Origin of the sequence: Photobacterium sp. BZF1 (genome assembly GCF_014349205.1) — a bacterium.
In the GTDB taxonomy this organism is placed as follows: Bacteria; Pseudomonadota; Gammaproteobacteria; order Enterobacterales; family Vibrionaceae; genus Photobacterium.
Genome location: NZ_JACSOF010000006.1, coordinates 1 through 57671, shown reverse-complemented (window position 1 = coordinate 57671; position 57671 = coordinate 1). Strand labels below are relative to the sequence as shown.

Below are 57671 nucleotides of genomic sequence, written 5' to 3'. Positions count from 1 at the left end.
GAGGGAAGCACAGGCTTAGTCACGTATGCAGCGGATGGCTATATTGTCAGCCCTTTAACCAAAGACAGTTCGACGTTAGCGAACCTTATCCCCCACCTCTCCCCTGAAATCATGCCGATACAGGGAAGCAATGCAGCGGCAGGTATCCAAGAAGCCATCAACTTACTCAAGCAAGCTGGCCACCAGCAAGGCGATATCATCTTGATCACAGATGGCCTCAGCCAAAAAGAAAGCCGTGATAGCAAAAAGCTTCTGGGTGAGAATCAATACCGCCTTTCTGTCTTAGGTGTTGGGACTACAGATGGAGCCCCCATCAGGCTGCCGGACGGGACACTGTTGACCAATAGCAATGGCAAAACAGTGATCGATAAACTTGAAGTCGCACCTTTGCGTGAACTTGCACGCGCAACAGGGGGGATTTTCCAACTGTCACAGCCGACCGATTTTGATATCGAAGCACTGATCAAAGCAACAGAGAAACCTGTCAGCAATAACAATAACGATGCGAGCAAAGAGCTTGAAGAGCGTATCAATGGTGGTTTCTGGCTATTGATCCCTATCGCTTTGCTTGCACTACTCGGTTTCCGCCGTGGCGTTGTTATCGCCGCTGTCTTGGTCCTAACCCCGGTTGATCACGCATTTGCTGCGTCATGGTCTTCACCGTTTACCAATAACGACGGTTTGGGCTATGAGTTATTCGAGCAGGAAAATTTCACTGAAGCTGCAGGGCAATTTTCTTCGCCACAGTGGCGTGGTGCCGCGCAATATAAGGCTGGTGATTATCAAGGGGCGATAGAAACACTCACTCCCCTCTCTGATGAACAATCACAATACAACCTTGCCAATGCCTATGCACAAAGTGGCGATTTAGACCAAGCTGAATCTCTGTATCAATCGATTCTGGAAAATAACCCAGAGCATCAAGATGCCAAGAAAAACTTGTCTTTAGTCCAAGCCCTAAAGCAACAGCAAGAGAAGCAACAACAAGAAAACCAACAGCAGGAACAAAGCCAGCAGCAAGATGGCCAGCAACAAAACGATCAGCAATCAGGACAAGGGCAGGATCAATCTCAGGGGCAACAGCAATCCCAAGATAACTCATCTCAGGGTGGACAAAACCAGCCGCAAAACAGTCATCAAGATCAGCAAAAGGAACAATCAGGCGATAATTCTGATTCTGACCAAAGCCGAGATCAAAACCAATCTAACCCATCTCAGCCGCAGGGTCAGCAATCTCAAGGTGACCCGCAAAATGGACAACAGCAAAGCGATCAGCAGTCAGAGCCAGCTCAAAGCCAGCCCAATGGCGAACAGAACCAACAACAGGCTCAAACTTCTGGAGAGCAGCAACAATCAGAGGAACAATCGCCGGCACAATCAGCTCAAGCTGAAAATAACAATGGTGATCAAGACGATGACAACAATGCCAATGCTGTAACCAACCCTCAGGGTCAGGAAACGCAAGAGAGCGTGACAGCCAGTGATCCAGTTCTGAAGAAATTAGAGCAGGTGCCGAATGATACCAGCGCCTTGATACGTGCTCAGCTTATTTTACAAGCTCGAGAGAAGCAGGCACCTGAAGCAACAGATAATTCTTGGTAAATATATGATTAGTAATAATATGTTTAGCTTTCAACGTACACCTAATGTGGGCAGTCACTGGCTGAAAATACTATTTTTAGGATGGCTACTCACGTTTTCAGTGTCTTCATACGCTGCCCAAGCCGTCGCAACGGTTTCCAAAAATATCGTTGGCGTTAATGAGGTATTCCAACTAACGATTAGCGTCGATGATAACGTCAACACCAATGCACTTGACCTCAGTGTACTCGACGATGATTTCAATTACGGCTCCCCATCAGTCAGTAGTGGCACTAGCTTTGTCAATGGCGTGGTCACTCGGCAAACCGAATGGAAAATTGCCGTTGCCGCCAAAGAAGTCGGGGAGTTTACCATCCCGAGCTTTCGTATCGGTGCCAGTATGACTGATCCGATTACCATGACGGTGATGAAATCAGCAAACAAGTCGACAACGAGTGCATCCAAGCCAGAAATTCGAATTGATGCGGAAAGTAATAAAGATCAGCTTTATGTCGGCGAAAGTATTCGCTACACAGTAAGGATCCGCATTGGTGAGCAAATGAGCCAAGCTGCGCTGCAGGCACCTTCTGGTGACGGTCTAAATGTGAAACAACTTGGTGAAGACCGACAGGTCGAAACTGTCCTGAATGGTCGTCGCTACCTGATCATTACCCGTGACTACCAAATCACTGCCAATAAGTCAGGCGATATCCTACTTCGTGGTGCCAAATTTACCGGTAACTTGATTAAAGGTAACCGTGGTTTTGGCTCTACTTTGCAGATCCCATTTGAACAACAAGCCGATGATATGACGCTCTCGGTACTGGCCAAACCTTCTGATTACAAAGGACTATGGCTGCCAACGGAAGCACTAGAGCTTGAACAGCAATGGCAACCTGACGTAAATGAAATTAAAGTCGGCGAACCCATTAGCCGTACTATCACCTTACGCATCAAAAATGCAGAACAAAGTACCCTGCCCAACCTGAATTTGCAGTATCCGAACTCTGTGCGAGTTTATGACGAAAACCCTGTCTATGGCAGTGATGACGATTTCACTTTCATGACTATCAAGCAAGTCATCATCCCACGCCAATCGGGGGAAATCACCCTACCCGAGCTATCCATTAATTGGTGGAATACTGAAACATCCCAGCAAGAAACCAGCAAGATCGATGGCTTAACATTATCGGTACTGCCGGGGGATCCAACTTCACAGGCATTCTTGCCGCCTCAAGCCTTGCAATCAGACAACGTTGAGCCTGAGGTAACGAATGTTCAGACAGAAATTGTCAAAGACAGTGGATGGTGGCCTTGGCTTTCCTTATGCCTTGCCATACTTTGGTTGGTGACATTAGTGCTGTGGCTCCTTGAAAAGAAAAAGCCCAGACAACAATTTCAACCATCTAACAAAGTCGCAAAGCAACAACAGCTTACACCTATTGAAGGGATGAGAGATGCTCTGGGGAAAAACCAACCGGTTCAGCTGCAAAGCTATTATCAACAATGGCTAAAACAGCACCCTAATCACCCGCTAACCCAAGAGTTGGACGAAGCCATACAGCACGTTATGCAGTGCCACTACAGCAAAAACAAACACCAAGTTAGTGACAAAGATAAGCAGAATGCACTGGCTGTTATGCAAAGGTTGAATAAAACAACCGTTACAGGTGCAAATGTGAAGTCAAGTGCACTTGAGCCAATAACTCCTAGATAACAGCACTTTATCGCTAACAAAGCCCACCTTCTGGTGGGCTTTTTAACATTCCAGCCTGTCTTACGGCTTCCTTGTTTAACAACCCGCTTCAGCTAAACGAATAGAATTAAAGGCTTCAATTTTAGCAGAAATATACTGTTAATTTTGTGTGAACCAAAAGTTTCTTTAATAGACTATGGAAATGTGCCAAAATTCCTGTTACAAAATGTGTCGCAGGCAAGATTTAATGCTTAGCGTCAAAACTATAAATATGCAGGATGTAATATGAATCAAACACAACCCTTTTTAGCCCGAGTCGCGAATGGAAGCCTGGTGGTACAAATACTAGTTGGTATTATCGCCGGTGTTGTCCTCGCACTATTTTCACCCGCTTCAGCTGTCAAAGTTGGTTTCTTAGGCGGCTTGTTCGTCAGCGCCCTTAAGGCTGTTGCTCCGATTTTGGTCTTCATTCTTGTCGCTTCTTCTATTGCCAACCAGAAGAAAGGCGCGCATACCAACATGAAACCAATCATCGTGTTGTACCTATTCGGTACCCTGATGGCATCACTAACCGCTGTAACCATGAGTTTCCTTTTCCCTACCACTCTAACTCTAGTTACCGGTGCAACTGGCGCAACACCGCCAGAAGGTATTACCGAAGTACTTAATACTTTGCTATTCAAGATTGTTGATAACCCAGTTAACGCCCTGATGACAGGTAACTTTATCGGTATTCTTGCATGGGCAATTGCGCTTGGCTTCGCCCTTCACCAAGCCAGTGATGCAACCAAGCAGGTATTCCACGATGTATCAAACGGCATTACCCTGATTGTTCGCTTTGTTATTCGCCTGGCGCCAATTGGTATTTTCGGTCTAGTTGCTAACACGTTTGCAGAAACCGGTTTTGATGCCCTATTTGGTTACGGCCACCTACTAGCGGTACTCCTAGGCTCAATGGCAGTTATCGCATTTGTGGTTAACCCAATCATTGTTTTTGTGAAAACCAAAGAAAACCCATACCCGCTAGTTCTACGCTGTATCCGCGAAAGTGGTATCACCGCATTCTTCACCCGTAGCTCAGCGGCTAACATCCCTGTAAACATGCAGCTATGTAAAGATATGGATTTGCACGAAGATACATACTCTGTGTCGATCCCTCTAGGTGCAACTATCAACATGGCTGGTGCTGCAATTACCATTACGGTTCTGACATTGGCTGCAGTACACACTATGGGTATTGACGTTGATGTTGCAACCGCTGTGCTATTGAGTGTGGTTGCTGCAGTTTCTGCGTGTGGTGCCTCTGGTGTGGCAGGTGGTTCACTATTGCTGATCCCTCTAGCATGTAGCCTGTTTGGTATCCCGAACGATGTGGCGATGCAGGTTGTTGCTGTTGGCTTCATCATTGGTGTTATTCAGGATTCAGCAGAGACCGCTCTTAACAGTTCTACAGACGTTATCTTTACCGCTGCTGCTTGTAAGGCAGCAGAAGCAAAGCTTGAGAGTGCAGATATCAAAACCGCTTAATCCAGCCGTTTTTATCAAGTTCTGAATCAGTATTAGCTACAACGAAAAAAATCCAGCACTTCGGTGCTGGATTTTTATTTGGAACATTTTGTTTGGAACATAGGGTTTGCTAACACAAACGACTATTTTTCCATTTCAAAGCCAGGAACAAACACTTCAACACGACGGTTTTGTGCACGACCTTCTTCAGTATCATTGGTCGCTACAGGCTCTAGTTCGCCGCGGCCTTGGGCAACGATACGGCTTTCATCAATACCGAAGTGATTACCTACATAACCAGCTACAACGGCAGCACGGTCTTCAGATAGTTTCTGGTTGTATTCAATCGAACCGCGGCTATCGGTATGGCCAACAACATAAAGCTGCGTATCTGGGTACGCCACAAGCTGCTGGGCAACAGGTTGTAACAGTTCAATATCACGCTGAGTCAGCTTATCACTGTCAAATGCAAATGGTAGGACAGCACCTACGGCCTCAACCTTCACAATCTCTGGGGCTACTGGCTCTGGCATTGGCTCTGGTTCAGGCTCAACTACAGGCACCGGCGCTGGTGCACCCCAGTGATAAACCAAACTCAAGCCATAGAAATGAATATCACTTTCACCTGGGGTCTGTGTGTCGCCCACCTGATTGTAATACTGGTATTCTGCTCGGGCTGATAAGGCATCATTAAAGAAATACTCAAGACCTACGCCAGCGGTGCCTGCCAAACCACTCTTGTCATCATTGATGACACTGTTGTCAGCATCGAAAACAAAACCACCGAGCTTACCGTAGATGTCAAACGAATCTGAAACTTCGTAGGTAAATTTACCCAACAGGTCAATACCTTGTACTTCAAAACCGTCAGAGCCGATGTCAGCTTGGCCTAGGTAAGTGTAACCACCTTCCAAGGCAAACCAAGAATTGAAGTTATACCCTAAGAAAACACCGCCGCCCCAATCGTCTTTGTCGGCATCTTGGCCTTTGATTACACCATCAAGACTGTCATACGTTGTTCCACCGACACGGGCACCCACATACCATGGATTATCTGTGGCAGCGTGAACAGCGCCGGATATCAACAGTGCAAGAGGAAGTACCTTGAAGACTTTTTTCATAACTAACTGTCCTTATTTATTATTTACCACTACCACATTAGGTGTAGAACAAAGAACAGTGTTTGTACAAATTTAGATAGCAAAATTGTTCAATAAAATGAGCAAATAAGGTGATCTTTTGCCCAGATTTTTTTCGAATCGTATCAAGCCAAAATCATGTTATTTAGATGTTTAATTTTGCTTGCTACTCAAACAGACCAATCTGACTAAAACCTAGGCGGTAAAGAATCACAAAAAAATCACGCACCATTGGTAGTATTTTGTCATTTAAAGGTTGGTGGCTGTATAAGCTGAAGCAAACCAGAAAGCATAGGCGGGAAAGTTGCATTCCTTTACCAATAATCCTAATGTCCCTATTCTTTTTCGGTTTTCAATGTGATCTATGCACAGTAAAATCATGTAACTTAGACACTGAATTATAACGACGCGCATTTATATGAAAGAAAAAGCTAAACCGCATGATCATCGCCCTTCTTTGTCGGTAGGTATTATTGGCGGTGGCATAGCAGGCTCAACCATTGCGCTCCGTTTAGCCGAGCTTGGCATCAAGACAGATATTTTCGAAGAAGGCACAAGCCTTGTGAACGGGCCTCCAATCTGTCACCTTCATGCCGGTGGAAACCTGTACCGTGAAATACCTGACGAGCAATGCGTCGCATTGCTCCAGCAATCTATTGACTCTTTGAAGGTCTTTCCACATACGGTTAACATTCGCCCGACCGTTATTGCAACGCCAGTGCATGATCAGGGTGATCCTAGTGAACTCCTGCCACGCCTTGAGAAGCTGCAGTCTGTCTACCGCCAGTTAGTAAGCGAAGACCCTTCGAACAAAGTGATTGGTGACCCTGACAGTTACTTCAAGCTTTATGACAAACAAGATCTAGAGACGCTTTCAAAGCTCGAGGTTCCATCTCAGCCTGCCAACTTTGATGATTGGATGATTCCGGTTGCGAAAAACCTTGAGCTAGGCAATTTCAAATACCCTATGGTGTTGGTTCAAGAATATGGTTGGAGTGTATTCCGCCTTGCGGCGACTGCAAACCTTGCTCTGGAAAAGCTAGAATCAAGCCATATTCATACCCAGAGCAAAGTCACCCATGTATCCCAACGGGCTGACTCTGGTTGGCAGATTGAGTACCAGAAGTTCGACCCTGCGACCCAAGATCATATTACCAACTTCCTTGAAGTAGATTATCTAATCAATGCCTGTGGCTTCCAGACCGGTGTCATTGATGATTTTGCCAAACAACATCGTAACCGCTTGGTTGAATTCAAAGCCGCGTATGTCACCCAGTGGCCAGAGTGCCAAGCCTATTGGCCTGAAGTGATCTTCCATGGAGAACGCGGTACACCTGATGGTATGGCGCAACTCACCCCATATCCTGACGGTTACTTCCAGTTACACGGCATGACTGAAGATATCACCTTGTTTAAAAAAGGCCTTGTCAAGAATACTCATGACAGTTCTCAACCAAAACTTGGCGACAGTTTCATTCGTAAAATAAAGTCCGGCTGGGAAAAAGACGAAATCGAGACTCGTACAACACGCGCTATCAACCATATGTCGCGTTTTGTTCCAGGCTACAACTCGGCCAAAGTCGGGGGCAAACCGTTATTTGGTGCCCAGCAAGTGCCCGGCGATGATATTACCTTACGAGCAGCCGATGTATCCTTCGCTGGAAGTCGCTACGCCCGTACCGAAATAGTCAAAGCCTCGTCGGCGTTGTCGGCAGCAAACAGTATTGTGGAGCAACTGCAGATCGAAGGCTTGTATGCAGGTGCTAGTCATTCGCAATCCATTGAGATGGCCTTTCCTGTGACACGGTCACTTACTGCGAAAAATATCGAAACCTATGCAGTTGAACTAGCCGACGAGCGAGAATACCCCGCAGCATTGGCTAAAACACTGTCTTTCGATTTAAAAAACTAAGCCTGCCACAAATCCAGTCTTTAAAATCAGGGGGGAAAGCACCTCCCCCTTTTTATCTACTCTGTTGTCATAAAAACGCTAACTACACAGCTTAAGATGTCTAACTTGATTTATCTTGGTAAAGAAAGATGACAGCAGACAAAGTCATTCAGATCTATTCACTTTTCCAACAGAGCGCCATAACAGTCTGGATTGATGGCGGTTGGGGAATTGATGCGCTATTGGGGCAACAGACACGAAATCACTCAGATTTAGATATTGTTATCCAAATACATGATGTGGAAAAAGCCATTCAAATTCTGCAAGAAAAGGGATATATAAAGCCGGCAGAGGCTAATGTAGGCGATCATAACTTTGTCATGATTGGTGATACCGACCAAATTGATTTTCATGTTGTCTGTTTTGATGATGATGGCAAAGGTATCTACGGACCACCAGATAATAACGTTTTCTATCCTGACTATGCGTTTGGACACAGCGGCGAGATCAAAGGATTAACCGTCAATTGTATCTCTCCAAAGTATCAGCTTGAAAGCCACAGCGGGTATGCACTGCGACCTTGTGATTTTCTGGACATACAACGGCTCTGTCAGGAGTTCCAACTTCCAACTCCATGCTGGTTAGAGCCGCTGAGTTAATAAAACACTGCTAACCAAACAGTATCTTGGCTAGGGTCGGTCCAAGATACACGGTGACGTTGATGTGCAGGGATATTAATATGATCGCCAGCTTCCACCGACACTTCATACATACCGTCTTCAAATAAGATTCTGGCGCTGCCTTTCACTACCATCACCCACTCACTCTCCTCTTGATCATACCATTCGTTTTCAGGGGTAGTATGGCCACGAGAAACAATACGCTCAATCCTCATCGAGTCTGTTTTTACGATATCTTCAAAAAGCTCTTCGGGTAATGACGCCGGAATCGCGGCAAACAGGTTTTCCATTCTCGCTCCTAAAGAAAAGGCGAGCATAAGCTCGCCTTTTCCCTCTTAATAAATCAGTTCGGTCTTGGTATTTCTATTTCAATTCGTTGGTTAAGCAAATCTAGCTCTTGTTCCAGAGCGGCCAATTGCGCTTGCTCTCCTTCAACCACCTTCAGTCGAGCCTCGTATTTGTCACAGTCGGCTTGTGACACCCAGTTCCAACTGGTACCTGACTTGAACTCATCACACGCTTGCTTGAATTCGGCTGCAACTTGTTCTGCTTTCTTAACATCAGTCTTGGCTGCCGTTATTTGTTTTTGCAACTCTAGTTGCTGTTGATACAACGCCTTTGAGTTGTCCAGTACTGCTTTTTGCTGTTCAGCCGTGTGGGTTAATTTCACCACCTGGGTATCGAGTTTTTTCTTGGTCACAGCCAAGGTTTTTTTCTCAGTCGTTACCGCAGCCACTTTCTTCTCAAGCTCGGCTTTCTGATCTTCAATCGCTTGTTGAGAGGTTTTTAGCTCGGTGCGCAATTGCTCAATATCCAGCGCGCTCTGAGTTTGGAATACTTCAAACTCTTGCTCAAGAGCCGATTTTTCAGCAATCAATTGTTGGTTCTTCTGCTGAAGCTGTTCAAATTCTTCTTGGGTTGGCCTCGGTGAACGATGCCAAACAGCGGTTGTTAGCAGACCACCCACAACCAAACCAGCAACTAAAGATATTTTCCAAGATGTCATATCGATATCCATAAGTATTGGAAATGTTTCCTGCCCTTAGCAGTTTTACAGCCAGTTACGCTGTAAAGCGGTGGCTATCTAATAAAAGCAATTACTGACTATTAAATTATCAGTGCAGAGAAACCTAATGTCAGATTTATATCAAATTTTCCGAAATTTCTATATAGCAAAGAGACTTGGAATTAGCTATCACTGCAAATTGAGCTTCAGATCACCTGGTTTTATCCAACCGGCTTTCCTTAGCACCTCGGAAAACATCAAAGTAAGAATTGCAGGTAAAACCAAGTGCAGTAAGATAATCACACTGTACATGGTCATGCTATCCCAACCCGCAGCCTCTAATGCAATAACAGTTTGGATTTGACCAACAAAGCCCGATGTACCCATTCCCGCCCCCAGAGGGGTGTTTTCAACAGCAAAAACCGTGGTGGCTATCGGGCCAAGAATTGCTGACGTCAAAATGGTTGGGATCCAGGTTTTATAATTCTTGATGATATTTGGCATTTGCAGCATGGAGGTCCCTAACCCTTGGGCCATCACCCCTGCCCAGCGGTTTTCACGGAAACTCATTACCGCAAAGCCCACCATTTGAGCACAACACCCAACCGTAGCTGCACCTGCTGCCAGTCCGTTAAGGCTTAGCATAATGGCGATTGCTGCACTACTAATTGGGAGTGTTAATGCCATACCCATTAAAACGGCAACGACAACCCCCATAAAGAAAGGCTGTAAAAGTGTCGCAGACATGATCAAGTCACCCAGCGAGGTCATGAACTGGCTGATATAAGGCCCTATCAAAGTTCCAACCAATACCCCGCTAATCATTGTAACAGCAGGAGCAACAAGGATATCGACCTTGGTTTCATTAGCCACCAGCTTACCTAGCTCAGTGGCTATCAACGCTGAGACAAAAGCACCGACAGGGCCACCCAACATCGCTCCCGCCGCTCCCACTGTCGTGACTGAAAACATAACCAAAGGCGGGGCTTTTAACGCAAAGGCAACAGCAACAGCAATGGCAGGCCCGGTCATTTGCTTTGCCAATGGCCAAAGTGTTTCAGTAAAAAGTGGAATGCCGAGCTTGATCCCTAGCGTATTTAAAATCGAACCGATGAGTAGCGATGAAAACAGTCCCAACGCCATGAAGCTCATAGCATGGATAAAGTAGGTTCTAGGTGAAAGCGTTACACCTTTTCGATGGAAAAAAGCATAGCACTGAGCAGAGAATGTAGCAGGTTGGGTACTGGACATGATTACACGTAACTAGATTTTAAAGCACAAACACGCAATTCTATTCTTGCCTCGCCAAGATGCAACAAAATAACTCAAAGTATGAATAAATCTGACAACCCAGCCTAGATCCACACCGTCTCGCACATTTGTAATAACCAATGTTAGAGCCACTGCCTAATGTGCTACTTGAATCGCAAGTTAGCCTACCGAAAAAAAATGATATTTTTCTCAGCGTAACTTTCTCCCTATCGTCACCTTCAATATCTTCTTGGTCGTCACAAAGAGGCAATTGATTATGAGTCGCTCTCAACTACTCCCTGCCAACATTAAACTTAGTGTGTTATCAGCATTGATAGCCTTCGCAACAAGCCCGTTTAACCCAGCTATCGCTTCAACGCCAATAAAGCCTTCTCTTATGCATGCGAGTAGTATCGACATCGACAAGATGAGGCATGATGAAGAATTCATCGAAACTCTAGGTGAATATTTTGCCAGCGAAAAGCTTGATGGTATCAGGGCTATTTGGACAGGCCGTGAGCTTATTACTCGCCAAGGGAACCCCATCAATGCACCAGCATGGTTTGTCGCTCCACTGCCAAAGGATATGTGGCTTGAGGGAGAACTATGGATAGCGCATCAACAGTTCCAGCAGCTCAGCAGTATTGTTCGCCAAAAACAGCCCTGTAACAAAGAATGGCAGAAAGTGAGATTGATGGTATTTGATGCACCATCACTAAAGTCACCGTTTGCTCTCCGGCTGCAAGCTATTGATGAAATCATTGAATCAATAGACATGCAACATATTCAAATCGCCCCGCAATACGAGGTCAGCCATTATACGGAACTAGAATCTCTTCTCGACAATCTCGAAAGCCAAGGTGGCGAAGGCATTATGCTCCATCACAAAGATAGCCTTTACCATCCAGGTAAGAGCCAGGCGCTGATCAAGATAAAACCTTATCAAGATGCCGAAGCCGTCATCGTTGGCTATGAGCCAGGAAAAGGAAAGTACAGTGGCCAAATGGGGGCTATTTGGGTCGTCACTCCTGACAACAAGAGGTTTAAAATTGGCTCTGGCTTCAGTGACCAAGACAGGCAGTCCCCTCCAGCACTGGGGACTATTGTTCAATACCGGTTTAACGGTTACACCGACAACGGTATTCCTCGCTTTGCACGTTTTTTAAGGGAACGCTCTAGTCCAGAGGTTTAAATTAGATGACTGGTAATGAAGAGATAGATAAAAAAAGTACTACTCCCCCGCTACTGAGAGTAGTACGTAAAAAGATGTGATTGTGTACCATCTGCCGCAATCATTACCTCGTATGTTGAGCTTCAGATTGCAAATTAACTATTGCATGATGCTTGCCAACTTTTGAAGTACCAATAATCAACAACTTAATTCACCCTGTGTATGAGTACCGCCCCAAAACAGTGAATGCTTGCACTACACAGTAGCAAAAGGCCTTACGCTTTGTAGCTGAGGTCCCTCTTTTTTGGTGTTAATAAAAAAATCACATTTCGAACATTAAAACCTTCAATGATTACCTGCTTAACAAATTATTTAGCCTACTAATCATTTTAGAATCGAAAACCACCTAAAAACTCACAACACTAATCATTTAACCATCATAAAATCAGTTATTTAATTAACAATCAGCCATATATCAATAGCTAACTTAACTTTATCCATCAAAGCTTCGTTATGACGATATTAATCAGATAAATTTGATTATTATTTCACATTAGAATTAGTCATTTTACTCGGCCTAATTTTATCGCCATAGTCCCGATCAGCGACAATCCCTTGGGCATGTCCAATGCCTATATCATCGCCTGAAGACCCTGTTTTAGCCGCTTCTCAACCTGAGAAAGTGGTCATTTATTTGCTTAATTTTTGGAGATCACTGTAGTGAACAAGCACGCTACGCCATCCGCAAAGAACCCTGTGTGGGTTCCTATTTTGGGGCTATCTATTTTTGCTATCGCCTCAGGGTATTTTATGAGTGTGCTTCCTTTAACATTGGCAAGCCACCATATACCTGAATCTGCAGCCGGATGGCTTGCAAGCATTTATTACTTCGGCCTTTTAGCTGGTGCAATGCTGATCGAACCTGTGATCAAAAAGGTTGGTCACCGTATGGCATTTATTGGTTTCGTCGCCATGTTAGCCTCATCAGTCATCTTCATGGGGTTAACATCAGCGCTTGGCCTTTGGATGGCCAGTCGCTTTGTTGCGGGTTTTGCAGTTGCAGGCATTTTTGTGGTGATCGAATCCTGGCTACTAATTGGTGATAGCAAAGAGGAACGGGCCAAAAACCTAGGCCTTTATATGACTTCACTATACGGTGGTACGACCGTGGGCCAACTCGGCATTGGTGTTATTGGCACAAGTGGTGTGTTGCCATTTATCGTGACTGTCGCATTGTTATCACTGGCCATTATTCCTGCACTGACATCGAAGCAATCGAACCCAAGCCAAGCAGAACATGTGAGCTTGAGCTTGAAGCAAATTCTCGCCCTTAGCAAACCAGCATTAATTGGTTGTTTGGTTTCGGGCATTGTAATGGGATCAATATACGGGCTACTACCCCTGGCTTTGAAAGCGACCACCAGCAACCTCGAACAAGTCGGTAGCTTAATGGCTGCGACAGTATTGGGTGGAATGAGCATTCAGCCAGTGCTAAGTAAGCTCTCGTGCAAGATGCCAAAATCACTGCTTCTAGCTTTGATGAGCCTTCTAGGTGTATTCGCGATGGGCTTATTGCATATAGATAACAGTTACGGGGTACAAATTGTGGCTTTGGCATTATTGGGCATGTCGGCATTTGCGCTTTACCCGATAGCCATCACACTTGCCTGTGATGGCCTAGAGTCAGCTTCAATTGTCTCAGCCACGCAAATTATGCTATTTAGCTACAGTGTGGGATCAGCATTTGGCCCTGTTGCAGCGAACTACATCATGCAAACAGAAACAGGACTAACTGGGTTTTTCTTTGCAGTACTGACGGCTACAGCCATTTATATGTTGATGGTAAGCCTACGGACCAAGCCTACAGCGATTGCTCAGTAAGGATTAAATAAGAAATCGGAGATGACGATTTTTATAGGGCTATAAAAAAGAGCGGGCGCGACTTTCGTCGCGCCCTTTGGTCTTACTTGCAGCAATCCGGCTACTAAGGTGCTCCCTGCATCACTCCATGATTCAGCTGATTCCTTCAGCGCTTCCTTTTATATCCGTCCTGGACATGTCCTATTGGTCTCGCCTTGACCCGTCGATCCATCCTGTTTCGACTCTCTTCTCCATCCTGGAGGTGTCCATAACTTCATCCTGAAGTGGTCCATCTGCGTCGTCATGACTAGTAAGCATCCTACTTACCGTATCGCTTCCGTTCGATTATCCCTTCACAGTCCTTGTCCGATAAATCATCCTGATCCACCGACCTCTTCCTGAGGTTGCCAACTTCCCTGGCCGCTTTCCTGTTCCGTTCCGTCAGTTCCTTCCGACGCAGTTAAGATTACGCGAACTAAAATTCTTAACAACCAATAAAGATCACATTTCTCATATCCATTTTGGCACTATACAACAAATCACCTATAACCAGCTGATTTTAAAAGAAAAAAACATTAATGATAATTTCATCTGACATCCACAAACATAAAAATCCCACCGTCTTGTAAGAGATCTCTCACAAGCTGGCGGGAGGAATGTGCATTAAAAAAGCTAAACAACTTGCTCTTCGATACTTTCTGAACGGTTTAGCCCTTCCAGTTTCTCTAGCAAAACGTCTTTCTTAAAAGGCTTAGCCACATAATCATTCATGCCTACCTCATAACATTTCGAGATATCCGCATCGAGGACACTGGCTGTAAGGGCAATGATATGTAAACCTGGCACTGCGGCTTCTTTCTCCCACGCCCTAATGTTTTCTGTCGCGGTAAAGCCATCCATCACCGGCATCATACAATCCATCAGAACGGCATAGTATTGATTACCCGCTTTAACCTTATCAACCGCCTCCTGACCATTGTTGGCGATATCAAATTGGTATCCAGCCTTTTTCAAAAACAAACCAGCTACTTTCTGGTTTACAGCGTTATCTTCCACAATTAGCACTTTCAGTTGAGCAACAGATGAATCCTGAGTTTGCTCTGAAACCTCTTTAACATCCTGGGCAGGAGGAGTGGGCTTAGATGAAATACCTGATTTAACGGGTTGAGAAGCCATCTGCTGTATAGATACAGGCTCTTTTTTCTCTACAAAGGCTTTTTCTAGCGTTTTGACTAATCGCTTGCCGAAAAATGGCAGTGTCACGATGCCTGCTATCAAATTACCAAAGTCATACTGTTCATTTCGATGATCAACACACAATATGACGTTCAAGCGTGGCATCATTGAATTAATTAACCCCAAATCGTATTGAGTTTGCTTGATGCTTTGCTGACAGTAGAAAATAACATCAAAGTCTTCTTCTGACTGAGTTGAGAGATCTGCTACATCTACTGTTACAGCCTGAAGCCTAAGGGCTTCACACTCCCCCTCAATACGATGTGTCGCAATAGTCTTTGGCCCTAAAACAAGTGCTTTTCGAGTTTTCAATGTGTCCAGCGAGTTATCATGCGCTTTACATACCTCAACATCTAAACTGAAGAAAAATCGACTACCAACACCTTTTTCTGATTCAAGCGCTAACTGGCCACCCATTAATTCAACCAACTGACGGCAAATCGCCAACCCTAACCCCGTGCCACCGAACTGGCGGGTAATTGAACTATCTTCTTGAATAAATGGAGCAAACACTTGGTCTTGTTTCTCTTTCTCTATCCCTATGCCGGTATCTACCATAGAGAAGACAAGCTTGGCACGGCCATCAATGTGTTCAGCACATTCGATCTCAAGCGTTACCCCACCTTCTTGGGTAAACTTGACAGCATTGGAAGCCAAATTCATCAGAACCTGCCGCAAACGGTGTTCATCTAATATCACGATGGCGGGTAAATCCGGAGCAATTTTCACGTCAAGATTAAGTTGGCTCGACGTTGCTTTTGCCAACACAACAGTCATAGTGTCGTATGCCACTTCGGCCACCCGGCTTTCGCTTGGTGACAAGACAAGGTTACCGGATTCGATCTTCGATAAATCCAATATATCGTTGATTAGCAGCAGCAAGGTTTGAGAGGAGGTTTCAATAGTTTGAACATATTCCGACTGTGAGGGGGTCAGTTCAGTATCTGAAAGAATACCCGACATCCCAATAATACCATTGAGTGGGGTACGGATTTCATGGGACATATTGGCCAAAAAGGAGCTTTTGGCGAGGTTGGCTTTTTCAGCTTCATCTTTCGCTTGGATAAGCTTGTTATGGTTTTCGATCCGCTCCTCTATCATCCCATTCAGTTGGTGACTAAAAACAGTAAATTCATCCTTGCCATCGACTTTAATCTTCGCTGCGGAGTGATCATCATTGCTTGTTTCAAGTAAAGACATGGCTTTAAGTATTCGGCTCAAATAGGAGCCGATCCGCCTGATAAGATTCACCCCAAGCCAAATTATCATGGTCACAGATAACAAGATCATACCAGCATAGAACCAAATGAGCACTTTAGACTGGCTGATACTGCCTTGGATATCTCGGGCTAACTCTCGACTTATCTCAACCACAACAAATTGAATTAGAGCATAACGCTCATCTAACGCTGAGAATGAATTACCCGTATTAAAACCAGTAAATGAGTCTGAAAAAATACTTTCCCGTAGTTGGTAGCTCGTAGCAAACACAGGGTTAGCAAAAGTTTTACGCAGCAATTCAATTTGCGTAGGATTTGCACTTACCGACAAATAGCGCTCAATGATTAATTGCTGACGTTCTATAATTGTATCTAATTGCTCTTTATAGTCGGCGGCTTGATCTGGTTGGCTGGCGATTATTCGGATATACCAGTTTTCTTGTTGTGCCCAAAGCTGCAGCCACTGAAGTTGATATAAAATTGACAACTTCTGTTCGATGTTTGTATCGGCAACATTAAGCGGTGCTTTTTCTAGCGAGACCAAGTTTTGAATGAGAAGATCAAAGCCCCAATCAGACCAGTCATTAACATCCATGGCTTCTACAAACTCATACTCTGTTATGAGGTCTTTCATTTCCTCACTGGTAGACATTGGTTCGGTCGAATCAATATTTGGGAAGGCTTTAGGGATTAAAACAGAATATTGTGACGCTCGTTCAGTTGCATCATCAATTGTTTCATTATTTTCATTACCCGATAACTTACTTAATTTCAGTTCATGGACTGCATTTGAGAATTGAGAATTTGCCCTTAACAATTCCATCCGAGCCGTTAGTGTATTCAATGACGAGACTTTGTCGAAAAGGCTCGAAATTTCAATCGTTGCAAACACCCCCGAAAACGTAAGTGGCAGAACAACAAGAGAAATCAGTCTGAATTTTATCGAAAACCGATTTAAAAGCCCCATAACCTCACCTTGATCAAAAAATCCAATTTTGTCTATTTGTACTCACTTCAATGTCTACTAACATTTATAGCAGGAATAGACGTAATGATGGAACTAAATCAATGATCAAAGGATTGACTTTAAAAAGTTTATTGCCTTTATCGTTATTATTGGCATTTACATCAATAATGACGCCGGCACATGCTGAAAATAATAAAAATATACAAGATGTAGAGTTTGCAGTTTTTTCATTGAATAATGAGATCCCTGCCCTTACAAAAAGCAAAGCGAGGATGCTTTATAAAGGAAGGACAAAAAAGCTAAACGGTAGTATCAAGATTGTGTTGGTTGATTTGCCTGAGAAATCTATCCATCGGGAAGAGTTCTACAACATGCTATTAGGTAAATCGGTATCACAAATGAATGGTTATTGGGCTAGCCTCTCTTTTTCTGGTAAAGGAACGCCACCAGAAGAGTTAAGCAGTGATGATATTAAAGATATCCTCGAATGGCTCAACGATAATCCTAATGGCATTGCCTATGCACCAGTTAGTGCAGTTCCTGAAAACGCCAATATTCTCATCACCGTCTTACAAGGAGAGTAAGATATGACTCATAAATCATTACTTGCATTCACTCTGCTTGTATCGCCATTAACTAGTGTGGCAGCAATACAAATCACAGATAACTTTTCAATTAGTGGGTTTGGTTCCACCTCTATAGCTAAAACAGATAACAGCACTCCGTTATTCGTCAATCGCGAAATTACTGACGATACCTGCTATGACTGTGACACCATCTTCGGCCTGCAAGCTGACTTGTCAATCATCGACAACCTTAACGCCTCAGTTCAACTCGTTAAGCGTCCGCAAGACGAATGGTCAGACCCTGAATTGGAATGGGCTTACATCAATTACGAATATAACCAGTTCTCTGTTCGTGGTGGTAAGCTTCGTATACCGCTTTTCCTCGTATCTGAATATTTCTTTGTTGGACAGGCATATACCTGGGCTCGGCCGCCACAAGATGTCTATGACAGTATTCTTGGGTTTACCTCTTTCGAAGGGGTTAGCGCGACATGGCAATGGGATGCCAGCGATGAAATAGTGGTAAACATCACTCCGTATTACGGCTTTGGCAACGACAACAAAATCGAGTTCAGTGGTAGTGAATTCAATTTCAAGTCTGACTATATGGCCGGGCTATCTACTGAAGTAAGTGGTTTCAACTACCGGATTCACCTTGGCTACATGCGTTCTGAATATCAGATCGAACGGCTAGGCATACGCATGCCAAAAGAAACGACCAATATTTATACCCTCGGCGGTGAATATTCTTATGACCAATGGCAGTTTATGTCAGAAGTACAGACAGATGATATTCAGACCAACTGGTATGTCAGCGCCGCCTACAACATCAATGATTTTACCCCCTACTTGGTTTACGGCGAAAGCCACCATCGCCGCAAGTCGAACAGCATAACCGCTGGGGTTCGCTATGACCTAACGCCGAAAATTTCACTCAATGCCGAATGGCAGGGTATATACATGGACCGTGAAGACTATAACGCAGGCAATGACGGTCAGTTCGTTACAGCACCAATCAGATACGGTGAAGACAAGGACGTGAACCTTTACACCTTAATGCTTAACTTTTTCTTCTAGGGCGAGTCATCCCCCAATAAAACGGAAGCGTCTCCGGTTATTAGCCTGAGACGCTTCTTCTCTCTTTCACCCTGTAAGGAAAAATCAGGGTCATGCGCATTTATCGAGTGACTCACATGTCTTGGTGCAATTTCATATGAAGAATTGGGAAAGGCTTGCCCATGCCGTCAAGCGGTGAGCGAGATTCGACCTGAAAGCCCATGTGTTGGTAGAAACCAACCGCTTGCGGGTTTTGCTCATTCACATCAACCAAAAGAGCACCCAGCTCATTGATCGCATGCTTAAGTAAGATCTTACCGACCCCTTTCCCTCTGGCATCATCATGGACAAATAGCATTTCTACTTTTGTGTCATGAACACCAACGAAACCTAGAACCATACCTTGCGTGTCTTTGACACACTTGAGCGTGACGGCAGGGAATGCCTGCTCAATGATAATAGGCTTAAAGAACTCAATATCCTCTTCGGTAATGAAGTCATGAGTCGCTCGGACTGAATTCTCCCAGACACTCAGTAGTTCTGAATAATCCGAGGAGTTTACACTTGTCACAATCATCTTATTCTCTTTCGAATCTGTTTTGATATAAAGTGCAGCCGCGAGCGGGGAATATACCATGCAACCACTTTCGAGGCTATTTTACAGGCTTATTTGACTAACATGGCCGCGCCAAATACCCCTGCACTATCACCTAATGCCGGCTTCACCAGCGCAGTGTTAAGTGTCGGGTTAAACAGGTGAGGGAGGATTGCTGCTTTGCCCTCTGAGTACAAGGAATCAATGTTACCCACGCCACCCCCTACCACAATGACATCCGGGTCGATGACATTAATGATTGAGGCCACCGCAAGTCCAAAATAGGCATGCATTCTATCGATTGTTTGCTTCGCCAGTTTATCGCCATCTGCAGCCAATGAAACAATTTCAGGCAAGCTCAAGCTGCAGCCGCTTTGCTCAGCGTAGTACCGCTCCAACCCTTTGCCGGACAGCACGGATTCCACACAACCGTGTTTGCCGCAATAACAAGCTGCACCATCAGCTTCAAGTACATTGTGTCCCCACTCACCGGCAATGCCGTGACAACCGTTTAGCACTTTACCATTGACTACAATACCACTACCGACACCAGTCCCCATGATGATGCCAAAAACCACTTCCGCATCCGGTTTTACTTGCTCAGCCACGCCCAATGTCGCTTCAGCTAACGCAAAGCAATTCGCATCGTTGGCTAACTTAACCGTGCAACCCAACAAGGATTGAAGGTCTTTATCTAAAGGCTGCCCATTAAGGTGAGTCGAATTGCAGTTTTTCATCGTGCCTGTCGCTGGGTCTAGAGTACCCGGTGTTCCAAACCCGACAGACTGGGGAGATTCACCCACCTCCTCGACACATAAATCAATCAGCTTCTTTATCTGGCCAAGAACATGCTGGTAGCCTTGCTCGCCCTCGGTTGGTAGGCGTTTGCGTAGCACGCAGCGATCATCTGCATATTGCATGACCGCACACTCAATCTTCGTTCCGCCCAGGTCAACGCCCCAATAAAACTTACTCATAGCTCTCCTGCTCTGCAAAGCGCGTAAAATCAGCCATACTTATACCAAAACATAATGGCACCGATGATGAGTTCTCGTCATTAATTCAATATATTTTGGAGATTTGTGATGTTTCTAAAAGAGTCACGCACCGGTGATTTAGTTGACGTCATCGACATGTCTTCTCTGGTCAACCCGTTCTCCTCTGAAGTAACAGTGCAGTATCAGTCTGGTGAAGATCTTGCCGATCCTGTAAACATCGAAAAACAGCATTTGGCGTTTCCTTCAGGTGAAGAGTTACCTGAATGTTGGATCAACGGTTACTACCGGCACAGCCAGCGTTAAACCAATCAAAAGAGCCCTCACATTACAATGAGGGCTCTTTCTTATTCTGATAGGCTTGGTTTAAACAGCAGTTACAAGGTTAAACTACTCATACTCTGACTAATCTGGTTGGTCAATCGACTAACGCCTTCAGCAAGGGCCTTTACCTGCGCATCATAGCCATCTTGCTCCAGAGGGACCTGGATGAAAAACGGTTGTCTTGCCAAAGCCTCACCCTGTTCGCCAATTAACAGCCATTGCCCACTCAATCTTGCTAGTCCGCTGTAGTGCCCGTTGAACTGGGTGAATTTCACCTGCAACTTTGGCAATGCGCTGCTGTTTACCACCGGGGTCAACTCATCGAACCAATACCTCGACTGCTTCTGGCGTAAATCTTGGGTGATAATCCGAGTTAACTGGCGGGAAAGGCTCTCCGCCCACAAATTCTGCTGCGCCTGTACCACTTCAGTTTCACTGGTTTGGTACACCAATCCCGTACCGGCCAAATGCTCGGCAACCTCTACTGGGCGAACGATCACTACAGGCTGGTGCTTGTTGGCAAAAGCCATGGTCAAGTCATTGCTTTGATCCGGCAGCAAATACGTTCTGGTCACAGGCTCGGTCGAACTACACCCTGCCACAGCAAGCAGGACTAACGCCATTAAGCTTCCCTTTAACATTATTGACGTCCTCCTACTGGGATGGGATCAGCCGCTTTTTCTCCGCTGAAGATTAACGAGTTTGGTTTTTCATTTATCTGACGCAATACCGGCTGCAATTCAGCCATAACCTGTTCAAACTGTACCAATGCCTGCTCCAAACTCTGGTAAGGCGCACCGTCAGGGCTATAACCATTGAGGGTATCTTGAATTTGCTGCAGGCTTTGACGGATTTCCCCAGGGATCGCTTGGGTATCTTTCTGGGCCAGCAAACTTTTCAGCTCCTTGGCAACTTTCTCTGAGGCCTGTAGTGTTCTCTGGGAGCTTTCCAATGTCTTGTTGAGCGTCAGTAATGTATCTTCTACAGGCAAGTTGTTGATCTTCTTCAACACTGATGAGATCTCTTTCTGGATCTGGGCAAAGCCTCCCGCCTTGGTTGGGAATACATCATATTCGCCGTAGTTTTGATGCTTGTAGCTATTCTCTTCTTCAAATACACCCACATCCACTAGCAATGCTCCGGTCAGCAAGTTCGCTGTTTTGAGTGAGCCCCGTAACCCATATTTGAACTCTTCTTCAAGGCTGGCCTTTAGCATATCCAAGTTATCGTAACGGACATGGGCGATCACCCTATCCAGTTCGATACGCACCAAAACAGGAATTTCACGGTTCGAGAAGTTTTTCTCACTAGCCATAATATCCAGTGGTACTTTGCGCACGGTACCAATTTGAATACCACGGTACTCAACCGGAGCCCCCGGTTTCAAACCACGAACCGACTCATCAAACAACATGACGTATTCAAGGTAGTCCTCGAAGAAACGCTCCCGTACCTGCTTGATATTGTTATATAAGCGGAATTTAGATTTATCTTTTGTGATGAGTTCACCGGGTTCACGCCCTTTCGGTACGCGGAAGCTTACCCCGCCGGTGATCAACGACTCAATAGAGCCAATCTTTAAGTTAAAGCCTTCAGCTGACATCTGAAGATCGACGCCAGACGTCAACCAAAATCGGGTACTTTTACGAATAAGGCTGTTGTAAGGCTCGAAGATAAATAGCTGGTAGTGGGCTTTCTTCGTTTCTGTATCAAATGTCACGTTCTCAACACGGCCGACAGTAAAGCCTTCATAAAGGACAGGATCACCAACGCCCAATTTACCCGCTTCGTTGTGGGTTAGAATTAACCGAAGCCCTTTCGCATCAGGTGGAGCAACAGGTGGGATATCCAGCACTTCAAACGTACGTTGCTCTTTGTCACTTTTACCCGGTTGCAGCTGGATATAGGCCCCAGATAACAACGTATCCAAACCAGATACCCCAGATTTTCCAATACGCGGCTTCACTACCCAGAACAAGGTGTCATCTTTGAGCATACGGGCTGCATCTTTATCCATTTGAGCAGTCACTTCAATGGCACTGTAGTCCTCATTCAAGGTAACGCCGGTTACAACCCCTACCTTCACATTCAGCGCTTTAATCTCTGTCTTGCCGACCTCAATGCCCTCTGCGGTATCAATTTTCAGGGTAATCTCCGGGCCTTGGCTGGTAATAAACTGGAACAACATCCAGATACCGATGCCGACAGCAATGACAGGCACCAGCCAAATGGATGAGATTTGCTTTATGGCTTCTTTCTTTGCCTGTGGAGGTGAGGATTCACTCATAACTGTTTTTCTCTTTATTATTGTTCACATAGCCTTCAGGTGAGACAGACGCCGAGTCCTTTGGCCAAAAAACGCGTGGATCAAAAGTCATTGCCGATATCATGGTTAGCAGTACAACACAGGCAAAAGACAATGCAGCAGGACCTGGATAGATTGCCATCAGGTTCTGAAGCTGAACCAATGCCACGAGGATGGCTACCACGAAGATATCAATCATCGACCAACGACCGATTAATTCGGTAATTCGGTATATCTTCAGCTTCTGAACTGCCTTCTTTTCATCAGGGCTGCCGCCTTTTCCCGCGACTATATATAACCAAGACAACGCTATAATTTTCGCCAGTGGGATAACGACACTTGCCAAAAAAATAACGGCTGCAATGGGATACGATTTCAACTGCCACAACAGCACCACCCCACCAAGTATGGTAGAACCTTCAGCCTTACCCAAACTCACGGTATACATCATGGGGTAAAGATTGGCAGGAATAAAAAAGATTGCGGCGGCAATGAGCAATGCCCATGAACGTTGCAGCATTTGCTGAGGCTCATAAGGATGTAACCGGCCATGACACCGAATACAACGCCCATGTTTATCGTCGGTTACCGGGTTTAATTGTGAGCAAACATGGCAACTAATATGGTTATGGCTGTTATGGCAATCGCCCGCTTTTACGCCTTTCTGAGGTTTTAGAGGGAGAAATTGCAGCCACAACCATGTCCGGTCAGCCATAGAAACACACTTCACCACCAGCATGGTGTAAAGGCAGAATGCCCAGAATGACATCCCCAATCCAATATCCGCCAACGACGCAATTTTGATTAGGCTAACCAGCACCCCAATAAGGAATACATCAACCATTAGCCATGGCTCGATGCGGATCATCAAGCGACACAAACGCTTTTCCCAGAACGCAATTGGTTTTTTCTCTGGCCTTCTTATTCGCTGCCCGGCACGGAAATACAAATACAACAACGAGAGCAGATAACATGCAGGAAGCACAATGACAGTAAGAAGAAGCAATAATGCCAATAAACTATTTTGGAATACGCTGAGCATTTCCGCTGAGTGCATCAGGGTAATTTCTTGGCTTATGCCCTGCACACTAAAAGACATAAAAGGGAAGCTGACACTGGCCACCAGCATGACAAGGCTTGCCAAGCCGTAAGAAAGTGGCCTCTGAAATGGCTGAGCTATGCGTTTAACCAATGTGTGGTGGCACCTAGGGCAAACTGACTTTTCATCATCTTTGAGCTCTGGCAACGCTACCACCAACCCACACTCTTCACAGCCGACTAGCGCTTGTCGTTGTTGTGGTTCACCCATTTGTACCTCAATCTACCTTGCTAACTAGCAGGGCCATCCATCATGTGAGCGGTATAATACTTCAATTTTACATATAGAACATATTTAAGTTATTAGCACATAAAAGAAAAAGCACCCGATTAAATCGGGTGCTTCTTTGAAATAAGAGCCAGAAAAGGCTATTCGGACGACAACAGCTGATCCGTTTTGGCGGCACAAATAAAGTCATTCTTATGTAGCCCTTTTGCCGCATGACTCCACCAGCGCACCTTAACCTTGCCCCACTCTAGTGTGATTTCAGGGTGGTGAAACTCTTCTTCAGCCAGCGCTGCGACTTTGTCAGTAAACGCCCACGCAAGCTTGAAGTTCTTGAAGGTATACAGGCGCTCCAACTGTTCAACACCATCCACTTCAATCGCCTGCCAATCTGGTAGCGTAGCCAGTAATGCTATTTTTTCGTTCTCTGTCACTTTAGGTGCACCTGAGTGGCATGCTTCACATTTTAGTTGATGTAGTTCTGTCATCAGTTCCCCTTATCCCACGTCCTTGATTTTTGTTTCGAACAAAGGCGGATGTAACCCCTGTTGCTGTGCTTTGACGACCATTGACATAATGTCTTGATGGGCCAAATCGTAGAGCTGGTTAATATCGTCGAGAATGAAATAGAGCGGTTGCATAATATCGATACGATAAGGTGTACGCATGATATCAACCGGATCAAATGGCTTATAAAGTGGCCTCGATTTATTCGTTTTACTACCTGTTGAAGAGCCTCTATCCATTTTTCCCGTCAGGGCATATTGTGTCTCACCGGGTGAAGATAAAATCCCGCCACCATATATCCGTAATCCCTCAACTTGCTGCAACAGCCCAAATTCAACTGTAAACCAGTATAGTCTTGCTAAATATACTCTTTGCGCAGAATTGGCTTTAGCTCCCAATTTTCCGTAAGTATGGGTAAAAGCAGCAAATGCAGGATTGGTCAGCATGGCACAGTGGCCAAAAATCTCGTGGAAAAAATCGGGTTCTTGCAAATAGTCAAATTCTTCCCTGCGGCGTAAGAACGTCGCGACTGGGAACTGTTGGTTGGCTAGCAAAGCAAAAAAGCGGTCAAAATTGATCAAAGCAGGAACAGCAACACACTCCCACCCCGTCGATGCCTTTAAAACTGAATTGATATCAGCCAGCTGCGGTGGGCGATCCTGAGGTAAATCCAATAATTCCAACCCATCAATGTAGGCTTGGCAGGCACGCCCTTCAATGCAAGCGAGTTGACGCTCAACCAAATCGTGCCAAACAAGGCTTTCCGTGCTGTCCCAATGAACAACCCCGTGTTGGTCTGGTTTTTTAGAAATATATTTCGTTCCGCTACCCATAATTGACCTTCATCTGTGTTACTGCCTCACCCTGGCTTTTAGGCAATCCGCTAATTTATGTTCGTTTCCTTTAGATTAGGTCGGGTAACGGAGACACTAAAAGGTGTTCTCAGCAATGAAACCACCCCAAAATGTAACATTTATTTTACACCCTGCATGTTTTCATGTAGCACACCCCCACCGCCAACACTTTAACTTCAACGTGTTGGAAATTCACAATAAACAGTGGATTTCCAAGTAATTGTTGTAAATCATCAAGGACAGCTATTCCGAGGCTGAATTCATGTCATTAATTGCCTTGCCCACCTGAGTACGCCAGAGTTAAGTCATTGAGCTAACATTTTATTAACAGAGTCAATCTGGAATGACTGTCATTACGAGGGATATGCAATGCGGCAATGGTTTCAATTTCCTATCACCGAAGGAGAGGCTTCTCGGCAAGCACACTGTGACTTACCCGAAGGCACATTCGAGCGTGAATGTGGCAGAGAAGGTTTCTTTGGCCCCGCCAGCCACATGTACCATAGTCATCCGCCTACTGGGTGGATTGATTGGGATGGCCCATTACGCCCCAGAGCAATAGACACCAACAAAATGCCTTCAGAAGGGCTATCTCCTTGGGATGCTTCACTGATTTTGTTTAACAACAACCTCAAAATGAGGGTGTGGCATTGCGACAGAGCGATGGAAGATCTCGCCCGGAATGGTGACGGTGACGAGGTGTTGTTTATCCACCAAGGAAGCGGAGACTTGTTCTGTGATTATGGTCATATGACATTCCGCGATGGTGATTACATTGTCTTGCCAAGAGCAACCAGTTGGCGAATTGAGCCTAAAGAGCCCGTCTCTATGCTGTTGATTGAGGCGTCTAATAGTGCCTACCAAATGGCAGAACGTGGCATAGTCGGCCAGCATGCGGTCTATGATCCGGCAGTATTGGAATACGCACGAATCAATGATCGGTTCCTCGGGCAACAAAGTGAGCATCAGCATTGGAAAGTGCAGCTTAAAGCCCGTAATCAACTCAATACTATCACTTACCCTTACAACCCTCTCGACTCACAAGGGTGGAAAGGCAACCTAACAGCATTCAAGCTCAACTGGCGAGACATCAGACCCTTGATGAGTCACCGCTACCATCTCCCCCCATCAGCACATACTACCTTTGTCGCTGATGGCTTTGTAATTTGTACCTTTGTGCCTCGGCCCATAGAAAGTGATCCTAATGCGTTGAAAGTCCCCTTCTACCATAACAATGATGATTTTGATGAAGTGCTTTTCTACCACCGGGGAAACTTTTTCAGCCGAGACAATATCGACGCCGGCATGATCACTCATCACCCCTGTGGTTTCTCCCACGGCCCACACCCTAAAGCATTGGCAGCGAGCATGACTGCACCGAAGAAAGAAACGGATGAAGTCGCCGTTATGATTGATGCCCGCTGGCCACTGGAGGTCGCCCCGTTGCCCGAAGGAGCCGAAAACAAAGATTATGTTTTTTCGTGGAAAGGGATAAAGGAAGGGCAGTAACGCTGAGTAACCCACTTAGCAGATCTCATCCAATTCAAAATCAATGAGGTCGTGCCGAATAAGCCATTAAGGAGACGAATGTGAAACTTGCATCACTTAACCATGGCCGTGACGGCCAGCTCATCGTGGTTTCCCGCGATCTGAAGCAGGCTGTTCACGCCCATGATATTGCCCCGACACTGCAATTTGCCCTAGATAACTGGAAGCAAGTCGAAGCAGACTTGCAGCACTTATACCGCAACCTCAACGACGGTATGGCCCAGCATGTCTTCCCTTTTAATCCAGCATTATGCAGCTCGCCACTGCCACGCGCCTATCAATGGGCTGATGGTAGTGCTTACGTCAACCATGTTGAGTTGGTACGCAAAGCCAGAGGTGCAGAGATGCCAGAAAGCTTCTGGACCGACCCCTTAATGTACCAAGGGATGTCAGATGGCTTCCTCGCCCCCACAGAAGAGATCAAAGTTGCAGATGAGCAATGGGGGATCGATTTTGAAGGTGAAATTGCCATCATTACCGATGATGTCGATATGGGTATCCGTACAGAAGAAGTCCATGGTCATATTAAGCTACTCATGCTAGTTAATGATGTCTCACTGCGTAACTTGATCCCAAGTGAACTCGCCAAAGGCTTTGGCTTCTTCCAATCCAAACCTTCTTCGGCCTTCTCGCCCGTCGCGGTTACACCGGATGAACTGGGTGACAGTTGGCATGACTACAAACTCCACCATCGCCTTACTGTCCACCTCAATGGGGAGTTATTCGGACAGCCCCATGCTGGCACAGACATGACATTTAACTTTGCTGAACTTGTCCAACATGTCGCCAAAAGCCGAGCCATCGGCGCTGGCACAATTATAGGCTCGGGTACTGTATCCAATAAGGATCGCAGCAGCGGTTCTTGTTGCTTGGCGGAAAGAAGGATGCTGGAAACCTTGGAGTATGGGAACCCGGAAACACCATTTATGAAATTTGGCGATACGGTCAAGATTGAAATGTTCGATAACAACGGAGAGTCTATTTTCGGTGCCATCGAACAGACCGTGGTTAAGTACCAACATCGCTACCATGATGAAGATTTAAACCACCATAACCCACACCATCATCAATAATTAGAACGTGGTGGGTAAAGAGGCGGCACGTACACAAACGCTTAGGGATATAACAACGTGAAACTGTATGATTACTATCGCTCCTCGGCATCGTACCGGGTGCGAATTGCGCTGAACCTAAAGGGCCTTAGCTACGAGCAAGTGGCCATCTCATTACTGGATAAAGAACAAAACAGCGCCGCCTATTCGGCGCTCAATCCAAACCAATTAGTACCCGGCTTTGCTCGTGGGGAGACTACAGATAGTGGTGCAGAAGACACTGCGGTATTGGGCCAGTCCCTAGCCATTATCGAATATCTCGATGAGTGTTACCCTGAGCCCGCATTATTGCCTAGCGATCCTTGGCATAAGGCACAATGCCGGGAAATTGCCCTGATCGTAGCCTGCGACATCCACCCCCTGAATAATCTGAGAGTGCTCAACTATTTAAACAGTGAGTTAGGCGTTAACCAAAATGAGAAGATGGTTTGGTATCACCACTGGCTAAAACAAGGCTTCCTCAGTTTAGAGAGCCTATCAAGCCGCTACAAAACACAGTTTACTTGTACCGATACCCCTTCCCTAGCTGATATCTGCTTAATTCCCCAGCTTTACAATGCTAAGCGCTTTGGCTTTGAAACCAAGCATTATCCGAGATTACTTGAAATCGAACAGAAATGCTTAGCACTCCCTGCCTTCCAGCAAGCTCACCCAGATAGTCAATAAGGAGATCACTGTGACCGATAAATCAACAGTAAACTCAGCATCTTCCGGTATGGACTATCAACAACCCGAACAGCCAAAATTGCTGTGGATGCCAGAAAAAGATCGTATCCACGATAGCAAGCTGTATCAGTTCATGGTCAAGTTGAGTGAGAAAAAGAACACCCTCTATCATGACTACAACCAACTTCATCATTGGAGCGTCAACCATAGTGAAGAGTTTTGGAGCATGTTATGGGATTTCTGCCAAGTAGAAGGCGCGAAAAAGCCCCCCGTAACATTTTGTCCTGCTGACAGCCGCACACCCGCAAAAGATACCCAATGGTTCCCGCACGCCAAGCTCAATTACGCCGAGAACTTGCTGCGAAACTGGCGTACCCAGGCTGCGGCTGATGCTATCATTTTTCACTGCGAAGGCGACCCAAATCAGCGACAGCACCTAAGCTGGCAGCAGCTTTACCGGCAAACCTCCCAAGTCGCGAGCTTTCTCCATAACCACGGCATCAAAAAAGGTGACGTTGTCGCAGGTTACCTACCCAATATCCCCCAGGCTGTCGTCGCTATGCTAGCCACTGCTTCCCTTGGTGCGATATGGACTTCAACCTCACCGGATTTTGGCGCAGAAAGTGTTACCGAACGCTTTGGCCAAACCAAACCGAAAGTGATGTTGTTCGCCCAAGGTTACCAGTACAACGGCAAGCCTATTTCTTACCACGATAAGGTCGTGGCGGTAAGTCAGAACATCCCCGAACTTGAACACTTAGTCGAAATACCAGCTTCTGTGTCAATAGCCGCTGAATCGAGTAAATCCGCCATCCCCGATAACATTCATCATCACTATTGGAGTGACATCCTCGAGAGCACTGTACCCAGTGAGCTTGGTTTTACCCCCGTTCCCTTCAATCACCCGCTCTATATTCTTTATTCATCGGGCACGACGGGCAAACCCAAATGTATTGTCCATAGCGTGGGCGGCACCCTACTCAACCACCTAAAAGAGCACCAGTTACAAACGGACATCCGTGCAGGTGACAAAGTCTTCTACTTCACAACTTGCGGCTGGATGATGTGGAACTGGCTGGTATCGGCACTTGCCTCTGGTGCAACACTGATTCTCTATGACGGCTCTCCCTTCTACCCCGACGGTAACGTGCTATGGCAACTGGCCGAAAAGGAAGGAGTCACCTTATTTGGTACCTCGGCCAAATACCTCGAAGCTCTGGAAAAACAAGGATACCGGCCTAAAGACAAAACGAAGTTACCCTCACTACGTACCCTGTGTTCAACAGGCTCGGTACTTGCACCCGAGCAGTTTGATTATGTTTATGATGCAATTCACAGCGACATTCAACTAGCCAGTATTTCAGGGGGAACGGATATTTGCGGTTGTTTTGCCATCGGCAACCCATTAGGCCCAGTTTATCGAGGTGAGTGCCAAGGGTTGGCGCTGGGAATGGATGTGCAAGTTTTCAATGAACTTGGCCGTTCTGTTTATCAACAACATGGTGAGTTGGTTTGCCTCAATAGCTTTCCCAACCAGCCTATAGGGTTCTGGAACGATCCTGATGGCAGTAAATACCACAACGCATACTGGCAGACCTATACCGGTATTTGGCACCATGGTGACTACGTCAGCCTTTCCAATACCGGAGGCATGGTATTTTACGGCCGTTCTGATGCCGTTCTTAACCCCGGAGGAGTACGAATAGGTACCGCTGAAATCTACCGGCAGGTGAACCGGTTAAAGGAAATCAAAGACTCACTAGTGATCGGCCAGAACCAAGGCGCTGATGTGCGGGTGATCTTGTTCGTGCAACTGGTCGAAACTGAAGTACTGACAGACGATTTAAAAGCCACCATCAAACAGAAAATTCGCGAGCACTGCTCCCCTCGCCATGTTCCCGAGGTGATCCTTGCCGTGAGGGATGTTCCCCGTACCAAATCAGGAAAACTAGTAGAGTTGGCCGTGCGCAATATCGTTCACAATCAACCGGTAAAAAACGTTGGCGCACTAGCAAACCCAGAATCTTTGGAAGAATTTAGGGATAGGGATGAGCTGAAAGGTTAGTTATCACCAAACAGTTACCTATCTAAAAATAGGTAACTTTCACCATCAATGTATATTCAACTTTGCGATTTGATGTCATGGCCAGTTTCAAAAACCATTTTCGGCCTGTCTTTTTCTTCGAATCGTAAAGGCTCCACTTCACGCAATGTTTGTTGACATCGATAAACCAATTGATGATACATTTCTGTACCTCTCTCCTTCCAAGCTAACTCGTCATCCTTCACATGACGTTTAAACTTAGCGGGACTGCCCAAAATCATGCTCCTTGCTTCAAACTGACTATGGGCTTTGATAAAACTATGGGCACCGACAATCGATTCTTTGCCAATAACCGCCAGATCCATCACCACGGCATTCATACCGATTAAGCAGTTTTCTTCAATGGTACAACCGTGGATCACCGCGCCATGGCCAATATGACTATTCACTCCCAGCACGGTTTCACGATTTGGGAAGCCATGAATAACACAACCGTCTTGAATATTACTGCCATCTTGAATAACGATTCGTCCCATATCACCGCGAATAGCGGCTTGTGGGCCAACATAAACTTGTTGGCCAATAATGACATCACCAATAATGTCTGCACTTGGATGAACAAAACTTTCAGGATGAATGACGGGGGTTATCCCATCAAGTTGGTAAATAGGCATTTTGATTCCTTTCAATCTATACCAATCACCCTACCATCCAAGTGACTGGTCGTTATTGGGGTTGTAACCCACCAAATCGAGCATAGTAGTCTGATGCAGGTAACGGCAGAGGCCCCGCCACCGTCTCGCCGTGCTCTGACACATAGTTTCGACCTTGTAGGTGAATTTTTTTATAGATGTTCATTGCTAAGCTCTGGGCAATACCACCTGCCCAGTTGTCTGGTAGTAGCTCTGCTGGCAGCAATGGGTCACGTATAATGATACGGCGATAGAAATGTACCAAGAGCAACCTTAATTTAAAGCACTCCTCCGGGCTGACTTCATCAACACTTATATCTTTCAGCTCTTGCCACACAGGGTTAAACATGTCACAAAATGCCTTATAGTCATCATTCAAACGGGATAAGTCCCAAGCTTTGCGGACTAATTCTTGCTCATTTCCCATCGCTGTTGAATATAAAGATGTTTGGGTAAAAATATGTGACTCTGGAAAATGCTTGGCAATCTTTTCGATATCAACATGGTCTAATTGATTTTGGTCAGCCTGAATATAAATCCCCTTATCTAGAGTACCAAATCCAAATCGAGACAAATATTTACCGTGTTGCTTTGAGTCATTTTGTGTTGATGACGATATATGAATAATATTCCACTTTCCGTCCCAACCTAATTTCTCAACGCTGTATATTTTTTTGTTTGCCGCCCGAATTTCATCAAACCGTTCTGGCGTCATGAAGTAATAGCTTTTTCTACCTGATTTTTTTACATCAAGCCATCCGTCTTGCTTTAAGCGAAATACAGAAGAGCGTACAAAACGCTGATTGAAGCCTAATGATTCCATAAAGTTAATTAGGCTTCCCATCCATATTCCTCCACCGCTGTGGCAAAGGTAATCACCTAGGAAAGTCACGACCAACGACGTACCACTTATCGACTGGTGCTCTGTCGCAGCGGTGAAAAAATCATCAAATTTACTATCCAAAATTAACCTCGATGAATCCTTACATCTGTATTGCAGCATGGTAATTATCAAGCCACTTCGACTGTTATCTTGAAGTAACTTAGATACAATTGCAACACAGTACCATTTTCACAGTATTTGCATCCTCCAACTATCAGGGATCAGTTTCATCTCAAGTAAAATAGAATATTCTGGGCTGCTTTATCCATTGATAAAGCAGCCTAAATTAACTATTACGCTTGCCTTAGATCGAGTACACGCTGCGCTTTACCCTCTGAACGAGGAATATTTCCACTCGGTAGAATATCAATATTGGTAGATATACCGACCATAGTTTTAATTCGGTGTTTCAATTTACTTTCAACCGCATCATAGCAAGAAGCATTAGCCGCTTCTTTCAACTCTACTTTCACCGTTAGCGTATCAAGATTGCCCTTTTTAACGACCTCTAACTGGTAGTGCGGGCTTAACTCTTCCAATTCTAAAATTTGCTCTTCAATTTGTGATGGGAAAACATTAACCCCACGGATAATCAGCATATCGTCACTGCGACCCGTGATTTTGTCCATACGACGCATGGTTCTGGCTGTACCCGGCAGTAATCGGGTTAAATCACGGGTGCGGTATCGTATAACCGGCATGGCTTCTTTGGTCAGTGAGGTAAACACCAGTTCGCCATGTTCTCCATCAGGCATAACCAAACCCGATGCAGGATCGATGATCTCTGGGTAGAAATGGTCTTCCCAGATTGTTGGGCCGTCGGCTGTTTCAGCACATTCCATTGCAACTCCCGGCCCCATCACTTCAGACAAGCCATAAATATCCAGCGCTTTAATCCCCAGGCGTTGCTCTATTTCTTCTCTCATTGAGTCAGACCAAGGCTCTGCACCAAAAATACCGATTTTCAATGAGCAATCCGATGCGTCACCACCGTGTTTTTTCTCAAGCTGGTCAAGCAAATTCAAACAATAAGACGGCGTTACCATGATAATAGTCGGCTGAAAATCCTCTATCAGTTGAATTTGCTTCTCAGTTTGACCACCTGACATCGGCACAACCGTCGCACCCAACTTTTCGGCGCCATAATGGGCACCCAAACCGCCGGTGAACAAACCATAGCCATAGGCAACATGGATCATGTCTTCTGAACTGCCACCTGCAGCGCGAATAGAGCGAGAGACAACCGTGGCCCAAGTATCAATGTCTTTTTGGGTATATCCCACCACTGTTGGCTTTCCTGTTGTTCCAGAAGAGGCATGAACACGTACGACATCTTTCATTGGCACTGCGAACGTACCGAAAGGGTAGTTATCTCGTAAGTCCTGTTTCGTGGTGTATGGAAATTTATTTATATCTTCCAAACACTTGAAATCCGATGGATGAACACCCGCTTCATCAAACTTCTTCTTGTACATTGGAACATTGTTATAGGCGTGTTCGAGAGTCCACTTCATTCTTTTAAACTGTAGCGTGCGTAGCTCGTCTACCGAAGCGGTTTCTATCGCTTCTAGTTGATTAAAGTCGGTCATTCCTTCGCTTCCTTTTGGATGTTCATAGTTGTATTCGCTGAACTTACTTTACATTTAAATCGTTATAATTTTGTTATAAATATGTAAACCATCAATACCTTATACGCGCTCGATGATCATGGCAATACCCTGGCCTACTCCAACGCACATACAGCACAGTGCATATTGGCCATTTTTACGATGAAGCTCATTAGTCGCCGCCATCACAATACGCGCCCCGCTCATACCTAGAGGGTGACCCAGCGCAATCGCTCCGCCATTGGGATTAACATGTTCGGCATCATCTGCCACACCGAGTTCGCGTAACACTGCCAGTGCTTGAGATGCGAATGCTTCATTTAGCTCAATCACATCCATGTCGTTTATCGACAGCCCCGACATCTCGAGCACTTTCTTTGCCGCAGGTGCAGGGCCAATTCCCATCACAGCAGGCTCGACACCAACGGTGGCACAGGCGATAATTTTTGCTTTAGGCACCAAACCGTATTCCGTGACGGCTGCATCACCAGCGATCAATACCGCCGCGGCCCCATCATTCACCCCCGACGCATTACCAGCGGTAACACTTCCTTGTTCGGCAAATGGCGTACGTAAACTAGCCAGTTGCTCGAGCGTGGTCTGTGGCCGTGGGTGTTCATCTTCACTCACCTCTGTCGCGGGCCCCTTACGGTTAGGAATGGTGACCGGAACAATTTCTTCTGCCAGCCTACCCGCTTGTTGGGCGGCAAAAGTGCGCTGCTGACTACGTACAGCATAGGCATCTTGATCTTCACGGCTGATCCCATAACGCGATGCGACATTTTCCGCGGTTTCTGGCATTGAGTCGGTACCAAATTCACTTTGCAATTGCTTGTTAATAAAGCGCCAACCAATGGTGGTGTCATACATTTCAGCCCGACGGTCAAAAGCACTCCCCGCCTTTCCCATCACAAACGGGGCACGTGACATCGACTCAACACCGCCAGCCACCATCAGCTGGGCATCACCCGATTTAATGGTTCGCGCTGCCAGTGCTAGTGCATCCATTCCCGAACCGCATAAACGGTTAACAGTGGTTCCTGAAACTTCTTGCGGCATACCCGCAAGCAGTACACCCATTCTTGCCACATTACGGTTGTCTTCACCGGCTTGGTTGGCACAACCAAGGATGACATCGTCTACTTTGCGCCAATCGAGATTAGGGTGACGTTCGACAAGTGCCTTCAAAGGTACCGCTGCCAAATCGTCAGGGCGGACAGATGATAGCGCACCGCCGTAACGACCAATTGGGGTTCGAACCGCGTCGCAAATATATGCATTACTCATCTTCCACCTCCAATACAGGCATACCCAAACGGTGCGCCTTACCTCGAAATAGCGCGACTAACTTTCCTAGTTGGTTGGTGATCTCGATATCGTAGGTTCCCGTCACCTTACCTTGCGATTTCACGTTGGCAGTAGCAGTGAGCAAATCCCCTTCTTTGGCTGGGCGGATATATTCAATGTTGCAACCTGCTGCGACTGCTGCATGGTTTTCGCTGTTACACGCGAAAGCAAACGCGGAGTCGGCCAAACTAAAGATCATGCCGCCATGGCAGGTCGCAAAACCGTTGAGCATATCGGAAGTGACCGTCATGCTGACCACGGCATGCCCCTTATCCATATGCTCAATTTTCATAGCTAACTTATTAGAGCAGCCATCATCGCTATACATTTTCTCGGCGCAACGCCAAGCCAATTGTTGTTGACTATCCATATCTCATTAATTCCCGTATGCCATTTGTCGTAACAGAGGTGATGGACGGTAGCGTTCCTCACCATAGAAATGCGTTAATTGATCCAAGGTCTGTTCAAGGTATTGCCATCCCAATTGACTCCCCCATTCAATCGGACCCTGTGGGTAATTCACGCCGCTTGTCATCGCCATATCGATATCTTCTAAACTAGCGCCACCTTTATTGGCGAGGTCTAGCCCTTCATTAACCAACATGCCAAGAGTTCGCCACATCACCATGCCAGGATAATCCTTGGTCAGAATCACTTGCTTGCCTAATGACTGAATGAAAGCGACCACAGCCTCTGTCTGTTGCTGGGTATTTTGCCGAGCAGGTGCCAATGCAATAACTGGGGTTGTTAGGTAGTCGCTGCAATAATCGAAGATCACCATAGGTCGCTGAAGTTGCGCGGCAAGCTGGGTCGCAGTATTACCTCTGGTTGGCACCAGAAGTACTCCATCAATATCAAGTGCGGCACCCGATAACTCCAAATCCGTATTTTCCAGGGCACTAGAAGGCGGAATAGACCGGAAATTTAAAACCAACTGCTCAAATGACTTCTCTGGCTGTTGCCAATTACCGATTTGATTAACCGAACTGATAGCCCTCTCCACGCTGGGATGAAAACTGGGTGATGCTGTATCAGTACCCGCTTGGTACTGATAGAAACCCCGGCCTGTTTTACGCCCATAAAATCCTGCGTCTACCAACTCTTTTTGGATAAGCGAAGGCTGATAGCGCCTGTCGTGGTAACACGCATCAAAAACACTTTTGGTGACAGCGTAATTGACGTCATGGCCAATCAAATCCATTAACTCGAACGGCCCCATGTTAAAGCCACCAGCACGGCGCATCAGGTAATCGATTTCATCAACCGATGCGACCTGCTCTTCCAAAGCGCGGAGCCCTTCCGCATAAAATGGCCTTGCTACGCGATTGACGATAAAGCCAGGTAACGAACGGGCTAGCACCGCATCTTTGCCGCATGAACGCGCCCAATCAAGAGAGACTTGCGCTACCTCATCACTGGTTGCAACGCCCTTGATCACTTCTACCAACTTCATCACCGGTGCTGGGTTGAAAAAGTGAACACCCACCACCCGTTCTGGTTTTTCCAGCGCACTGGCAATGGCAGTGATGGATATCGATGATGTGTTGCTCGCCAAAATAGTGTCGGCCCCACAGATATTCTCAAGATCACGAAAGACTGATTGCTTTACTTCCAAGTTTTCAACAATTGCTTCGATGACTAGACCTGCACCTGCCACCTCATGAAGTTGAGCCGAGCATTCAATTCGCGCTAAAGTCGCATCAGCTTCATCTTGGGTTATTCGCCCTTTATCGACCCGACGCGATAACCCCTTCTCGATTTGTGCTTTGGCTTGCTGGGCTTTGCCTTCCAACAAATCAAACAAGCAAACTTGATAGCCAGACTGGGCTGCAACTTGCGCAATGCCCGCCCCCATGGCCCCAGCACCAATAACCGCCACTTTTTCGATAGAAAAATCCCCCACGATTATTTCCCCTTAAACTCAGGTTGGCGCTTATCAAAAAATGCAGCGACACCTTCTCGATAATCTTCAGTGCGTCCCGCTAATCGTTGCAAATCACGCTCTAAGTTAAGCTGTTCACCCAATGTGTTATTGATACTGCTATTGATCGCTTGCTTGATATAACCCAGTCCAACCGTTGGCTGAGTCGCTAAGCGCTGGGCAAGTTCCATAGCTGCTGGCATCAAGCTATCGTCATCAACACATTGCCAAATCATGCCCCACTGCTGGGCCTGCTCAGCGGGTAGCTTTTCACCAAGTAGCGCCAAGCCTTTTGCTCGGGCCGTGCCCGCAAGGCGAGGTAAAGTCCATGTACCACCGGAATCAGGCACCAAGCCCAACTTACAAAAGGCTTGAATAAAGCTGGCTGACTGACCTGCAATCACCAAATCACACGCCAAAGCTAAATTCGCACCGGCGCCAGCTGCAACACCATTCACCGCTGCAATAATAGGTTTGTTCATTTGAGCGATTTTATTAATCAGAGGATTATAAAAACGCTCAATACTTTCTCCTAAATCAGGCATTGATTGATCAGCGCTTATATTTCGATCATTTAAATCTTGTCCGGCACAAAACGCTCTACCCGCACCAGTAATCACCAAGGCGCGTACTGACTCATCTTTTTCTGCTTGTTTTAAAAATCCCATTAATGCTTGATGCATTTGTGGATTGAAACTATTTAATTGCTCCGGTCGATTTAGGGTGAACAAAGCCACTCCAGCCTCCACGGAGTAATGAATGCTGTCTTCCATTTTTATTTTCCTTGGTAAATTGGTGAGCGCTTATTAAAAAAAGCGTCGATCCCTTCTTGTCTATCCTGACTGGCAGCAAGCAAACTAAATAACTGGCGTTCTTGCTTTAAACCTTGCTCCAATGTGGTGTTTGGTACTTGCTGCAACGCTTGTTTTGCTGCCCTGACCGCTAAAGGCGCACGTTGAGCAATCTTGCTGGCAATTTTCTGACATCGCTCCAGCGTTAATGCATCAACAACAATTTCGCTAACTAAGCCAGCTTGTTGGGCACGCGATGCTGAAATAGATTCGCCGGTTAACACCATTTGATTGGCCAGTGACTTACCGACTGTACGGCTCAGACGTTGTGTTCCCCCGGCACCTGGAATCAAACCAAGGGTGATCTCAGGGAGTCCAAAGACGGTCTTCTCGCCGGCAACAACCACATCGCACAATAAAACCAATTCCAATCCGGCACCGAGCGCGTACCCATTGACGGCAGCCAGCAAGGGTTTGTTAAAATCACTCAGGCGTTGCCACAAACGCGGTCGAGCATTCATCCAAGTATCGATTGCCCTTTGACTTGCGAGTTCATTAAGGTCGGCACCAGCAGCAAAGCACCTCTCTCCACCCGTAATCACGACCACGCCAATCTTCGCCTCGCCTTCGGCCCAATCCAGCACATTCGCCAACTCTTCCAGGCAATCATTGGTGAGCGCATTGCGTTTTTGGTAATGGGTAAAGCAAACCGTTAAAACACCCTGCTGTTGGCTGCAATCAAGATAAGTTAAATCCATATCTACCGTCATAACGAGTGACCTTACACATCGAAGTCGATAGAAACTTCGTCAGACGTAGGTACCGCCTGGCAGCTAAGCACATAGCCTTTTTCAATCTGATCTTGCTCAAGACTATAATTCACCGCCATTTCCACCTCGCCAGATCTCACCTTACAAATGCACGTCGCACATACCCCCCCTTTACAGGCATAAGGAAGATCTGCTCCCTGGCGCAGCGCTGCATCCAGCAAGTTGTCATCTTCAGCCGTCATCTCCAAGTCCATCACACGCCCATCGCGCTTAAGCTTGACGCGGCTAAATGCGGCTTTGTTTTCCACTTTAGGACGGGTTGTCGCACCACTATTGAAGCGCTCGACATGGAATTTTCGTTCGTCCATGCCCCCTTCACTCAAAGCTATATATGACGCTTCAAGCATTTCTTCAGGGCCGCACATATAGCAAGCATCAAACTGGTTCCAATCAAATAACGTTTTGCCTAATTGGCGAAGTTTTTCAGGGTCAAGGCGGCCATTTAATAACTCGGCCTCGTTGCTTTCACGGGAGAATAAATAAACAATCTGCAATCTTTCTGGAAAGCGGTTTTTAAAATCTGCTAATTGCTCCCTGAACATGGTCGAGTTCAGGTTTTTATTACCGTAAAGCAAAGTGAATTGACTATTTGACTCTTCTTCCAATACTGACTTCAACATGGAGATAATTGGCGTAATTCCTGAACCAACAGCAATACCCAGATAATGCTTGCTTGATTGCGGTTCTGTCACAAAGCCAAACCTCCCCTGAGGCGGCATAACATCAATGATATCGCCAACTTTGAGTTGGTTATTGGCATAATTTGAAAAACGACCATCGGGAATCGCTTTTATCCCCACTTTTAATTGCGATTCATTGGTTGATGAACAAATGGAGTAACAACGGCGCAACTCTTCACCGGCCACATCGGCCTTTAATGTTAAATATTGCCCGGGGTGAAAAGTAAATTGATCCTCTAAGCTTTCAGGTACCGAGAACGACATTATCACGGCGTTATCAGTATCTCGCTCTAGCTTGTTGATCGTTAATGAATAAAAATCTGTCATGATACGTTCTCGTTTAAATACACTTGAAATAATCAAAGGGTTCATAACATTGGCGGCATTGAAAATGCGCCTTGCAGGCTGTTGAACCGAATTCACTGACCAATTTGGTGTCTTTACTTTGGCAATGTGGGCAAATCACTTCATCGGGTAATGGCTGGCTAAAACATGCTTGCCCTTGCGGTGGTGCAATTCCATAATCAGCCAGTTTTCTTCGGCTCGCTTCCGATAACCAATCAGTTGTCCAAGCCGGGTCAAGACAAACCTCAACCTTTACTGGGGTATACCCAGCCTTATTCATACACTCGGTAATATCGTTAATTAGCATGTCAGTCGCCGGACACCCCGAATAGGTTGGCGTAAAAGTCACGACCCATTGCTGATCTTCAAAACGAACCTCACGCAACATACCTAACTCGGCAATGGTCACTACCGGTATTTCAGGATCTGGAATTCTCGATAACAGTTGCCAAACAGCTGATTGAGCCGGGTGAGATAAGCCCGCTATGGTTTGAACAAGCATGCAGCCTCCTTACCACTGGCAGTTTGGATAAATCCGCTGCATGTACTGCATCTCCGCCAATATATAGCCAAGGTGCTCGCTATGTTGCCCCTGTTTGCCGCCTTGTCGACTGAAGCCCGAATCCGGCACAACCAGGTTGGCTTCGGCCAATACCTCAGAAACTTGCTGCAACCACTTTGCTTTCAGTTCACTCACATCGACTGCAATACCTGAGCTGACCAATACGCTTTCTTGTGTCGACGGTGTAAACATCTCTTCTGTAAAGCGCCACAGCTCGGTCAAAGCAGATTGTATTTTTTGATTACTGGTATCAGTCCCATCGCCTAGGCGGATCATCCACCCCTGGCTAAATCGTAAGTGGTAAGCCGCTTCCTTAATCGATTTTTTCGCAATCGCCGCAAATTGAGGATTGGTACTCTTTTGCAGCTCAGCCAAGAATAGATTGTGAAAAACATCAAACAAGAACTGGCGTGTTAAGGTGATATCAAACCCTTCATTGGGCTGTTCAACCATGAGCAAGTTTAAATAGCCAGACTGATCGCGGAAATAAGCAAAGTCATCTTCGCTTCTACCTGCTCCCTCCAGCTCGGCAGCATATTGGTAGAAGTTGCGGGCCTCGCCCAATAAGTCGAGCCCGATATTGGCTAGTGCCATATCAATTTCTAGCTCAGGCGCCACGCCACACCATTCAGATAAGCGATGCGATAAGATCAAGCTGGTATCGGCAAGTTGAAGCGCATAGTGCAGTTCAGGATTATCTTTAACCATTTCTTTCCCCTTCTACATATGCTTAATGTCTGCCGGAATGCTGTAGAAGCTGGCATGGCGATACACTTTATCTTCTGAAGGGTCAAAAAAAGGCCCCTTCTCGCTAGGCTGCGAAGCAGTGATCTGCGACGATTTCACAACCCAAATCGAACACCCCTCATTTCGTCGAGTGTATAGATCCCTAGCACCCTCCAGCGCCATTTGATCATCTGCCGCACGCAAACTGCCTACATGCTTATGGTCAAGTCCTTGCTTGCTTTGGACAAACACTTCATACAACGGCCAACTTACTGAACTCATCATTCTCTCCTTGCTTATGCGACATGTTTTTGTTGTTTGTTGCTATGTGCGATAGCTGCCTCGCGAACCCATGCACCCTCATCCCAAGCACGCTGTTTGGCCTGAATGCGTTCATGGTTACAAATGCCGTTGCCATGAATAACCTGCATGAACTCTTCCCAATCAATCTCACCATGATCGTAATGACCGCGCGCTTCGTTCCATTTCAAGTCAGGGTCAGGAATTGTCATACCCAAGGCTTCAACTTGGTGTACCGTGTTATCTATAAACTTTTGGCGTAGTTCATCATTACTTAGGCGCTTGATCTTCCAGGCCATGCTCTGAGCAGAGTTTGGAGATTCGCTATCATTGGGACCGAACATCATTAACGATGGCCACCACCAACGATTAATCGCATCCTGCAACATCGCACGCTGCTCTTCGCTGCCATTCGCCAGAGCCGTCACCGCCTCATAGCCTTGACGCTGATGAAAACTTTCTTCCTTACAAATACGCACCATGGCACGGGCATAAGGACCATATGATGTTCGGCACAACGCGACTTGGTTAACAATGGCTGCCCCATCAACAAGCCAGCCCACCACACCAATATCCGCCCAATTCAATGTCGGGTAATTGAAGATCGACGAATACTTCATCTGCCCCTTCAGTAATTTCTGGTACAAGTCGGCGCGATCACCGCCCAGCGTTTCGGCTGCACTGTACAGGTACATACCATGCCCAGCTTCGTCCTGTATTTTTGCCAGTAGTACCGCTTTACGACGGAGCGATGGCGCTCGGGTTAACCAGTTTGCTTCCGGCAACATGCCTACGATTTCAGAGTGGGCATGCTGGCCAATCTGGCGGATCAGTGTTTTTCGGTAGTGCTCTGGCATCCAGTCTTTCGGCTCGATGGCAATCTCATTTTCTAGTTTTTGCTCGAAGCAAGCATTCTCAGAAGACATTCCCTGACCTCACATTGTGATACGTTATTTTTCGTAATGTAATTTTACTGTATCATTTAACGAACATTTAACAACCTTTAAAACCAATTAATTTAACAATTGATTTACAAGCGTTGATTTCATTGATCTTTTTCGAAATAGCGGATGGCTGGGAGAGAAATGATCAAGATAAAAATACTTTGAATAATAAGCACGACAATAAGCCAGCTAACAATCGTTGTTAGCTAGCTCGAATTAGCATTATTAACGTGTTTTTAAGCGCGCTGCTAAGCCGTCAGGTCACCTTCTCTACGCGCAACCAACGTTAAGATGGTGTACAGCGCGACAGGGTTGCCCTCTTGATTCGTCACCTCGACATCCCAAGCCACAACCCCCTGCGGTGTCTCTTCGATGTTACGCTGACGCTTCTTCACCTTCTTCTGGCAGGTCAGCTTCACTTGAATCGTATCGCCGATGGCAACAGGCTCAATAAAACGAAGGCTTTCCATACCATAGTTAGCTAACACTGGCCCCGGTGCCGCTTCTACAAACAAACCTGCCGCCGCTGAAATGACAAAATAGCCGTGAGCAACACGCTGACCGAACATCGACTCTTTCGCCGCAATCTCATCCATGTGGGCGTAGAAATGATCGCCGCTGAGGCAAGCAAAATTCACAATATCGGCTTCAGTGATCGTTCGTCTCGCAGTTGTCAGGCTCTCGCCAATGGCAATATCTTCAAAATGCTTCTTAAACGGGTGTACCAGATCTTCGGTTGTTTCTGCCCCTCTCACCCATTCCTTACCTACAGCCGCAAGCATCGTCGGAGAACCCTGCACGGCGGTACGTTGCATGTAATGCTTGATGCCTCGAAGTCCGCCCATCTCCTCACCGCCACCAGCCCGGCCAGGGCCACCATGAACAAGCATTGGTAAAGGTGAGCCATGGCCTGTTGATTCCTTGGCTGATTCATTATTCAGAATATGCAGGCGACCATGAGCATGACCAATACGCGCGACTATTTCAGCGGCAAATGCCGTTGATGCGGTTACCACACTGCCAACTAAGCTGCCTTGTCCTAGCTGGGATAGCGTTACCGCTTCATCTCGGCTGCCATAAGGCATCAAGGTACAGACAGGGCCAAAAGCTTCGATATCGTGAACCGGTGTGGCCGTTAATGGCTCATCACAAACCAGCAATGTCGGCGGATAGTAGGCCCCTTCCTCATTACCATTAGGGCTGAAACCCGATAATTCCCCCCCTGTCACCACTCGGCAATAGTTGGATAGCGAGGTCACTTTTTCTTGTACATCATCGCGTTGCGAGCGGCTGATCAATGCCCCCATCTTCACGCCTTCAAGACTTGGGTCTCCCACCACGACTTTGGCCAATCGGGCACTGATGGCTTGGCTAACTGCGTCAAGCAAATGGCTTGGTACCATGGCACGGCGTATTGCAGTACATTTCTGCCCGGCTTTAACCGTCATCTCACGGCATACTTCTTTGACGAACAAACCAAATTCTGGGGATTCAGGAGTAACATCATCCCCAAGAATGGCACAGTTAACCGAGTCAGCTTCCATCGTAAAAGGTACAGACTTGGCAATCAGGTTAGGCGTAGCGCGAAGCATTTGGCCTGTTTGCGCAGAACCGGTAAAGGTAACGACATCCTGATAATCCACGCGGTCTAGCAAATCACCCACTGAACCGCACACGACTTGAATTGCGCCCTCTGGCACCAATCCACTTTCAACGATGACCTTAACCATTGCTTGGGTTAAATATGCTGACTCGGAAGCAGGCTTGATAATAGCAGCCATTCCCCCCAGCCAAGTCGGAGCCAGCTTTTCTAGCATCCCCCAGCAAGGGAAGTTATAAGCGTTGATGTGAATCGCCACACCCGGTTTAGACGTTAGGATATGGCGGGCAGCAAACGTACCTTCTTTCGATAGCGGGATCAGATCGTCTTCAGCCCATACCGTCTCGTTGGGTAACTCGCGATTGGCAAGGCTGGCATAGTTGAAGAAAGTGGCAGCGCCACCTTCGATATCAACCCATGAATCGACTCTGGTTGCGCCAGTATGAGCGGACAACGCATAAAACATTTCTTTGTTTGCAAGGAGCAACTTCGCCACTTCTTTGAGCATATTGCCGCGCTCAAGGAAGGTCATTTGTGATAAGGCTTTACTGCCCTTGTCTCGGCCAAATGCCAGCATAGCTTGATTATCAATGCCCGTGCTATCTAACTGGTATAGCCCTTCATTAGTCAATGCACTGGATACAATCCTTGGGTTGCCACTGCCATAGTGCCACTTACCCATTACATAACTGTGCAACTGTTCCATCGTTTCATCCTTTTTGAAATTACTGGCCAACTAAGCAAGTAGCACTGTCCCTACCTGCTCTAAACAACTTGATTTCGCTATCTAAGAATTTGTCTCTCGATCACAAATGTAACATCTCGACAACATTTCACAAATAAAAATGACTCATTTTCTTTGTGAAATTAAAATTTGTGTGTCATGTTTATTTTTAACCAAAACCCAAACATGGCAGAAAAGGAATACAGAATGCTGAAAAAAGTGATGATGAAGGGCATAGCTGGCGTAACAGCGAGTATGGTTTTAGCGAGCACATCTTGGGCTGCCGATTATGAGTTGCGCATCGCGACGTGGTTAAGCCCTACGCACACCATGAACCAGGACGTTTTCCCAACGTGGGGGAAATGGGTTGAAGAAGCCACAGAAGGCCGAGTCACTATTAAGCTTGAATACGATGTTGGTCACCCGAAAAGCTTGGTTGATATGGTCGAGGATGGCGCGATTGATGCAGCTTGGACATTCCATGGCTATTTACCGGGCCGTTTTCGCCTACCACAAATGACGGAATTACCGGGTTTGGATGCCGGTGCCGAAGCGGTATCCGTTGCCCACTGGCGTATTAATGATCAGTATTTCAAAGAATCCGGTGAATACGATGGTATCGAAGTCGCTGGGCTATTCGTGCATGGACCCGGGCAAATCCACCTACGCTCGCCTATCGACTCCATCAAAGAGCTAAAAGGTAAAAAAATTCGTGTCGGCGGTGGGATCTCCACCGAGATTGGCAAACGTCTTGGGGTCACAGGTGTAAATGCACCGGCAAACAAAGCCTATGAAATGCTGTCGCAAGGCGTTGCCGACGGCCTGTTCATGCAAATGGATATGATGAAGGTTGGACGCTTCAAGGATGTTGCCCCTTACACAGTTAAACTACCTAATGGCCTATATCTAGGTTCCTTTGGCATTTTCTTAAGCCCAGATTTCATGGCAAAACTATCGGAAAAAGATCGAGAGGCGATCCGAAGTGTATCAGGAGAACGTCTTTCTGCCCTTGCGGGCCGGGCTTGGGCGAAAGCTGATGAAGTAGGTGAAGCCGATATCATTGAGAGCGGTAGCCAAATCACCGACGCCTCTGCAGAAGATATTGCTTTCTTCAATGAACTAATTGAAGGCATGGATCAAAAATGGATCAAAACAGCCAAGCGCCGTGGTGTTGATGCCGAAACCGCACTTGAGGCATTCCGCACTGAAGCACGTAATTATCAACCTATCGAGCTATAAGGGCTGAGACATGCGTGATTCAATATTTAAATTAGTCCAGTGCTGGGAATGGGGAGCCCAGCACTTCGATCGAGTTCTCAAGCTCTTTGCCGGGATAATCTTATTTAGCTTGATGCTAATTACCTGCGTCGACGTTTTGGGGCGTTACTTATTTTCCTCACCACTAGTCGGTAGTGTTGAACTCACAGAGTTATTATTGGGAAGCTTGATCTTTGCCACCCTGCCCTTAATCACTTGGCGCAAAGAGCACATCAGCGTTGACCTAACTGACTCCATCATCCCTACCGCAATTAAAAAAGTTCGCGACAGTATTTTCAATATCTTGGTGGGTATCAGCCTATTTACTATCGGTTTTAAAATCTGGGATTTGGCAGCCCGCTCCCAACGCTACGATGAAATCTCGGAGTACTTGGAAATACCAATTTATTACTTTACCTATTTTCTCGCGATCTCGTGTTGGCTCACAGCCATTACCTCGATTGTATTGGTCGTTACCCAAGCATTTAATAAACAATACGATAATCAAGGATAGATTATGCTCATCACACTGATTGGTTTTGCAGTATTAATGTGTTTAATACTGCTGCGAATGCCTATTGCCTTCGCCATGGGGATAGTTGGCTTCATTGGCTATTCTGCCCTTGGCGATTGGAATTTCAACGGTGCCCTATCGGTAAGTGCCAAGCGCTTAATCGATACATCCCAGGACTATGGGCTATCGGTCATCCCTATGTTCATTCTTATGGGTAATCTGATCACCAAGGCTGGGTTATCCCAAGAGCTGTATCGTGCTTGCTACGCTTTCTTCGGCCATAAAAAAGGTGGCCTAGCAATGGCTACGGTTGCTGCTTGCGGTGGCTTCTCGGCAATATCCGGCTCAAGCCTTGCGACATCTGCAACTATGGCAAAAGTCGCCATGCCATCCATGCGCAAGTATGGCTATTCCGACGGCTTGGCTGCGGCCTCTATCGCCGCTGGCGGCACCCTTGGTATTCTGATCCCCCCTAGCGTGATCTTAATTATCTACGGCGTGCTTACCGAGCAAAGTATTCGTGATTTGTTTGCGGCGGGCTTCATTCCGGGTGTACTCGGTATTGTGTTATATATGCTGGCAACCCGTTACGTTGTATGGCGTAACCCGAAGTCAGGCCCTTGCGGTGAGCGCATGAGCAAGGAAGAAAAATGGCACGCGATCCGCTCAGTTTCTGCCATACTGGGACTGTTTGTACTGGTCATGGGCGGTATTTATGCCGGAATATTCACTCCAACCGAAGCCGCTGGCGTCGGCGCCGGTGGTGCATTTGTTATTGCGCTATACCGTCGTTCGCTAACCCTACCTATATTGCAAGACATTCTGCTAGAAACGGCCAGAACCACAACCATGCTCTTTGGTGTAATAATTGGTGCTCTGATCTACTCAAACTTTGTAAACCGTGCAGGGCTTCCTTCCGAGCTAGTTAACCTCATCCAATCTGTTGGTGCGGATCCTATCCTGGTCATGCTTGCCATTCTTGGCGTGTACATACTGCTGGGAACGGTATTCGAAAGCCTCTCTATGCTACTGCTAACTATTCCTGTCTTTTACCCACTGGTCCAAAGTATGGGATTCGACCTGGTTTGGTTCGGCATTATCGTGGTGGTAGTGACTGAAATTAGTTTAATTACCCCGCCAGTTGGGCTCAATATTTTCGTGCTTAGCGGCGTCATCAAAGACATTAAAACCAGCACAATATTCAAAGGCGTCACCCCTTTCTGGTGTGCCGATATTATCCGTCTGGCTCTATTGCTGTTTATTCCGGCTTTGTCGCTATGGTTACCCGGAATGTTATATAGCGCTTAAACAAACCTAAAAAATAAAAACGATAAGCCTCACTCTAGTGAAACAAGGAATGACAATGTTTAATAAAACTCTAGTGGCACTTTCTACCCTAATTGGCCTAAGTGCCATCAGTGGCTGCAGCACAATATCGGACACACAAGAAATCACCATAAAACGTGATAGTTATGGGACGCCTCATATCTATGCCGATACCACTTATGGTCTTTTTTATGGTTACGGCTACGCCATTGCTCAAGACCGACTATTTCAACTGGAAATGGCAAAACGCAGTGCACAAGGCAATGTAGCTGCGGTATTAGGGAAGGACTACCTGCCTTTAGATATCAAGGTACGCGAACATTACAATCCGCATACCATCAAAGCAGCAATGGCGGATCTATCGCAGGAAGATCGTGATATCTTCCGAGGCTACGCTAATGGCATCAACCAATGGCTCGCCCAGATCAACCAGTCTCCAACCACACTGTTGCCTAAACAATTTATTGATAACGATTTCGCCCCTTCAAAATGGGATGATTTCGATGTCGTAATGGTGTTTGTCGGCTCGATGATTAACCGATTCGGCGATTACAACACTGAGCTTGATAACCAGCAATTATTGGCCTCGTTAACCGAAAAGCATGGCGAAGCACTCGCTCAAGCTATATTTGATACTGTACTCCCTCACCAAAGTGACAATGCCGTTGATACAATTCCAGCCGGTGAATGGAGCCCTGCACAAAGAAACCGGCTCAAAGCTCAACTGATCGCCAAACTAGAAAAACAACAACCGCAGCCCGATGCCAAGCAAGGGTTAGGTGCCGAGCAGCAAGTGCCACTTTTAGCCTCCAATTCCCCGAATACTAATGGTCTGCAGGGAACCTTAAATTGGCGTGGATTTAACGAAGCCCCATTCAGTAATATTTTGGTGCTAGGTAAAGAAAAAACCAATGGAGCCAATGCAGTGCTGATCAATGGCCCGCAATTTGGCTTCTACCGGCCAGCCTATACCTACTCTGTCGGTCTTCACGGTGCCGGCTACGATGCGGTAGGTAACTCTCCCGCCGGCTACCCATTGGTGCAATTCGGTCACAACGGCAAAATTTCTTGGGGAAGCACTTGGGGCGCAGGCGATAATGTCGACCTGTTTCAGCTTGAGTTAAATCCAAATAACGCCGAAGAGTATCGCTACAAAGGAAAATTCATCCCATTTGAAAAAGAGCCCCAAACAGTTAAAGTCAAAGGCCAGCAAGACGAGGTGATTACCGTCTATCGCTCAGTCCACGGCCCCGTTATCAAGCACTCGGCAGAAAATAACCTCGCCTATGCCAAAAAACGTGGCTGGGCAGGTAAAGAGCTTTCAACCCTACTTGCATGGAACAAGGTCTCTAAGGCTGAAAACCACCAGCAGTGGTCGGGTTATGTCGCAGATAGTGCCATCAACGTGAACTGGTACTATGCCGATCAAGACGGCAACATTGCCTATGCCCTTGGCGGTCACTATCCCGTTCGCCATCCAAACTTTGATGGCCGGCTGCCAACCCCGGGAGACGGCAGCGGCGACTGGCTAGGCATATACCCATTCAGCTCCAACCCACAAGTACTCAACCCGGAAACTGGCTATATCGCTAACTGGAACAACCGCCCTGCCGCTGGCTTTCCGAATCCAGACCAGTGGTGGTATAGCTGGAATACCGTTGATCGCAATGTCGAGCTCACCAAACGTGTTGATGCACAAAACAATTTTACCTCGCAGCAAGCGTGGGATTTGATGATGGAAGCCTCGGTCATCGACCCTAATGCTCGCCATTTTGTACCTCACTTAATTGAGCTTGCACAATCGAGTGATGAGCCGGCACACCAGAAAGCTGCAAATATTCTGGCAAGTTGGGATTTTAGCAATACTGACATTAACCAAGATGGGAAATACGACCACCCTGCTTCTACCTTGTTCCGTACTTGGCTCGGGGAAGTGTTAACGACGGCCTATTCACCGGTGATGCCCGAAAGCAAACTGGCTTGGTTTACAAATCCCGGCTATGGCAACAAGGAGAGGGTTCTAGCCAATAGCTATAACATTCAAACCAGCACAAAGGCGCTTTCTGATATTCTGACCAATCCGAAACTATTTGATGAAAGCGACAAGCAGGCAATTAAGCTTGACGCCCTATCGAATGCCGTTGCTTCTTTGACCGAGACTTATGGCGCAAATAGTGACAACTGGTTAGCTAATGTCGATATTCTTCGCTTTGACAACAAGAACTACATTGGTGTGCCGCAAGCTGGCAAAGATGAAGTGTCAGATACCCCACTTGCCCTCAACCGAGGTACTGAAAATAACATGACAGTGTTTAGCGCTGATGGTATTGAAGCCTATGAGGTGGCGGCACCTGGGCAATCTGGCTTCATCGCCCCTGATGGCACCCCGTCTCCTCATTATGATGATCAGTATGAGGACTTCATTAACTTCCGTCTCAAACCAGTTTACTTTGAGCGTGATGTATTAAAAGTAAATGCTGGTTCGAAAACGGTTTTAGCCATCAACTAGAGTCCAGGCCAGAGCCCGATGGTTCTGGCCTGTCTTACGGTTCACTCAAAATCAAACTTCATCTAGCCAAATCTTAAGATACACAACATCACCGCTAATCATTAACAAGGCGTTATTTCAACCACGGCGAAGTAAGACTGAACATCTGCCGGTCAAAGTCTATTTCGCCTTGTACTCCGATGGGAATGACCAGCATAGGATGGGTATGACAGCTATCGAAGCCATTTAAAATTGGAACAGCTTGTCCGTTGAGGACTTCCATTAAAACGTCTAAAGGTTGGCGGCCAGTTCCCTTATCATCAAACAGCTCATGCTTACCCAGCACAATTGCTGAGACTTTGTCGAAAACACCCGATAACTTCAAATGGCTAAATGAGCGCTCTATCGTCTCTATCCCTTTCAGACTGTCTTCAATCAGTAAGATATCCCCTTGCCGGATTTCAGGCATATAGGGGCTTGCCCAAATTCCCGCCATCGTGTTGAGGTTGCCTCCCACGACTCGGCCTTTTATCACCCCTTTACCGTTAAATTGCCAGTCATTTAGTTGAGTCTGTTTAGCTTCCCTCTGGCTTTCCCAATCAATTTTTACATCCGTCCAATGTTCAGGCATTACGTAGTTGTATGGGAGGCTTTGCTGTTGGCAAAGCAGAGCCTCGAAGGAAGCAAATGTCTCATCAACTAATGGAGGAAACTCACCGAACGACGCGACGAGTGCTGGACCGTAGAAAGTCACCAAGCCTGTTCGGGCATAAATCCCCAACAGTAATGCCGTGACATCCGAATAGCCGATAATGATCTTTGGATCTTGCCGTAACGCTCCGTAGTCAATGTAAGGCAATAAGGCATTACTATTACTGCCGCCGATAGTAGAAATTATGCAGCGAACATCTGGGTCACGGATCAACGTATTTAGCTCTTCGGCTCTCGCTTGGATAGTACCGGAACGGTAATAGTCTGACTTCCCCGTCAGGTTGCCCGCTTTCAGGTTAAACCCTTTTTGCTGCAAGAATGCTGTTGCCCTCTCGTACCGCTTCAGGGCAAAACTCGTTGCAGGAGAAGATGGGGAGAAAAAGCCTATGGTGTCACCACGTTTTAGTGGCGGGGGAAAAATTGTCATCCTTGACTCGCTCTTTAGGTGCAATAAATTACTCACCCATCTTAAAGCTATTTCTTTACTTTTTTCCTATTACTTAACAGACACTTAGAGCTCCGTCACAAAGCTTGGCCTAGTACGGCAAGCTCAAGGACATATTTCCGAAACAAAAAATTCATTAGAGCACGAAACATATAAAAACCAACAAAACAAACTAACCGAAGCAAGATGAGAGAACAATTGTGGATATAGAGCCTAATTCCGTTAATTTACGAATTAAAAAACAAAATCTTGTCACATTTGTTCACAATTCATATACAATCTTATTGAACAACTCATTCGAACACTAATAATTGTTGTTGGGTGAACCCTAATTTGAGGAAGGATACTCGATATGAAATACAAAACCCCATTACTGCTTGCCATAAGCGCACTGGCTATGAATGCCAATGCCAGCGAATGTGGGAAAGTCACTATTGCTGACATGAACTGGAGTTCTGCCAGCCTTATCGCAAACATAGACCGCTTTATCTTAGAGCACGGCTACGAATGTGACGCTGAACTGATCCCTGGCGACACCATGCCAACAGGCACTTCCATGATAGAAAAAGGCCAGCCGGATGTAGCCCCTGAGCTTTGGAGCAACAGCTTAAAAGACGCCCTCGATAAAGGCGTGGCTGAAAAGCGCCTACGCTATGCAGGCAAAGCGCTGGTTGACGGCGGTGAAGAAGGATTTTGGGTTCCTTCTTACTTGGTTGAGAAATACCCAGAGATGAAAACCATCGAAGGTATCGAAAAACATGCCAAACTGTTCGAACACCCAGAAGATCCTGATAAATCAGCCTTCTATAGCTGTCCAGCAGGTTGGAACTGCCAAATCAGCGCTGGCAACCTCTTCAAAGCGATGAAGCTAGATGATTCCGGCTTTGTCATTGTAGACCCAGGCTCTGCGGCCGGTTTGTCAGGCTCTATTGCTAAAGCCTATGAGAGGAAAGAACCTTGGTTTGGCTATTACTGGGCACCAACAGCCGTTTTGGGTAAATACAACATGGTCAAAGTCGACTTCGGCAGTGGCATTGATGAAGAAGAGTTCGTCAAATGCACCACTAACGCTGAATGTGAATCACCTAAGACAACTATGTACCCACCATCACCAGTCCATACTGTTACCACTGAGAAGTTTGCTTCCAACGCGCCAGAAGCTTACGAATACTTCACCAAACGTGGTTTCACCAATGCCGACATGAACCAGATTCTGGCATGGATGGAAGATAACCAAGCTGATGGTGAAGAGGCGATGTTCTACTTCCTCGAAGAATACCCACAGATCTGGCAGCAATGGGTGCCACAAGATGTCGCGAAAAAAGTGCAGGACGCACTATAAGCCGCATCTACAATTTCAGGTATAGGATTACCTTGTAGTACGCCAGAGCCCCTCGGGGCTCTGGTAAGAAAAGGAATTAAACATGTCAGAGTCTAATTGGCTTAGTGAATTTCCGGAGATGGATCGCTCCGATCTCCGCGCAATCCGTAAATCACTGGATGGTGCCTATCGCGACTTCTCTCGCGAGTACGGCGACCTCATCGAATCTTTCTTCGACCCTCTGCTTACTTTCTTGGTCTGGTTTGAAAAGCTCCTCATTTCCACCCCCTGGGTTATCGTGCTGGGCGTCTGTACCGCATTAATTTATGCGGCTAGCCGCTCTTGGAAACTTTCTCTAGGCTGCTTTGTTTCCCTCATCCTGATTGGTTATTTCGGCATGTGGGAAGATACTATGCGGACCTTAAGCATCATCACGGTCTGCACCATGCTCGCCATTTTGATGGGTATCCCTATCGGCATCGCTATGGCCCGCTCAAACCGCGTACAAGCAACTGTGACACCCTTATTGGATGTGATGCAGACCATGCCGGCATTCGTCTATCTAATCCCTGTCGTAATGCTATTGGGCATCGGTAAAATCCCAGGCCTGATTGCCGTAGTGATCTATGCCATCCCGCCGGTGATCCGCCTGACTAACCTCGGGATCCGTCTGGTCGATAAAGAAGTATTAGAAGCTGCAACCGCATTTGGGGCTAACAAGAAACAACGCTTGTTGGGCGTCCAGTTACCTTTAGCCATGCCAACTATCATGGCCGGCATCAACCAAACCATTATGATGGCACTTTCTATGGTGGTCATTGCCTCGATGATTGGTGTTAAGGGATTGGGCCAACCTGTACTTAAGTCGATAACCAATCAATACTTTACACTGGGGTTGTTAAATGGCCTTGCCATTGTTGCCCTCGCAATCTTGTTTGATCGTGCATCTCAGGCTTATGCCAAACGTACTCAGGCCCATTTAGGAGATCTTACCCATGACTGAGCCATTGATTGAAGTAAGCGGTCTTTACAAGATCTTCGGGCCTAAGCCAACATCGGTCATTGATAGAGTAAAGAATGGCGAAAGCAAAGATAAAGTGCTCAATGACACAGGGCATACTGTTGGCCTTAAAGACATCAACCTAAAAATCAACAAAGGGGAGATCTTTGTCATAATGGGCCTTTCCGGCTCAGGCAAGTCCACCTTGATCCGACATTTCAACCGTTTGATAGACCCAACATTGGGACAGATTTTGGTTGAAGGTATCGATGTGATGCAGCTGTCTGACGATGAACTGGTTAACTTTCGCCGGCACAAAATGTCGATGGTCTTCCAGCGTTTTGGCCTTCTCCCCCACCGCACCGTTGTCGAGAATGTTGCCTATGGGCTTGAGATCCAAGGTATCAAAAAAACAGAGCGGCTAGCGAAGGCAACAGAGTGGCTGGAAACCGTTGGCCTTAAAGGGTATGAAAATCAATACCCAGCCCAGCTTTCCGGTGGTCAACAGCAGCGCGTCGGCCTTGCCAGGGCGCTAAGCACCGATGCAGAAATCTTATTGATGGATGAGGCATTTTCAGCACTAGACCCATTAATCCGTAGCGAGATGCAAGACCAACTCATCGAACTTCAGGAAAAGCTACATAAAACTATTATCTTCATTACCCACGATTTGGATGAAGCGCTGCGGTTAGGCGATAGAATCGCGATCCTCAAAGATGGCGAACTAGTGCAGCAGGGCTCACCGGACCAAATCCTGCTCCACCCTGCCGATGAGTACGTTGAAGCATTCGTCAAGGACGTTAACCGAGCCCGTGCACTTACTGTCGAAACCGTCATGCAGCCGCCAGCTTACCGCATCACGGCCAAGACAATTGAAGAAGCATTGGTTGAGATGAAGCGAATCAAGCAAGACTACGCCTACAACGTGACAGATGAAGGTTATCAAGGTGTGGTGACTAAAGAGAGTTTGCTCGATGCAGCCAAAACTGATGCTAGCCAGGATCTTCAAGATGATATCTATGAAGAAGTGCCAGTCATCTCACCAGACTCCGTGATTGAAGAGGTCCTTCCCGACACCATGTCATGCGATTACTCGCTACCCGTGGTTGACGAAGACGGCAATTTACAAGGTGAATTGGAGCGTAGTGCAGTTGCGGAAATCTTCACAGATGTCAGCGAGGCTAAGCCTTCCACAAAGGAAGACCCCAGCATCCATCCAGTGATGGATAAAGCCTCTTGAGGAAAGATTCACACTAACGACACCAACTATAGCGCATAAAAAAACCGCCCATATCAGGTATGGGCGGTTTTTATTCTCTTAACTCAAAGGAAGTGTTAAGCGCTCTCTTTCATCGCCGAGATAACCGACGGGTCATTTAACAGATTAAACAGCATGCTTTTCGCAGACGCACGCTGGGCATCCGAAAGTACCTTCTTCGGATTCTCTCGAGCCATAGTCAGGATATTCTTAATAAACTTGCTGTTGGTACCTGAAAGCTCGTACACATAACGTAGGGTATCAAGCAGCTCGCCTTGTGGCAGGCTGTAAACCGCCATTTCACAGCTCAGGCCATCCATCGCTAGGAAATTGTTCACCACTTCCCTGCGCTCGGCATTGAACTTCTCTTTGGCAATATGGCCATCAATCAAAGCCTGCACTCGGTCAGCGATAGCTAAAGGCACTTCCATTGTTTTTGTTTCTTGATTCATTTTGCTTCTCCTGCTCTAGCTGGATATTACTGCCATCATGGCTGGTATAATAGACCAATCGCTCAAGCATGTTAGTTACGGTTCATTCCTGACAACTTTAGACTACTCGCCTTCTAACGAAGGGTTATAAATCTGAGATACTCAACAGTACCTGCTCTAGTTCATCCCAAGGCATAAGTTGGCTATCGATAACTTCGATACGGCTTTCAAAGCCTTCCAGTGTCATCTGGTTTACCGATACCACACCATTGTTGACATTGAACGCATGGCAACCTTTGTTGGTATTGATTACCCCTTTCACACGCTCTGCGGTCAAATTGCAGAACATAGAAAACAACTGGTCAAAATCAAAGGTGACCTCTGCGCCGAAAATCCAGCCACAGCTGAAGTAGCCCTGGCCTTTGTTTTCTTTGCGGATGAACGTTTGGTTTGGTGGCAGCTGAAATTGCGGCTCCATCTCAGCATGTTCATGGTGATGGGCTTCGATTGTAGCGGCCTCTTCTTGCTGCTCTCTTTCGGTATCAAGCAACGCTAGGGGAAACTCACCCTGCTTAACCAGCATACTTGCCAGCTTTTTCGGTTGCTGTGTCGCCACCCAGTGCTCGAAGATCCCAACATCAACCTCGTCGCATTCATCAAGCTTGTTACCAATGACAATCTCTGCAACATCAAGTTGATCGTTGAAGTTTTTGTTTTCCGTATACTTTTTATCAGAGAGGTTACGTGGGTCAACCAAAGCCACTGTGGCTTTCAAATCGATGTAATCTTTGAACTGGTTCGACGTTAGGACCGAGATAATTTTATGGGGATGGCCCAACCCAGTCGGCTCGATAATCAATCGGTCCGGGTTCTGGCGCAGCAGCGCTGTGATCCCCACAGAAGTAGGAACTCCAGCAGTGCAGCACATGCAGCCACCTGGGACTTCTTTGATCATTGCACCGGAATCAGTAAGAATGGCACCATCAATACCAATTTCACCAAATTCATTGACCAATACAGCCCATTTTTCATCGGCAGGCTTATTCTTCAGTAGGTTGAGAATCGTCGTGGTTTTTCCAACTCCAAGGAAACCCGTGATGACATTCGTTGGTATTCGCATAATGAGTGATTTTTCCGTAAATGTTGACGGGAAATTTACATGAAATACGCCCCGGTCTCAAATCATTGTGGCTGTCTTGTGGCGTTGAGGCTTTTGATTTATTTTAGTTTATTACCCAAGATTAAAGTGTTGGGTGAAAAGTCACCCTTTTTGAGCACTTGCCGCTTATAAAACCCGTAAATCCAAGCCATTAATGGCAATTCTGCTCACAATTTGTTTACATAACGTTTTTCGTGAGATTGCTAACACGCAAGGAGCATCTATGCTAAACCCTGCAACAGCGCAAGCAGTGATCGACCATGCCCTCTTCCTTGGCGCCGATTTTGCCGAACTGTTCGTTGAACACCATCAATCCAGCTCTGTCGAGCTGCTGTCCGGTGATATCGACAAAGTAAACTCCGGTATCGATTTCGGTATTGGTGTCCGCCTATTCTTCGGCCACAAGGTGCTTTACGGCTACACCAATAGCACCGATGAAGAAGAGTTAAAGCGCGTCACCAGCTTACTTGCTGCCAAAGACAAACGCGACCAAATCGCCAACGCGGGTGCATTAAACCTTAGCCGCTACCAAAGCAAACATGCTTGTCAGCAGCCGTTGAGCCAGAACCCTAACCTTGAAGCTAAAATAGCCTTCTTGCGCCAGTGTGATACCGCAGCGCGAGATGAAGACGAGAAAATCAACCAGTTCATTGGCCGTATCTTACAACGTGAACAACAAATTGAAATTTTCAACTCAACGGGTCTGCAT

The 57671-nt window shown here is 46.4% G+C and carries 51 protein-coding genes (1 of these 51 running past the window's edge); 22 read left to right on the top strand and 29 right to left on the bottom strand.

The window, feature by feature from the left end; genetic code table 11:
- The 3 genes from BIZ37_RS02295 to sstT form a co-directional block, all read left to right on the top strand.
- Positions 1–1602: the 3' portion of a VWA domain-containing protein gene (locus BIZ37_RS02295; protein WP_187460135.1), read on the top strand. The gene continues 369 nt to the left of window position 1, outside the view; 1602 of the gene's 1971 nt are visible here — the last part of the coding sequence; its start codon lies off the left edge, out of view; its stop codon occupies positions 1600–1602.
- A gap of 100 nt (positions 1603–1702) precedes the next feature.
- Positions 1703–3298, top strand: a complete 1596-nt coding sequence (locus BIZ37_RS02290) for a BatD family protein (protein WP_370577290.1) — start codon at positions 1703–1705, stop codon at positions 3296–3298.
- Between the two features lie 264 nt (positions 3299–3562).
- Entirely contained in the window at positions 3563–4804 is a 1242-nt protein-coding gene (sstT, locus tag BIZ37_RS02285) for a serine/threonine transporter SstT (protein WP_187460133.1), read from the top strand.
- Between the two features lie 122 nt (positions 4805–4926).
- On the opposite strand, the gene BIZ37_RS02280 is transcribed toward sstT, so the two are convergent.
- Positions 4927–5904 (bottom strand): outer membrane beta-barrel protein, encoded by a 978-nt coding sequence (locus BIZ37_RS02280; RefSeq protein ID WP_187460132.1) that lies wholly within the window; start codon positions 5902–5904, stop codon positions 4927–4929.
- Between the two features lie 436 nt (positions 5905–6340).
- Between BIZ37_RS02280 and BIZ37_RS02275 the strand changes: the two genes are divergently transcribed.
- Together BIZ37_RS02275 and BIZ37_RS02270 are read left to right on the top strand one after the other, a co-directional pair.
- A complete protein-coding gene (locus tag BIZ37_RS02275) occupies positions 6341–7834 on the top strand; it encodes an FAD-dependent oxidoreductase (RefSeq protein WP_187460131.1) in 1494 nt (497 codons plus the stop codon).
- 128 nt (positions 7835–7962) lie between these two features.
- Positions 7963–8472 carry a nucleotidyltransferase domain-containing protein gene (locus tag BIZ37_RS02270; RefSeq protein ID WP_187460130.1) on the top strand — a complete coding sequence of 170 codons (510 nt, stop codon included), beginning with the start codon at positions 7963–7965 and terminating at the stop codon, positions 8470–8472.
- On the opposite strand, the gene BIZ37_RS02265 is transcribed toward BIZ37_RS02270, so the two are convergent.
- The 3 genes from BIZ37_RS02265 to BIZ37_RS02255 all read right to left on the bottom strand — a co-directional run bounded on the left by BIZ37_RS02265 (position 8469) and on the right by BIZ37_RS02255 (position 10750).
- Positions 8469–8783 carry a cupin domain-containing protein gene (locus BIZ37_RS02265; RefSeq protein ID WP_187460152.1) on the bottom strand — a complete coding sequence of 105 codons (315 nt, stop codon included), beginning with the start codon at positions 8781–8783 and terminating at the stop codon, positions 8469–8471. The two genes, BIZ37_RS02270 and BIZ37_RS02265, sit on opposite strands and share 4 nt — an antisense overlap.
- 53 nt (positions 8784–8836) lie before the next feature.
- Entirely contained in the window at positions 8837–9499 is a 663-nt protein-coding gene (locus tag BIZ37_RS02260) for a chromosome segregation ATPase (protein ID WP_255526650.1), read from the bottom strand.
- A 189-nt stretch (positions 9500–9688) separates the two neighbouring features.
- Entirely contained in the window at positions 9689–10750 is a 1062-nt protein-coding gene (locus BIZ37_RS02255; protein ID WP_187460128.1) for a PTS transporter subunit IIC, read from the bottom strand.
- Between the two features lie 277 nt (positions 10751–11027).
- Between BIZ37_RS02255 and BIZ37_RS02250 the strand changes: the two genes are divergently transcribed.
- Both BIZ37_RS02250 and BIZ37_RS02245 read left to right on the top strand, forming a co-directional pair.
- Positions 11028–11942, top strand: coding sequence for a DNA ligase (locus tag BIZ37_RS02250; RefSeq protein WP_187460127.1), 915 nt, complete (start codon positions 11028–11030; stop codon positions 11940–11942).
- Between the two features lie 699 nt (positions 11943–12641).
- Complete coding sequence (locus tag BIZ37_RS02245) at positions 12642–13802, top strand: MFS transporter (protein ID WP_370577289.1); 1161 nt, start codon at positions 12642–12644, stop codon at positions 13800–13802.
- A gap of 651 nt (positions 13803–14453) precedes the next feature.
- Here the strand turns inward: BIZ37_RS02245 and BIZ37_RS02240 are convergent.
- A complete protein-coding gene (locus tag BIZ37_RS02240; RefSeq protein WP_187460126.1) occupies positions 14454–17204 on the bottom strand; it encodes an ATP-binding protein in 2751 nt (916 codons plus the stop codon).
- Positions 17205–17305: 101 nt separating this feature from the next.
- On the opposite strand from BIZ37_RS02240, the gene BIZ37_RS02235 reads away from it, so the two are divergent.
- Complete coding sequence (locus tag BIZ37_RS02235) at positions 17306–17788, top strand: hypothetical protein (protein ID WP_187460125.1); 483 nt, start codon at positions 17306–17308, stop codon at positions 17786–17788.
- 3 nt (positions 17789–17791) lie between these two features.
- The gene (locus tag BIZ37_RS02230) at positions 17792–18847 is read left to right on the top strand and encodes a porin (RefSeq protein WP_187460124.1); all 1056 of its coding nucleotides are present in this window, start codon (positions 17792–17794) and stop codon (positions 18845–18847) included.
- Between the two features lie 112 nt (positions 18848–18959).
- Here BIZ37_RS02230 and BIZ37_RS02225 read toward each other — a convergent pair whose 3' ends face one another.
- Positions 18960–19403, bottom strand: coding sequence for a GNAT family N-acetyltransferase (locus BIZ37_RS02225; RefSeq protein WP_187460123.1), 444 nt, complete (start codon positions 19401–19403; stop codon positions 18960–18962).
- An 89-nt stretch (positions 19404–19492) separates the two neighbouring features.
- Positions 19493–20398, bottom strand: a complete 906-nt coding sequence (locus BIZ37_RS02220; RefSeq protein WP_187460122.1) for an ROK family protein — start codon at positions 20396–20398, stop codon at positions 19493–19495.
- Positions 20399–20506: 108 nt separating this feature from the next.
- On the opposite strand from BIZ37_RS02220, the gene BIZ37_RS02215 reads away from it, so the two are divergent.
- Positions 20507–20722, top strand: coding sequence for an acetyltransferase (locus tag BIZ37_RS02215; RefSeq protein WP_107296934.1), 216 nt, complete (start codon positions 20507–20509; stop codon positions 20720–20722).
- Positions 20723–20793: 71 nt separating this feature from the next.
- Here the strand turns inward: BIZ37_RS02215 and BIZ37_RS02210 are convergent, their stop codons facing one another.
- From BIZ37_RS02210 to phhA, 5 genes are all read right to left on the bottom strand, one after another.
- A complete protein-coding gene (locus BIZ37_RS02210) occupies positions 20794–21363 on the bottom strand; it encodes a membrane integrity-associated transporter subunit PqiC (RefSeq protein ID WP_255526649.1) in 570 nt (189 codons plus the stop codon).
- A 17-nt stretch (positions 21364–21380) separates the two neighbouring features.
- A complete protein-coding gene (gene pqiB, locus BIZ37_RS02205; RefSeq protein ID WP_187460120.1) occupies positions 21381–23027 on the bottom strand; it encodes an intermembrane transport protein PqiB in 1647 nt (548 codons plus the stop codon).
- Positions 23020–24354, bottom strand: coding sequence for a paraquat-inducible protein A (locus BIZ37_RS02200; RefSeq protein ID WP_187460119.1), 1335 nt, complete (start codon positions 24352–24354; stop codon positions 23020–23022). Before BIZ37_RS02200 ends, pqiB begins: the two co-directional genes overlap by 8 nt.
- A gap of 158 nt (positions 24355–24512) precedes the next feature.
- Entirely contained in the window at positions 24513–24857 is a 345-nt protein-coding gene (locus BIZ37_RS02195; protein ID WP_187460118.1) for a 4a-hydroxytetrahydrobiopterin dehydratase, read from the bottom strand.
- Between the two features lie 9 nt (positions 24858–24866).
- Positions 24867–25709: a phenylalanine 4-monooxygenase gene (gene phhA, locus BIZ37_RS02190; protein WP_187460117.1), complete on the bottom strand. Its 843-nt coding sequence runs from the start codon at positions 25707–25709 to the stop codon at positions 24867–24869.
- 390 nt (positions 25710–26099) lie between these two features.
- Between phhA and BIZ37_RS02185 the strand changes: the two genes are divergently transcribed.
- The 4 genes from BIZ37_RS02185 (at position 26100) to BIZ37_RS02170 (ending at position 31121) form a co-directional block, all read left to right on the top strand.
- On the top strand, positions 26100–27239 hold the full coding sequence (locus BIZ37_RS02185; RefSeq protein ID WP_187460116.1) for a homogentisate 1,2-dioxygenase: 1140 nt from the start codon (positions 26100–26102) through the stop codon (positions 27237–27239).
- Between the two features lie 80 nt (positions 27240–27319).
- The gene (locus BIZ37_RS02180; protein ID WP_187460115.1) at positions 27320–28351 is read left to right on the top strand and encodes a fumarylacetoacetate hydrolase family protein; all 1032 of its coding nucleotides are present in this window, start codon (positions 27320–27322) and stop codon (positions 28349–28351) included.
- Between the two features lie 57 nt (positions 28352–28408).
- Complete coding sequence (gene maiA, locus BIZ37_RS02175; protein ID WP_187460114.1) at positions 28409–29056, top strand: maleylacetoacetate isomerase; 648 nt, start codon at positions 28409–28411, stop codon at positions 29054–29056.
- A gap of 49 nt (positions 29057–29105) precedes the next feature.
- Positions 29106–31121, top strand: a complete 2016-nt coding sequence (locus tag BIZ37_RS02170) for an acetoacetate--CoA ligase (RefSeq protein WP_187460150.1) — start codon at positions 29106–29108, stop codon at positions 31119–31121.
- Between the two features lie 56 nt (positions 31122–31177).
- Here the strand turns inward: BIZ37_RS02170 and BIZ37_RS02165 are convergent, their stop codons facing one another.
- From BIZ37_RS02165 to paaZ, 14 genes are all read right to left on the bottom strand, one after another.
- The gene (locus BIZ37_RS02165; RefSeq protein ID WP_187460113.1) at positions 31178–31774 is read right to left on the bottom strand and encodes a transferase hexapeptide repeat family protein; all 597 of its coding nucleotides are present in this window, start codon (positions 31772–31774) and stop codon (positions 31178–31180) included.
- 52 nt (positions 31775–31826) lie between these two features.
- Entirely contained in the window at positions 31827–32756 is a 930-nt protein-coding gene (gene paaX / locus BIZ37_RS02160; RefSeq protein ID WP_187460112.1) for a phenylacetic acid degradation operon negative regulatory protein PaaX, read from the bottom strand.
- A gap of 212 nt (positions 32757–32968) precedes the next feature.
- A complete protein-coding gene (gene paaK, locus BIZ37_RS02155) occupies positions 32969–34264 on the bottom strand; it encodes a phenylacetate--CoA ligase PaaK (protein WP_187460111.1) in 1296 nt (431 codons plus the stop codon).
- Positions 34265–34363: 99 nt separating this feature from the next.
- Complete coding sequence (gene pcaF / locus BIZ37_RS02150) at positions 34364–35569, bottom strand: 3-oxoadipyl-CoA thiolase (protein ID WP_187460110.1); 1206 nt, start codon at positions 35567–35569, stop codon at positions 34364–34366.
- The gene (gene paaI, locus BIZ37_RS02145; protein WP_187460109.1) at positions 35562–35999 is read right to left on the bottom strand and encodes a hydroxyphenylacetyl-CoA thioesterase PaaI; all 438 of its coding nucleotides are present in this window, start codon (positions 35997–35999) and stop codon (positions 35562–35564) included. The genes pcaF and paaI overlap by 8 nt, the downstream gene beginning before the upstream one ends.
- A gap of 6 nt (positions 36000–36005) precedes the next feature.
- Positions 36006–37532, bottom strand: a complete 1527-nt coding sequence (locus BIZ37_RS02140) for a 3-hydroxyacyl-CoA dehydrogenase (RefSeq protein WP_187460108.1) — start codon at positions 37530–37532, stop codon at positions 36006–36008.
- Between the two features lie 2 nt (positions 37533–37534).
- On the bottom strand, positions 37535–38323 hold the full coding sequence (paaG, locus tag BIZ37_RS02135; protein WP_187460107.1) for a 2-(1,2-epoxy-1,2-dihydrophenyl)acetyl-CoA isomerase PaaG: 789 nt from the start codon (positions 38321–38323) through the stop codon (positions 37535–37537).
- Positions 38324–38325: 2 nt separating this feature from the next.
- Positions 38326–39111, bottom strand: a complete 786-nt coding sequence (locus BIZ37_RS02130) for an enoyl-CoA hydratase-related protein (RefSeq protein WP_222939556.1) — start codon at positions 39109–39111, stop codon at positions 38326–38328.
- A gap of 11 nt (positions 39112–39122) precedes the next feature.
- On the bottom strand, positions 39123–40178 hold the full coding sequence (paaE, locus tag BIZ37_RS02125) for a 1,2-phenylacetyl-CoA epoxidase subunit PaaE (protein WP_187460106.1): 1056 nt from the start codon (positions 40176–40178) through the stop codon (positions 39123–39125).
- A gap of 13 nt (positions 40179–40191) precedes the next feature.
- Positions 40192–40698, bottom strand: a complete 507-nt coding sequence (gene paaD / locus BIZ37_RS02120) for a 1,2-phenylacetyl-CoA epoxidase subunit PaaD (protein ID WP_187460105.1) — start codon at positions 40696–40698, stop codon at positions 40192–40194.
- Positions 40699–40707: 9 nt separating this feature from the next.
- A complete protein-coding gene (gene paaC / locus BIZ37_RS02115) occupies positions 40708–41466 on the bottom strand; it encodes a 1,2-phenylacetyl-CoA epoxidase subunit PaaC (protein ID WP_187460104.1) in 759 nt (252 codons plus the stop codon).
- 12 nt (positions 41467–41478) lie between these two features.
- Entirely contained in the window at positions 41479–41766 is a 288-nt protein-coding gene (gene paaB, locus BIZ37_RS02110) for a 1,2-phenylacetyl-CoA epoxidase subunit PaaB (protein ID WP_187460148.1), read from the bottom strand.
- Between the two features lie 14 nt (positions 41767–41780).
- Entirely contained in the window at positions 41781–42710 is a 930-nt protein-coding gene (gene paaA, locus BIZ37_RS02105; protein WP_187460103.1) for a 1,2-phenylacetyl-CoA epoxidase subunit PaaA, read from the bottom strand.
- Positions 42711–42976: 266 nt separating this feature from the next.
- Positions 42977–45034: a phenylacetic acid degradation bifunctional protein PaaZ gene (gene paaZ / locus BIZ37_RS02100; RefSeq protein ID WP_187460102.1), complete on the bottom strand. Its 2058-nt coding sequence runs from the start codon at positions 45032–45034 to the stop codon at positions 42977–42979.
- Positions 45035–45259: 225 nt separating this feature from the next.
- Between paaZ and BIZ37_RS02095 the strand changes: the two genes are divergently transcribed.
- Genes BIZ37_RS02095 through BIZ37_RS02080 form a run of 4 tightly spaced genes read left to right on the top strand, consistent with a single transcriptional unit; the run spans position 45260 to position 50658 of the window.
- The gene (locus BIZ37_RS02095) at positions 45260–46291 is read left to right on the top strand and encodes a TRAP transporter substrate-binding protein (RefSeq protein ID WP_187460101.1); all 1032 of its coding nucleotides are present in this window, start codon (positions 45260–45262) and stop codon (positions 46289–46291) included.
- Positions 46292–46301: 10 nt separating this feature from the next.
- Positions 46302–46823, top strand: a complete 522-nt coding sequence (locus BIZ37_RS02090; RefSeq protein WP_187460100.1) for a TRAP transporter small permease — start codon at positions 46302–46304, stop codon at positions 46821–46823.
- A 3-nt stretch (positions 46824–46826) separates the two neighbouring features.
- Entirely contained in the window at positions 46827–48131 is a 1305-nt protein-coding gene (locus BIZ37_RS02085) for a TRAP transporter large permease (protein WP_187460099.1), read from the top strand.
- Positions 48132–48186: 55 nt separating this feature from the next.
- Complete coding sequence (locus BIZ37_RS02080; RefSeq protein ID WP_187460098.1) at positions 48187–50658, top strand: penicillin acylase family protein; 2472 nt, start codon at positions 48187–48189, stop codon at positions 50656–50658.
- Between the two features lie 112 nt (positions 50659–50770).
- On the opposite strand, the gene BIZ37_RS02075 is transcribed toward BIZ37_RS02080, so the two are convergent.
- The gene (locus BIZ37_RS02075) at positions 50771–51775 is read right to left on the bottom strand and encodes a S66 peptidase family protein (protein WP_187460097.1); all 1005 of its coding nucleotides are present in this window, start codon (positions 51773–51775) and stop codon (positions 50771–50773) included.
- A gap of 370 nt (positions 51776–52145) precedes the next feature.
- Between BIZ37_RS02075 and BIZ37_RS02070 the strand changes: the two genes are divergently transcribed.
- From BIZ37_RS02070 to BIZ37_RS02060, 3 genes are all read left to right on the top strand, one after another.
- Positions 52146–53135, top strand: coding sequence for an ABC transporter substrate-binding protein (locus BIZ37_RS02070; RefSeq protein ID WP_107296944.1), 990 nt, complete (start codon positions 52146–52148; stop codon positions 53133–53135).
- Positions 53136–53217: 82 nt separating this feature from the next.
- Positions 53218–54117: a proline/glycine betaine ABC transporter permease gene (locus BIZ37_RS02065; RefSeq protein WP_187460096.1), complete on the top strand. Its 900-nt coding sequence runs from the start codon at positions 53218–53220 to the stop codon at positions 54115–54117.
- Positions 54110–55354: a glycine betaine/L-proline ABC transporter ATP-binding protein gene (locus BIZ37_RS02060; RefSeq protein WP_187460095.1), complete on the top strand. Its 1245-nt coding sequence runs from the start codon at positions 54110–54112 to the stop codon at positions 55352–55354. Before BIZ37_RS02065 ends, BIZ37_RS02060 begins: the two co-directional genes overlap by 8 nt.
- A gap of 95 nt (positions 55355–55449) precedes the next feature.
- Here the strand turns inward: BIZ37_RS02060 and BIZ37_RS02055 are convergent, their stop codons facing one another.
- Both BIZ37_RS02055 and BIZ37_RS02050 read right to left on the bottom strand, forming a co-directional pair.
- Positions 55450–55824, bottom strand: a complete 375-nt coding sequence (locus BIZ37_RS02055; RefSeq protein ID WP_107296947.1) for a hypothetical protein — start codon at positions 55822–55824, stop codon at positions 55450–55452.
- Positions 55825–55948: 124 nt separating this feature from the next.
- Positions 55949–56923: a GTP-binding protein gene (locus tag BIZ37_RS02050; RefSeq protein ID WP_187460094.1), complete on the bottom strand. Its 975-nt coding sequence runs from the start codon at positions 56921–56923 to the stop codon at positions 55949–55951.
- Between the two features lie 262 nt (positions 56924–57185).
- On the opposite strand from BIZ37_RS02050, the gene BIZ37_RS02045 reads away from it, so the two are divergent.
- Positions 57186–57671: PmbA/TldA family metallopeptidase (locus tag BIZ37_RS02045; RefSeq protein ID WP_304622259.1), on the top strand; the 486-nt coding region annotated here is incomplete at its 3' end.

Excerpts from the sequence above, each read along its gene's own strand:
- sstT (WP_187460133.1), top strand. The coding sequence starts at position 3,563 with ATGAATCAAACACAACCCTTTTTAGCCCGAGTCGCGAATGGAAGCCTG.
- BIZ37_RS02280 (WP_187460132.1), bottom strand. The coding sequence starts at position 5,904 with ATGAAAAAAGTCTTCAAGGTACTTCCTCTTGCACTGTTGATATCCGGC.
- BIZ37_RS02275 (WP_187460131.1), top strand. The coding sequence starts at position 6,341 with ATGAAAGAAAAAGCTAAACCGCATGATCATCGCCCTTCTTTGTCGGTA.
- BIZ37_RS02270 (WP_187460130.1), top strand. The coding sequence starts at position 7,963 with ATGACAGCAGACAAAGTCATTCAGATCTATTCACTTTTCCAACAGAGC.
- BIZ37_RS02265 (WP_187460152.1), bottom strand. The coding sequence starts at position 8,783 with ATGGAAAACCTGTTTGCCGCGATTCCGGCGTCATTACCCGAAGAGCTT.
- BIZ37_RS02260 (WP_255526650.1), bottom strand. The coding sequence starts at position 9,499 with ATGACATCTTGGAAAATATCTTTAGTTGCTGGTTTGGTTGTGGGTGGT.
- BIZ37_RS02255 (WP_187460128.1), bottom strand. The coding sequence starts at position 10,750 with ATGTCCAGTACCCAACCTGCTACATTCTCTGCTCAGTGCTATGCTTTT.
- BIZ37_RS02250 (WP_187460127.1), top strand. The coding sequence starts at position 11,028 with ATGAGTCGCTCTCAACTACTCCCTGCCAACATTAAACTTAGTGTGTTA.
- BIZ37_RS02240 (WP_187460126.1), bottom strand. The coding sequence starts at position 17,204 with ATGGGGCTTTTAAATCGGTTTTCGATAAAATTCAGACTGATTTCTCTT.
- BIZ37_RS02235 (WP_187460125.1), top strand. The coding sequence starts at position 17,306 with ATGATCAAAGGATTGACTTTAAAAAGTTTATTGCCTTTATCGTTATTA.
- BIZ37_RS02230 (WP_187460124.1), top strand. The coding sequence starts at position 17,792 with ATGACTCATAAATCATTACTTGCATTCACTCTGCTTGTATCGCCATTA.
- BIZ37_RS02225 (WP_187460123.1), bottom strand. The coding sequence starts at position 19,403 with ATGATTGTGACAAGTGTAAACTCCTCGGATTATTCAGAACTACTGAGT.
- BIZ37_RS02220 (WP_187460122.1), bottom strand. The coding sequence starts at position 20,398 with ATGAGTAAGTTTTATTGGGGCGTTGACCTGGGCGGAACGAAGATTGAG.
- BIZ37_RS02215 (WP_107296934.1), top strand. The coding sequence starts at position 20,507 with ATGTTTCTAAAAGAGTCACGCACCGGTGATTTAGTTGACGTCATCGAC.
- BIZ37_RS02210 (WP_255526649.1), bottom strand. The coding sequence starts at position 21,363 with ATGGCGTTAGTCCTGCTTGCTGTGGCAGGGTGTAGTTCGACCGAGCCT.
- pqiB (WP_187460120.1), bottom strand. The coding sequence starts at position 23,027 with ATGAGTGAATCCTCACCTCCACAGGCAAAGAAAGAAGCCATAAAGCAA.
- BIZ37_RS02200 (WP_187460119.1), bottom strand. The coding sequence starts at position 24,354 with ATGGGTGAACCACAACAACGACAAGCGCTAGTCGGCTGTGAAGAGTGT.
- BIZ37_RS02195 (WP_187460118.1), bottom strand. The coding sequence starts at position 24,857 with ATGACAGAACTACATCAACTAAAATGTGAAGCATGCCACTCAGGTGCA.
- phhA (WP_187460117.1), bottom strand. The coding sequence starts at position 25,709 with ATGGGTAGCGGAACGAAATATATTTCTAAAAAACCAGACCAACACGGG.
- BIZ37_RS02185 (WP_187460116.1), top strand. The coding sequence starts at position 26,100 with ATGCGGCAATGGTTTCAATTTCCTATCACCGAAGGAGAGGCTTCTCGG.
- BIZ37_RS02170 (WP_187460150.1), top strand. The coding sequence starts at position 29,106 with ATGGACTATCAACAACCCGAACAGCCAAAATTGCTGTGGATGCCAGAA.
- BIZ37_RS02165 (WP_187460113.1), bottom strand. The coding sequence starts at position 31,774 with ATGCCTATTTACCAACTTGATGGGATAACCCCCGTCATTCATCCTGAA.
- paaK (WP_187460111.1), bottom strand. The coding sequence starts at position 34,264 with ATGACCGACTTTAATCAACTAGAAGCGATAGAAACCGCTTCGGTAGAC.
- pcaF (WP_187460110.1), bottom strand. The coding sequence starts at position 35,569 with ATGAGTAATGCATATATTTGCGACGCGGTTCGAACCCCAATTGGTCGT.
- paaI (WP_187460109.1), bottom strand. The coding sequence starts at position 35,999 with ATGGATAGTCAACAACAATTGGCTTGGCGTTGCGCCGAGAAAATGTAT.
- paaG (WP_187460107.1), bottom strand. The coding sequence starts at position 38,323 with ATGGAAGACAGCATTCATTACTCCGTGGAGGCTGGAGTGGCTTTGTTC.
- BIZ37_RS02130 (WP_222939556.1), bottom strand. The coding sequence starts at position 39,111 with ATGACGGTAGATATGGATTTAACTTATCTTGATTGCAGCCAACAGCAG.
- paaE (WP_187460106.1), bottom strand. The coding sequence starts at position 40,178 with ATGACAGATTTTTATTCATTAACGATCAACAAGCTAGAGCGAGATACT.
- paaD (WP_187460105.1), bottom strand. The coding sequence starts at position 40,698 with ATGCTTGTTCAAACCATAGCGGGCTTATCTCACCCGGCTCAATCAGCT.
- paaC (WP_187460104.1), bottom strand. The coding sequence starts at position 41,466 with ATGGTTAAAGATAATCCTGAACTGCACTATGCGCTTCAACTTGCCGAT.
- paaB (WP_187460148.1), bottom strand. The coding sequence starts at position 41,766 with ATGAGTTCAGTAAGTTGGCCGTTGTATGAAGTGTTTGTCCAAAGCAAG.
- paaA (WP_187460103.1), bottom strand. The coding sequence starts at position 42,710 with ATGTCTTCTGAGAATGCTTGCTTCGAGCAAAAACTAGAAAATGAGATT.
- paaZ (WP_187460102.1), bottom strand. The coding sequence starts at position 45,034 with ATGGAACAGTTGCACAGTTATGTAATGGGTAAGTGGCACTATGGCAGT.
- BIZ37_RS02095 (WP_187460101.1), top strand. The coding sequence starts at position 45,260 with ATGCTGAAAAAAGTGATGATGAAGGGCATAGCTGGCGTAACAGCGAGT.
- BIZ37_RS02090 (WP_187460100.1), top strand. The coding sequence starts at position 46,302 with ATGCGTGATTCAATATTTAAATTAGTCCAGTGCTGGGAATGGGGAGCC.
- BIZ37_RS02085 (WP_187460099.1), top strand. The coding sequence starts at position 46,827 with ATGCTCATCACACTGATTGGTTTTGCAGTATTAATGTGTTTAATACTG.
- BIZ37_RS02080 (WP_187460098.1), top strand. The coding sequence starts at position 48,187 with ATGTTTAATAAAACTCTAGTGGCACTTTCTACCCTAATTGGCCTAAGT.
- BIZ37_RS02075 (WP_187460097.1), bottom strand. The coding sequence starts at position 51,775 with ATGACAATTTTTCCCCCGCCACTAAAACGTGGTGACACCATAGGCTTT.
- BIZ37_RS02070 (WP_107296944.1), top strand. The coding sequence starts at position 52,146 with ATGAAATACAAAACCCCATTACTGCTTGCCATAAGCGCACTGGCTATG.
- BIZ37_RS02065 (WP_187460096.1), top strand. The coding sequence starts at position 53,218 with ATGTCAGAGTCTAATTGGCTTAGTGAATTTCCGGAGATGGATCGCTCC.
- BIZ37_RS02060 (WP_187460095.1), top strand. The coding sequence starts at position 54,110 with ATGACTGAGCCATTGATTGAAGTAAGCGGTCTTTACAAGATCTTCGGG.
- BIZ37_RS02055 (WP_107296947.1), bottom strand. The coding sequence starts at position 55,824 with ATGAATCAAGAAACAAAAACAATGGAAGTGCCTTTAGCTATCGCTGAC.
- BIZ37_RS02050 (WP_187460094.1), bottom strand. The coding sequence starts at position 56,923 with ATGCGAATACCAACGAATGTCATCACGGGTTTCCTTGGAGTTGGAAAA.